The organism is Pontibacter populi (genome assembly GCF_019336435.1).
Taxonomy (GTDB): domain Bacteria; phylum Bacteroidota; class Bacteroidia; order Cytophagales; family Hymenobacteraceae; genus Pontibacter; species Pontibacter humidus.
Genome location: NZ_JAHWXQ010000004.1, coordinates 173,014 through 230,684 on the forward strand (window position 1 = coordinate 173,014; position 57,671 = coordinate 230,684).

Sequence of the window (57,671 nt, forward strand, 5' to 3'; positions counted from 1 at the left end):
CAGGTCATGCCCAGCGCCAGCCCTGATATGTTGATCAGGGAAAAAACTTTGTGGCGCAGCAGGTTGCGGTAGGCCATTTTGAGGTAGTTCTTGATCATAGTTTTGGAATTTTATCGGCTCAGGAAAAAATCTTCTTTTTGAACTGCAGCAGGTAATTGCCCGCACGCTGTCAGATATATAGAAATTTGAATGCCAATTTTATAACAAACTATAAATCAATAAATTACACAAAACTACAACTATAAAACTGTACGCTTCCGATACACAATCTGCGTGGACACCTGTGCGGTAGCGTTACAGCATTTTACCGGGCAAACTATAGCAAATTGCACTGTAGCAATACCCAAGCTGGAAAGACAGGCATTGTGAAATTAAGCTATAGTTCAGGTTAGTATAAATCCCCGAATAATTTATTTAAATTCGGTATCAGAATAGGAAATGCTTGTACTATGGCCACAGGAAAAACCGGTAAAGTTTTAATAGTTGACGATGAAACCGACGTGCTTTTTGCGCTGAAAATGCTGCTGAAAACGGAGGTAAAAGAAGTGCTAACTGAGAAAAATCCGGACAACCTAACGAGCCTGCTTTCCAGAGAGAAGTTTGATGTCATTTTCCTGGACATGAACTTTAAAAGCGCCCTGAACACCGGCAACGAAGGCCTTTACTGGTTGCGCCAGATACTGGATAAAGACAAAGATGCGACCGTTATCCTGATCACGGCGTATGGCGATGTGGAGCTGGCAGTAAAGTCTTTAAAACAAGGGGCGCACGACTTCATTGTAAAGCCCTGGCACAACGACAAACTGCTGGAAACACTGCACAACGCCTTAAACGCCAAAGGCAGCAAAAAACAAGGCAAGTCAACTATAGCTACGCAGCAAACAACTATACTTGGCCAGTCCGAAGCTATTCAGGATATTCTTTACAAGATCGAAAAAATTGCACCTACCGAAGCCAACGTGCTCATACTGGGCGAGAACGGAACAGGCAAGGAACTGGTGGCACGCGCGCTTCACGAGAAATCTTTTCGCGCAAACAAGCCATTTATAAGTGTAGATGTCGCTGCTTTAACTGATACCCTGTTTGAGAGTGAGCTGTTCGGATTTAAGAAAGGCGCTTTTACCGATGCTAAAGAAGACCGCAAAGGTCGTTTTGAAGCTGCTAATGGCGGCACCTTGTTCCTGGATGAGATCGGGAACATTTCGCCGGCCATGCAGGCTAAGCTCCTAACCGTATTGCAAAACCGCCAGGTAACACCGCTCGGCTCCAACACCCCTGTTCCAGTTGATATCCGGCTGATATCGGCAACCAACGAACCTATTTACGAGCTGGCAGCCAAAAACCTGTTCCGTAAAGATTTGATTTACCGCATTAATACCGTGGAAATCACCTTGCCCCCGCTGCGGCAGCGCCACGGCGATGTAGAGCTGCTGGCCCGCCACTTTGCGGAGATCTATGCGCTGAAAAATCACAAACCAGTTCCGGAGCTTGCACCTGCCACGCTGCAAAAACTGAATCAGCATAGCTGGCCGGGCAATGTGCGCGAGTTGCAGCATGCTGTAGAGCGGGCCATCATTCTGGCAGAGAACAACGTGCTGCAGCCACAGGATTTCACTTTCTCTGCCATGGAGCTGGCACCTGTTACGCAAACTATAGCTTCGTTTGCTGCAGAAACCAACATGCCGCTAAGCGAAATAGAGCGCGAAACGATACGTCGCGTGATCGAGAAGAACAAAGGCAACATCTCTAAAGCTGCCAAAGAGCTTGGCCTTACCCGCACCGCCCTTTACCGCCGCCTTAACAAATATGATATCTAAGCGTCTGGAGTTCGGGCTGCTTGTCCGGTTTACACTTTTGCTGGGCATGATGTATGTTACAGTGCAATACCTGACCAACTATACCTGGTTGCAGGTAACATCGGGTATACTGATTATGCTGGCGCAACTATGGGAAATAGCCCGCTATGTAACCCGCAGCAATAACGAGCTGGCCAGGTTCCTGGAGGCAGTAAAGCAGCGCGATTTCTCCCAACGCTTTAACGAGAACACCAATTCCTCTTTGCAGCAACTGCACAAAGCTTTTAACCTGATCAACAACACGTTTAAGCAGCTGCACATTGAGCGCGAGGCCCAGTTCCAGTACATGCAAACTATATTGCAGCTGGTGGATACCGGTATAATGGCCGTAGATGCAGAGACCGGTGAGGTAGAATGGGTAAACGACGCGTTTAAAAAGATGCTGGGTGTACCTTATCTGAAAAGTATAAACAGCCTGGAGAACCGCTACCCTGCCCTGTACGAGTCGCTGCAAACTATAGCATCCGGGGAAACAGCACAGGTAAAACTAAAACTACCAACCGGGCAGGCGCAGCTATTGGTATCGGCTACGGCTTTTACCATGCAGCACCGCAACCTGCTGCTTATAGTTCTTAAAAACGTGAGCGCCACCGTGGATGCCACCGAGACCGAAGCCTGGCAAAAACTGCTCCGCGTGATGACGCACGAGATCATGAACTCGGTAGCCCCTATTGCTTCGCTGGCCGATACCTTAGGGAAACACCTGCACCTGGAACGCGAACGCTATAGTTCAGAACCTGAAGCGGTGGTTGATGTAGAACTGCTGGAAGACACGGAAGAAGGCATCGGCATTATTAAAAAGCGCAGCGAAGGGCTGTTACGTTTCACGCAGTTTTACCGCAACCTCAACAAGCAGCAGCACCTTAACCTGACCACGATCTATGTGCAGGAGCTTTTTAAAAGTATAAATACCCTGATGCGACCGCGCCTGGAAGAACAAGGCATCGGGTTTGTTTGCAAAGTATCAACTCCTGACCTGACTATAAACGGCGATGTAAACCTGGTAGAGCAGGTGCTTATCAACCTGATCACGAATGCGCAACGTGCCGTTCAGGGAAGGCCAGATCCCCAGATCATGCTGGTAGCACACCCACAGGACAGCAAAGTAACTATAGAACTACACGACAACGGTACCGGCATACCCGAAGAGCTCCTGGAAAGTATATTTATTCCCTTCTTTACCTCTCACAGAGATGGTTCCGGCATCGGGCTCAGTTTATCAAAACATATCATGCACCTGCACAAGGGTACTATACAGGTTGAGAGCGAAGAAGGAATCGGAAGTACTTTTAAACTGATCTTTTAAGTATATAGCGACAGAGCACTTTCCAACTCAGCAACTATAAAAGCTACAAAAATCCGACCTCCCTTCATTTCACTTAAATTAGCTTGTTATAGATTTTTCGAAGTTAGATATAGATATAATCTATGAACATAACCTATTAAGATAGAGTATACTGGTTAAGTTAACGTATTAATCATCAACCGGTATCGCGCTATGAACGAAAACAAAAAGTACCGCACTGCCAGCACAGGCAATGGCAAAAAAGGTAAGGAAGACAAAGACCGCCAGCTCACCACCCGCCAGGGCCATCCCGTAACCGATAACCAGAACATCAGAACAGTTGGTAATCGCGGCCCTGCTACCATGGAGAATTACCACTTCATCGAAAAGATCTCTCACTTCGACAGGGAGCGTGTGCCGGAGCGTGTGGTGCATGCCCGTGGTGCCGGAGCGCATGGTGTATTTGAAGCTTACGGTAAGGTGGGTAATGACTCCGTTGAGAAATTTACCCGCGCCAAAGTATTTCAGAAAGGTAAGGAAACACCAACGTTTGTGCGCTTCTCTACGGTAGGCCACGGAACACACTCCCCCGAAACATTGCGCGACCCGCGTGGCTTTGCCGTTAAGTTTTATACCGAAGATGGTAACTGGGATCTAGTTGGTAACAACCTGAAGATATTCTTCATCCGTGATGCCATGAAATTTCCGGACCTCATTCACTCTCAGAAACCAGACCCTGTAACCAATATCCAGAGCGCAGAACGTATTTTCGATTTCTTCTCAGGCTCTCCGGAAGCTACTCATATGGTTACTTTCCTGTACTCGCCGTGGGGTATTCCGGCCAACTACAGGCAAATGCAGGGCTCCGGTGTAAATACCTACAAATGGGTGAATGCTGATGGTGAAGCCGTACTGGTAAAGTATCATTGGGAGCCGGTAAAACAGGGCATCCGAAACCTTACACAAAAGGAGGCACAGGAAATACAGGGCAAAAACTTTAACCACGCCACCCAGGATCTGTATGAAGCCATTGAACGCGGCGATTTTCCGGAATGGGAACTGAATGTGCAGATCATGAGCGACGATGAACATCCGGAACTGGATTTTGACCCGCTGGACGATACCAAACTATGGCCCAAAGAGCAATTCCCGTGGTACCCTGTCGGCAAAATGACTCTGAACCGAAATCCTGTAGACTACTTTAATGAAGTAGAGCTTTCTGCTTTCGGTACCGGTGTGCTGGTAGATGGCTTGGATTTCTCGGATGACAAAATGCTGCAGGGCCGTACGTTCTCATATTCTGATACACAGCGTTACCGAGTAGGGGCCAACTATCTGCAACTGCCAATAAATGCGGCTAAAACCCATGTAGCAACCAACCAGCGTGGCGGCCAGATGGCATTTAACACCGATTTTGCGGAAGGCCAGAACATCCATGTAAACTATGAGCCATCAATTTTAGGCGGTTTACAGGAAGCTCCAAAAACAGGCAAAGAATATACGCCTCGCTACGACGCTAACCTGGTACGCCAGCACATCGATCGTACCAATCACTTCGGTCAGGCCGGCGAAACATACCGCAACTTCGAAGACTGGGAACGCGATGAACTGATCAATAACCTTGGTAACGACCTGGCTAAGTGTGATCCGCGCATCCAGGAAAAAATGCTGAGTTACTTTACCCAAGCTGATGAAGACTATGGCCGACGTGTTAAGGAAAGTATAGCGCGTGCCGTTACAGAGGCAAAGAAAATGATGAAGCACAATTTAATAGAAGGCACGGATGGTCCGCTGGGCAATGTGTCCGGGGAACAAGGTGTGGAAGACGCTAAGTCGAAATCGCACTCTGCCAAGCCCTATTAATGCATCACCAGGTGTAAAAAGAAGGTATAGTTAAACTTGTTAGGTATAAACAAAGGCAGTTGCTCCTTGCAACTGCCTTTGTTGTTTTATAGTTAGTGTTTCAGAATATAGCGATAGTTAAATATTTATTCCTTTCTGTTAAATAATAAAGATTCGATTGCTTATTTTAGAGCTTTGTTTGGTTAAAAGCACCTATGAAAAAACATTACCGCTCTGAAAACAACTGTCTGAATTGCGACACTATAGTTACTGATAAATTCTGCTCTGCCTGCGGTCAGGAGAACCTGAAATTGCATGATAATTTTCTTCACATAGTGCTTCATAGTGTAGGCCATTACTTCCATTTCGAGTCGAAGTTTTTTAAAAGCATCGTACCACTTCTTACAAAGCCGGGTTTCCTGACGAAGGAGTATTTTGCGGGCAAAAGGGCTTCCCATCTCAACCCGATCAGCATGTATATTTCTATCAGCATCGTGTTCTTTTTCCTTTTTACTGGCAACACCCAGAGCAATGAAAAAGATATCCTGAAAGAGAAAGCCGCAAAAGAAAACACAATATCAAAGGCGGAAGCCGAAAAGGCAAAAGCAATTATAGGCAATGCCGTATCTGAAGAAGCGGGAGACAATACTAAGAGCCTTCAGAATAATACTAAAGAAGCAACAGACAGCACCAGCAATTACAGTGCGTCACTCATTTCTACAAAAGAGAACGGCAAAAACACATCTTCTCTAGTTAATGTGGGTTCACTGCCAGTATCGCTGGAGAATAAACTAGAAAAGGTGTTGGATGATAAACTGAGCCAGCAGCTTTTTTTAAATAAGCTGGTAAGCCATTTACCAAAGATGATGTTCATCCTGCTGCCTTTATTTGCCCTTATCCTGAAGCTGGTAAATTTCAGATCGAAGAAGTTTTACGCCGAGCACCTGATCTATTCTATACATGTGCACTCGTTCCTTTTCCTGTTTGGTTCTATACTTATTATTCTAGACTGGGTACTGTTTTTTCTGGACGGCTGGTTAATGTTTATCGGGATACTTATTATGCTTTGGTACATCTACCGGTCTATGCGAAACACTTATAGAAGCTCCCGCTGGCGTACTGTTTACAAGTTCTTCATGCTGGCGCTTGCTTATACTTTCCTAATGCTGTTGAGCGGATGTATTGTAGTTATTGCTACACTTTATACGATGTAGTAAGTAGCAAAAGTAATTGTATAAAAAAGCTTTCGGGGTAAAATTATAAAGCAAGTTTGTCTTCAGGCAGCCCTGAAAGGTATTACTTATACTTCAACAGTAAGCCGCAACCTCAAGCGCGTTCAGCTACCACTATTAGCAACTCACTTCCAGAGCTAAAAACATAAAACTATAGTTATAAGTAACTTACTATAAACTATAGAAGTATGCGTGCATCAGGCCTGAACCAGCAAGTAATTGCCATTTTAAGAACTGCGGATGTTAAGATCAATGGTCCTGACCCGTGGGATCTGCAGGTGCACGACAACCGGTTTTATAAGCGTCTGCTTAGCGAGGGTACCCTCGGGCTAGGCGAATCTTACATGGATGGCTGGTGGGATTGCGAAAACATAGACCAGTTCGTTTTTAACGTGATCAGGGCTGATCTGTATAAACAGGCAAAATTAGGCTGGCGCTCGGTATTACAGGTTTTACTGGCAAAGCTTTTTAATCTGCAGCGCAAAGGAAAAGCCGCCCGGAACGCACAACAACACTATGACATCGGCAACAAACTATACGAGTTAATGCTTGATAAGCGCCTGGTCTATAGTTGCGGTTACTGGAAAGATGCTGACAACCTGGACCAGGCCCAGGAAAACAAGCTCGACCTGATCTGCCGGAAATTATACTTACAACCGGGCCAGCGTGTGCTGGATATTGGCTGTGGCTGGGGAAGCTTTGCGAAATATGCAGCTGAGAACTATGGCGTAGAAGTAGTGGGCGTAACCGTATCAAAAGAGCAGGCTGCGCTGGCAAAGGAAATCTGCAAGGGCTTGCCTGTAGAAATACGCCTGCAGGATTACCGTGATGTCCGTGAGCAATTCGACCATATAGTTTCGGTTGGGATGTTTGAGCATGTGGGGTACCGTAACCATAGAACTTTTATGCAGGTGGCACACCGCTGCCTGAAAGCAGATGGCCTTTTTTTACTGCACACCATTGGCGTTAACTTCTCCAAAGTGATGGCCGACCCGTTTACCGATACCTACATTTTCCCACACTGCCTGATACCTTCTGTTAAACAAATAGGCACTGCCATGGAGCACCTTTTTATAGTGGAAGACTGGCATAACTTCGGCCCGTATTACGATCATACCTTAATGGCCTGGTTCCACAATTTTGATAACAACTGGGGGCAGCTGCAGGCTGAATATGGCGAACGCTTTTACCGCATGTGGAAATATTACCTGCTTTCCAGCGCTGGCTCATTCAGGGCACGCAACAACCAGCTTTGGCAACTGGTGCTTTCTAAAAATGGAATGGTTGGTGGTTATAATGCGGTAAGGTAAACTATAAGTTACTTTAGAATAAACCTGGTAGAAGTTACTTCATTAGCTGTTATAAGCCTCCCAATATAGGTTCCTGTGGGCAGGTTTTCTCCTCTAAACAGGAACGTCAGTTCCTCCCTCTCCTGACCGAAGCCTTCCCCCAAAACTGCAACTATAGTTCCCTGCATATCAAGCACCTCCAGTTTATAGTTACCACGCTGCTTTAAGGTAAAACCCAGTACTTTTTTAGTGCTGAATGTTTTATAAGCCACCCATAGTTTTAGCCTTTCAGTTTCGGTTGTATTACCCAGCGTGGTAGGCTGTTCTTCAAACGCAACTTTACTTTTTACTATAGTTGTAGCGTAACCTGTTTCAGACACGAGCGGGCTATCTGAGACTTTAGCAGCCACGTATAGCTCCGCCTTGTCTTTAGCAACTGCTATCTCCTGCCCCAGTACAAAGTCAACTTTTAACAAGGCAACCAGCAACAATACAAATCTTATAGATAAGCTGAAGAAACTTTTCATGAGCTGCGCTTTTAGATAAAACTTCTGCATTAAATTATTGACTAATAACTAAAGCTAATACTTCAGATAATCAGTACACAGGAATAAAATGGTGATAAGGTAACATGCAACATATTATATATAATATTCCTAAAAAGCTGAATAAACGCTATTTCCTTTATATACTCATATCAGAAAATAAACATTATACTATTACTATGTCTCAGATCATGCTTCCGTTAAATGTAAAGTAACAATTGGAGCCCTTATAAAAACTTACTTATCAAAGCTGATGTGTAATAGAAATAAAAAGATCAGGCTGTAGCTTTACATGCTACAGCCTGATCTTTTTATTTTAAAGTAAAAAGTTACTTGATCAGAACCATAGTTCCTGAACGGCTTGTGTTCCCGTTAACGATCTTGTAAATGTAAATGCCAGCCCGCTTATCTCCGGCTTTAAAGTTGTGGTTGTACGTCACACCGCTTTCTGCATTGCCTTCGAACAACGTTTCTACCTCGCGGCCGGTTATGTCATAAACCTTCAGCACAGTATAAGCGGTTTCTTTTGCCTTAAACACGATCGTAGTACTTTCAGAGAATGGGTTCGGATAGCTCTGCACAAAATCATCCGCTTCATCTACAGCTAATTCTGACACCGTTGTGGCTGTAACAGGGGCACTGATATTCAGGCTGCAATCACCCAATTTACCGCCTGCTTTGGTCAGCATCATGTTAACTGCTTTCGGATCTGCACAGTTATTTTCACCGTCAACGCATACCATTACTTTGTCTTTTTTCTTGTTATCGCCGCAGCGCACATCTACCACATTTATAGTTATGGTTTTTGTTTTAATGCACTGATCAGCGTTTGTGGCAGTAACTGTAAAGGTATAAGTACCGGCAGCAGTTGGCGTAAACACAGGATTTGCAATTTTAGCATTGCTTAATCCGGTTGCAGGGCTCCAGCTGTACGTATTAGTTGCATCGCCACTAGCCTGAAGCACTACACTTTTCGGACCATAGCCAATGTACAGGTTGTTAGCTACTCCACCGGTATAAACTGTGGACGACTGCACCGCAGCTACATTTAGAGGTATAGTACAGGCATAAGTGGCCGGTAAATCGAAAGCCTGCACCTGGTCGATTCTGCTGGCACTTGAGCCCTGCTTGGCGCTAAAGCCCAGACCTCTTTTGGCAAACACCTTCCAGATGAGCTCCTGGTTGGCACCACCGTAATTAATTCTATCAGCTTTAAGAATAGCATCGCGTCCGTTTACAAAACCCGGTCTGCATTCCTGCAACTTAAGGCCATCTATTACCAGTTGCATAGCCATGTTATTTCCACCTTTGCCATTATACAGGTCTTCGTCGAAACCATAGGTATCAATCATGGCCCAGGACATGTCCCACAACATGGTTGCCCATACAAACCCTATACCGTGTGGCTGAGACAGTGTGGTATTATTTGTGGCGCCATAAGTATAACTGTTCACTCCGAAATCAGTGCTGTAGGGTGCAGGACGTATACCTCCGCCTGTAGTTGACTGCCCCGAGGCGTAGGTTCCGATACCTCTTGCCTTAACATCAGTATCACCAGGTTTCATGGTCATCATCAGGCCAATCCAGTCACTCCAGCCTTCACCCATTTGCTCAGCGTTTCCGAGGCATGTAACTGTATTCGGGCCTCCGGTAAGCTTGTTTGAGATACCATGACCATACTCGTGGGCTATAATACCATTGTCCAGGTCGCCATCAAATTCCGGTCCTGAACCATCATCCTTCAGCGCTATCATAACCTCTTGCCCTGCATCCAGCTGCGTTCTGATGCTTGCACCGGTAACGTCGCTCACCATTACAGAAGAAATTGTTATAAGACTTGGGTTTGTAGCCCCCACAGACATGGTTGTTGGTGCGCCCGGTGCATTATTTATCACTACTACAGCTATAGCACCTGCATTCTGTGCATTCAGTACTTTAACTCCAAATTCGCAACTACCTCTATACAGTACGGCTATGTTACCAGCTATTTCAGCAGCATTTGTAAGGGCACTGCAACCATCCGCGCTTACCCCTATCACAAGTTTACCGGTTACCGGAGTCGAGTTTAATCGTGGACCAAAGGCAGCCTGGGCTGCAGGATAACTACCTGCCATTGAGGTTGGGGAAGTAATTCTGAACATATCCTGATCAGGAATGCCGCTCCAAAGGTACATCTGCATTCTTGGTCGCTGGCCTTCCGGAGTGGTTGCAAAGTTTGCATTGTTCCTGGTAGTTAATATGTTCCGGCTGTCCTGCGCCTCTGCCATTACGTGGTCCCCACCTATACCACCTTTGCCAAAGTTATCTGCCTGAAAGTTTCCGCTGATCTCGTCAAAACCATACTGGTACCACACATCGTGTATCAGGTTATTCCAGTAAAAGAGGTTTGCAATGGCTGCATCTCTATAGGTTACAGGCTCTTTTGTAAAGTCTATCGGGAAATCAAATACAAGGTTAGCGCTGCCATCCGGGCTATAACCATACACTTCCTGGGCAGCACCATTATAGCCTGTATTATCCGGGTCTTCGTAAGCAAAAACGTTGTTGCCTCTGGTTGTTGCAAAAGTAGTAGCACCAACTTTATGCCATCCGGACGGGGACGCCACCGGATCTGCTGTAGTGTTACTGATAGCCACTCTGTTACCATGAATCGGACTTTCAGAAGGCATAGGATACACATTATAGTAGTTTGAAGTAAGGGTAGCTGCTGCCATTTTAGCTTCAGGGGCATAAGGCGCAGAGCTTGCATTCAGCATGTGGCTTTCATGAAGTGCTCTGCCCGCAGGACCGTCATTTTCAAAGTTACAATGCGCTACCAGGTTATCTTTATCCAGCACTTTGCCTGATTCAGCATCTAAACGCAGTACCCAGTAATTCATGGCATCAACAGTATAAATGGCCACTTCCCAGGCAAGTCGTAAGCTTCCATCTTCCATTGGCTGATAAACCAACTTAGCTTTAACCGGCTCTAATGAGATACCTCCTTTCGAGAAAGTTACTTCCTGATTTCTGCCTTTTCCCCTTTCCAGCACAGTTAAAGATCCCCTGAGAGTAATTCCTAAATATTTTGCTGCTGCTGCTACTGCACCTGCTGCATCTAACCCTGGCTGGTTACCTTTTACTTTTTTACCAATCTCTTTATGAAACCGGTTGCCTACATTAATTACACTACCTTCCCTGTTAATGCTCATGTTGGTAATGGCACCATAGATCTCTATACCCTGGTAAAGCTGCTTGATGTAGTAATGCTTTACACCACTTTTCTTACTATCTGTCTCACTGCTGAGTTCTAAGTCTGCAATGTCTTCATCAGTCACATTCAGTTGCTGCTTGTTGTTCCTGATGTGCTCCAGAGCCACTTGTGGGATTTCTTTTTTTCCGGCTTGGCTATTTCCCTGTGCATAGGAAAATAAACTTCCGAACAGCATGGCCAGTAGCAAGGCCAGCCGCGAGTAAGCACGTAATTGTGTTCTCATATAGTTATAATTAAAGTGTTAAAGATTTTACAGGAATAGTTCAATCACATACGAGCTATATTACAATATGTTGATCATTTTAATTATTTAAATAAAAGAGGGTATTGTTATATACATCTTAAAATTTTTCAGTTATCTTACACCTGTAAAACAGATATACATATATTTGAATATTAACCCTTTACCTGATTTTAACTAAGCGGTTTTTTAGAGGTTCTGCTTACAAAAAAGCAGCCTGTCCGGAAATCTGTAGAGAACCTACTCAACTATAGCAACTATAAGAAATACACAATCTTAGTACTCCTGCTTAATTAATAATATGGGCCTGCTTTACCTATTTTAATTAGCTGAATCATTAGTGCATTATTCTACTACAGCTGTTGTTATGGAAGTATAAAAAAGTGGATAACTCTATGGAAAACCGCTGGATAAAAAGCCATCGCATCTCAGCTTCAGAATCGTTATCTTTGTAGTAATGGAAAATTTTGTAGTATCAGCGCGTAAATACCGTCCGGCCACGTTCGATAGCGTAGTGGGGCAGCACCATATCACCAATACCCTTAAAAACGCCATTAGCAGCAAGCATCTGGCGCAGGCTTTCCTTTTCTGCGGACCGCGTGGCGTGGGTAAAACTACCTGTGCCCGTATCCTGGCAAAAACCATTAACTGCCAGAACATATCTCCGGAAACAGAAGCCTGTAACGAGTGCGAATCCTGCAAAAGCTTTAACAGCAACAGCTCGTTCAACATACATGAGCTTGATGCAGCCTCCAACAACTCGGTAGAGGACATCCGTAATCTGGTGGAGCAGGTGCGCTATGCACCTCAAACCGGTAAGTACAAGATCTATATTATAGATGAGGTGCACATGCTCTCGAACCAGGCCTTCAACGCATTTCTGAAGACCCTGGAAGAGCCACCTTCGTACGCCATTTTCATACTGGCTACCACGGAGCGTCACAAGATCATCCCGACTATACTTTCTCGTTGCCAGATCTTCGATTTTAACAGAATCCGGATCGAGGACATGGTGCGCCATTTGGGTAATATTGCTCAGAAAGAAAGTATACAGGCTGAGCCTGATGCCCTGCACCTGATCTCTCAGAAGGCAGACGGAGCCTTGCGCGATGCGTTGTCGATTTTCGACCAGATGGTAACGTTCTCGGGCAGCAATGTAACCTACAAAGCGACTGTAGAGAACCTGCACATACTTGATTACGATTACTATTTCCGGTTAACGGACCATCTGCTGGAGCAAAATTTACCAGGCGCTCTGCTGTTGTTTGATGAGATCCTGAAGAACGGTTTTGATGCGCATAACTTCCTGGTGGGTATAGCAGAGCATTTCCGTAGTTTGCTGGTATGTAAAGATGTACAGACAGTTCAGTTACTGGAAGTATCAGATAACATCAAAGCCAAGTATGCCGAGCAATCGCAGAAGTCTACTGTTTCGTTCCTGCTTTCGGGCCTGAACGTGGTAAGCGCCTGTGACACCAACTATAAGAGCAGCAAAAACCAGCGGCTGCACGTGGAGCTGTGCCTGATGAAACTGGCGCACCTGAACGCAGCCCTGAATTTTGCAAACGAAGGAGCAGAAGTAAAAAAAGCTAAGGTAGCAGCGCCGGCACCCGCCTCTACCGTAAATACAGGTGCCATTCCTTCTGCTACGATGCAGCCTGCTCATGCACAGGGTACCGTTCCATCGCAGCAGATGCAGCAGCCTGCACCGGGCAGTGTGCCGTCGGAGCAGATGCAGCAGCCACACGCTCCAAACCAGGTGCCATCTGAGGGTTTACAGCAACCACCTAAGCCTGTAGAGGTAACCCCGGATGCGCATATTGCACCAAAGGCACCGGTTGCCACGGAGCCATCGCGCGCTAAAGTACAGTTGCCGCCGGCAAAAAAACTAAGCAAACTGCCTAGTTTAAAAGACCTGAATAATGCCTCGGCTCTTACCGCCGAAGTAGCAGTAGCTGCTGAGGAAGAGGACACAAACTATGGCGTTATAGTACCTATAGATGAGGCACGGCTGAAGACGGTCTGGCATGCGATACTGCGTCGCAAGAAGGCGGAGAATATGATGGAGTTTACACTCCTGAACCGTCAGTATCACCTGGGGCCTGACAACGAGATCATCCTTCACCTGGATAACCACGTGATGATGGACCAGTTTACAGCCATTTACCGGGATATAGTTCGGGAACTGAGAAGCGAAACCGGTAACAGAACTATAAAACTGCGGGCAGAGGTAGTGGAAGCGCAGGACGACGGACGAAAACTCTATACATCGCAGGATAAATTTAACTATCTGGCCGAGAAATTTCCGGTTATCGTCGATATGAAACAGCGCTTCGGCTTAGATACTGATTTTTAATCTGTAATATACTATCTTCGTATAGTTACATCATCACCTAAAAACCAAACTATGACAGTCAAAAAGGGATTATCTCTGTTTTTGGTTGTGTCTGCTTTTACATTAACCCAGTGTAAGAATGAGATCAACCAGACACAGGCGACCACCGAGGCTACCGCTGAAGCCAAATCCGAAAAGGAGTACAAATACGAAACAGCGCCCAACGACCCGCTTAATGCCCGCATTTATACACTGGATAACGGCCTGAAAGTATACCTGACAGACTACGAAGAAGCACCGCGCATCCAGACATACATTGCTGTGCGCGCCGGTTCTAAAAACGACCCTTCCGATGCGACCGGCCTTGCCCACTACCTGGAGCACATGGTATTTAAAGGTACTACCGAACTGGGTACACAAAACTGGGAGAAAGAAAAAGTAGAGCTCGATAAAGTAGAAGCCCTTTACGAAAAGTACAGAGCAACTACAGACGAAGCTGCCCGCAAAAAGATCTATGCGCAGATCGACTCCGTTTCGGGTGTAGCGGCTACGTATGCTATTGCCAATGAGTATGATAAAATTCTGGGTGCTATTGGGGCAAAAGGCACAAACGCTTACACCTGGGTAGACCAAACCGTTTATACCAACGACATCCCAAGCAACCAACTGGAACGCTGGGTAGAACTGGAAGCTGACCGCTTTGGCGATATGATACCACGTATTTTCCATACGGAACTGGAGGCAGTGTACGAAGAGAAAAACCGTACGCTGGATAACGATGGCTGGAAGGTACAGGAAGCGATCAGCGCAGCCCTCTTCCCGACACACCAGTATGGTTCACAGTCAACTATAGGAACGATAGAGCACCTGAAAAACCCTTCTATTACCGAGATCAAGAAGTATTATAACAAGTACTACATTCCGAATAACATGGCCATTGCCATGAGCGGCGACATTGATTTCGATCAGACTATCCGCCTGATTGACAAGTACTGGGGAAGTATGGAGAAGCAGCCTGTGCCAGCGTTTGACGTTGCCCAGGAGAAGCCAATCCAGAAGCCGATCGTTAAGGAAGTACTGGGCCCGGATGCAGAGAACGTATCCATTGCTTTCCGTACACCGGACATCAACTCTAAAGATGCGTTGATGATCCAGATGATCAGCAACTTGCTTTACAACGGCCAGGCCGGTTTAGTAGACCTTAACCTGAACCAGCAGCAAAAAGTACTACAGGCCTATGCCTATGATACCCCGATGAAAGATTACGGCATGTTCCGGATGACGGGTATGCCACGCCAGGGCCAGACCTTAGACCAGGTTCGTGATCTGCTTCTGCAGCAACTGGAGCTGATCAAGAAAGGTCAGTTTGATGAGTCGCTGATACAGGCGGTGGTGAATAACGACAAGATAAACACCATGAAGGCCTATGAAGATAACAGCAACCGCGCTGATGCCTTTGTATCTGCTTTTATCTACCAGATGCCATGGGATAAATTTGTTAGCCGCCCTGCAGCCTATGCACAGATCACAAAACAGGATGTAATGGATGTGGCAAACAAGTATTTCGGTAACAACAACTATGTGCTGATCTACAAGAAAACAGGCAAAGACCCGAATGCCCAGAAAGTAGAGAAACCTGCCATTACGCCAGTTGCGGTTAACCGCGATGCACAGTCAGACTACTACAAAGCTTTTATGGCGAAAGAAGTAGCGCCACTGCAGCCCGTGTTCATCGACTATAAAAAGGATATTACAGAGTCTAAGCTAAAGCAGAACATTCCTTTGCTTTACACTAAAAACAAGGAAAATGGCCTGTTCCAGCTGTACTACATCCTGGAAATGGGCACCAACAACGACCCAAAACTGGGTATGGCTGTTAACTACCTGAAGTACCTGGGTACCGACAAGTATACTGCCGAAGAACTTCAGAAAGAATTCTACAAACTGGGTACTTCGTTTGATGTTTTCTCTTCCGGAGACCAGGTGTATGTAAGCCTGACAGGTTTGGATGAGAACTTCGAGAAAGGCCTTAACCTGTTTGAGAGTGTATTAGCTAACGCCAAGCCAGACCAGAAGGCTCTGAACGACATGGTAGCCGGTATGCTGAAAGCTCGTGAAGATGCCAAGAAGAACAAAGGCGTTATTCTGCAGCAGGCCATGATGAACTATGCAAAATATGGCCCGAAGAACCCGTTCAACACCGTAATGAGCGAGAAAGAACTAAAGGCTGTTAAACCGCAGGAACTGGTAAACATCATCAAGAGTATTCCAACTTACGAGCACCGCGTACTATATTACGGTCCACGTGAAACGGATAAGCTGACAGTTGCCCTGAACGCAGGCCACAACGTACCGGCTACGCTGAAGCCAGTGCCTGCCGAGAAAGTATTTAAAGAGATCGACTTTACGCAGCCTACTGTTTACTGGGCAGACTATAATATGGTACAGGCTGAGATGATGTTTGTGAGCAAATCAGTGCCTTACAGCAAAGACATTATTCCGGTAGTGCGTTTGTACAACGAGTACATGGGTGGTATTGTGTTCCAGGACCTGCGTGAGTCTAAGGCCCTTGCCTACTCTACTTACTCAAACTATAGCACTGCTTCCAAGAAAGACCGGGCAAACTACCTGGTGTCGTACATTGGTGCTCAGGCTGATAAATTATCGGAAGCGATGGCGGGTATGCAGGCGTTGTTAACTGATATGCCACTGGCAGATGCAAACTTCCAGAACGCACAGGCAGCGCTACGTAACAGTATCTCTACCGAGCGTATCACCAAATCCGATATCCTGTTCAACTATGAGCGTGCTAAAAAGTTGGGCCTGACTTATGACATCCGTCAGGATGTGTACCAGAGCGCCAATACCATGACCTTTGACCAGCTAAAGGAGTTCCAGCAGAAGTATGTAAAAGCCCAGCAACAGGCAATACTTGTGATCGGCTCTAAAGACAAGCTGAACTTTAAAGAACTGGCGAAATACGGTAAAGTGAAGCAGCTGACCTTGAAGGAGTTGTTTGGATATTAATAGTCCGAATTACGACGCAAAACATTGCGTTTCTACAAAAACAAAAGCGGCAGCCACCTATGGCTGCCGCTTTTGTTTTATCCCTGTTTTATGCAGCTTCTAAACCTCCGGTGCTTTATGCTTTTCTGCTAACTATACTTTTATCTCCAATGTCTGAACAGCTTTCTGAAAGGCTCGTTTAAAAGTTTACATACTTAATAAAATACAGATGTAATAAACAATAATACAATATACTTATACAACAGATGTCTTTTACTTTCCGGTTGGCTTACTGGTGCCTGTACGGTTGCTTTCGAATAGGATTCCTGCTTTCAGGGTACAACTTATTTTCGGAAGAAGCTCAGTACTGGCTCTGGTCTAAGCATCCGGATTGGGCTTATTACTCAAAGCCACCTCTTATAGCTTGGGTAAACCTGCTGACCAGTTCTATTTTCGGGAGCCATGAACTTGTGATCAGACTGACGGCCCTGGCTTTTGGGGCTGCCACGCTCTACGCGCTGTATAAGGTAAGTTTGCTGCTTTTCAATGACAAACTGCTCGCATCCCTGGCCACCATGATCCTCAGCATCATGCCCTACTTCATGCTGGCCTCCACCTTTTTCACCACTGACTCGCTTTTACTTTTCTTTTGGGTAAGCACGACTTACTTCTTCCTGAAAGCGTTGCAGCACAACACATTGCATTATTGGTTACTTACCGGTCTCAGCTTCGGATTGGGCTGCCTTTCGAAGCAGGCCATGCTTTTCTTCCTGCTCTTCCTGCTGGTACCGTTCTTTGTTCGGGGCGGCAAGCGCTACTTGGGTGGGCAGGCATTGGTACTCGTGATGGTGCTGGCTTTTAACCTGCCGCAATTCTGGTGGAATTATCACCACAACCGAATTATGGAGCGGCACCTGATGCAGTTGGCGGGAGCCGGATCAGAAATGGTGGCTACACAAACAGCAAAGAACCTGGCTGAGCTTTTCGGTGGTTTTATTCTGATGAACTCGCCCTTTTTCCTGCTCCTTCTTTTGCGCGTCTCAAGTTTCAGGTTCCGGCCTTTTCCCGCAGCAGACAAACAAAAACTCACTCTCCTTTTTATCCCGACTATCGGAAGCCTGCTGCTATTCTCGTGCGTGGCCCTGGTGAAGCGCGTAGAGGCTAATTGGTATAACATAGGCTGCCTGTTACTCCCGATCGGAATTGCCTACCTGGTGGTACAAGAAAAACGTTTTCGGCAAGCGCGTGTAGCCTTTTGCCTGACAGGCGTATGCTGGCTGTTTTTCCTCTATCCTGTGCTGCAGGACTATACAGGGCTGAGCCGTATAGTTCCGGTGCGCCGCGATGGCTTAAAGCGCCTGGCGGGATGGCAGCAACTAGGGCAACAGGTAAGGCAATTAAGTACCAAACATGCTACCCTGGCTCCTTTTCAAATAACCAGCGTAGATTACCAGGTGACCTCGCTGCTGGCATTTTATTCGGGCAACACCAACGTGCGCTGTATCTGCGATGCTAAAAAGTATAACCAGTTTGTGATCTGGTCGGCCACCGGCTGGCCGAGAATTCCCCAGAATACCATTTTTGTAACCGACAAAGCCGACTTACCGGCGCATCTATACCTGCACTACGACCTGGTGGAGTCGCAGCAGGTGCCTATTATTTACCGGGAACAAACGCTCTACACCTACACTATCTACGTTCTGCGTGCTAAGTCCGCGTCTTCCTATACCCTTTCCCGACATCCGCCATTTTAGGTGTTTATGGTAGGTTATCTATAGTTGTGAAGTATTAAATCTTTACCGCTTTGCCAGCACTTCAGCTACAGAAGTCCATTTTATTTCAGGGTAGCGGTTGTTATCTAAGGGGTCCAGTTTTGGTAAGCCAGTAAACATATCGCGCATGTATTGCATGCCCTGCCAGGCTGGGAATACTTCTTTATTATTAGGTGTAAGCGCTTTTGTAACCTTGATGATCGTATTTAGTAAGCCTAAACCACCAACCCGCAACAGTCCAAACTCTTCTCCTGTAGCTTTACTGGCAGCTTCTTTCAAACCATTGGCATTCAGCACATCGCCGGCAATGCGCAGGTAACGCGGTGTGGTTGGGTCAAGTGCGGCGGCAGCAGTATAGTCTGCAGTATTTTGTATAGTTGTAAAATCCATGAGTTGGTCCGGATTGCCATAGTACATCACCTTTTTTATCGGGAACAGAACTATAGGTGCCTGCCCGGTAAGCAGATCGGCAAACATACCACACAAGATTGAAGTAGCAGCAATAGGAGCATTGTCTAAGCGCTCTTTAAATTCTTTCCGGAAGTCCAGGTTGCGGTTGTTCCCAAAAGGCAGTTTCGTAAAATCAATGGCAAAGTCAGAAGGAATGAAACGGGGCACTCCAGCTGCTACAGCTGCATTTAGTAAAAGTGTTTGCACACCAACCATAACATAATGCAGTCCTGACAAGACTGAAACTACACAACTTGCTCCTTCGCATGCTTTTGTTAATTCAGCAGCATTATGGAAATCTACTGCAACTATAGTAGCGCCCGATTTTTGCAACGCGTTTACTTTACCTGCATCACTATCAGATCGGACCAGCACGCGCACTTCAGCCCCTTTTTCTAGCAGCGCCTTAGCTATGCGTCCACCTAAATCTCCCGTGGCTCCCGCCAAAACTATTGTTGGCTTTTGTGATGCTGAAGTGTTGTTACTTTCCATAGATGACCGTTTACCTTTGGTTTGTAACAGGGTTTAGATGGAAAGGTTGCGGTATATGCCGCAAGTTTAGCGTCAGCACAACTTACGGCATATGAATACAAAGACATCATTCCTGGAGGGTCATGCTTCAAATACTCTTAGATTGTTGCCGCTAAGTGTTGTGTTATATTTCTTTAAGTTTTCAGTTGCCGGACCTGCAATCTTAACTCCAGTGGAATTAAAGACTGACCCATGATCAGGTCCTTGCTGTGAGCAAGGGAAAGTATTATTACCTGCATTATAAGTCAAGGGATTTCCTTGGTGAGTACATTTCGACTGGAAAGCAAGATAAGCATTACCTGATTTTGCTATGATCGCACCGTTGCGTATAGTCCATCCGTTGTTTTGTAGATCACTATCAGAGGTAACGTCAAATGTAAAATCAACTTTAGTGTTTCCGGGAGGGTTATTCGGATTATTTGGACTTGGGGTGTCAGAATCGGAGGAGCACCCTCCAGCGCATGCAAGAAATATGATAGCCCCGGTACCTATCCCGATGGTCTTGATAAATTCTTTTCTATCCATGGTTTTGAAACTTATATGTTGCAGATCAATGATGAAAAGCTTTGTAAACATCGCCCGGCTCTTATTCCTATATCACAGCCTCACAAACCAGGATTATAAATAATTTAAATTAATTAAATTATATAAAAACAAATACGTTTATTGGAATATTAAGATTCTATTTTGGCAGGGATTTATTAGCATTGAACGATTTTTAAAGGGGGGGGAATCTACAGGCCTAGTAACTAGCACTTAAAAATTTGTACTGCAGCTTGAAAGATAAAGAAACAAGAGCTGCAAGCTAGCGCCAGCAGGAGTCTTTGCAAGTTTTGGTTAACTCAGTAGCATTATACAAATATACTTTACGCTTATTCTATAATTGAGACATATCGAACAATCCAAATTGCTAATCACATTAGGCATCTATTACAACTCATTACGCTGAATCAAACCTAATAAATAACTACCAATCAAAATGTTAATAAACATGTTGAAAAATAAATTCAAAAACCTTTACGACAATGCTTTATATATTAGTAATATAAATTATCTTTGCTAAAGAATATAGTTACTCTAACTATAATACTTAGTCCACGCAATTCTTATTACTGAAAGCACATAGCTTTTATCTCAAACAACTTATCGGTTTTTATATTATTATACCAATAGGGTATTATTCTTCTGTTATCTTCTTTATCATTCTCAGAATATAGATTATCGGCTTGCTCCCCTATAATTCTTAATTCAATTCAATTATACTCTATTTTAATCTCATCAAATTTCTATAGTGTTTTAATTTCCTACCTTAAAATAAATAGCAATGCCACTAAGCAAGAAGCCAAGGCACAAACACAACCCTGCCAAGGGTTTGACCAATCTGGAAGGTCAAAAAACTAACTCAAAGAGGGTTAGCAAAATCATCAAAGTCAATAGATGGCTTAATTTGAAACTCGAATCTATTACCATCAATATTCCTAGACTTTTAGGAATAGTTGGCTTACTCATCTTCATAGTCTTACTTAATAAGATAAGTGATTATGAAATATCAGATATCATACTTTTCTTAGGACTAGCCCAAAAGAAGTGACAAAAAAAGGCTGCCCGATCTCTCAGGCAGCCTTTCATTAATGTACTTTATACTTCTACTTAGAAATTATTCAGCGCAGCATTCAGAGTTTCACTCGGTCTCATCGCTTTGCTGGTTTTCTCTTCGTTCGGGTGGTAGTAACCGCCGATTTCAACTGGCTTACCTTGTGCTGCGATCTGTTCGTCTACGATCTTCTGCTCGTTGTCGGTCAGTTCTTGTGCCAGCTTCGTGAAGCGGTCTTTCAGCTCCTGGTTTTTGGTTTGCTCGGCAAGTGCCTGTGCCCAGTACATGGCCAAGTAGAAATGGCTACCACGGTTATCGATACCACCAACTTTACGGGCCGGCGACTTATCTTTCTCCAGGAACTCAGCATTTGCTTTGTTAAGGGCTTCTGCCAATACTTCTGCCTTCTCGTTTTTGGTCTTGTAAGCAAGGTCTTCCAGCGATACTGCCAATGCTAAGAACTCACCCAGCGAATCCCAACGCAGGTAGTTCTCTTCGATAAACTGCTCTACGTGCTTCGGTGCAGATCCACCGGCACCAGTTTCGAACAGGCCACCGCCATCCAGCAACGGAACAATAGAAAGCATTTTAGCACTGGTACCTAATTCAATGATCGGGAAGAGGTCAGTCAGGTAGTCACGCAGTACGTTACCGGTTACCGAGATAGTGTCTTTGCCCGCTTTGGCACGCTCGCACGTATAGCGCATTGCCTCAACCGGAGACATGATCTTGATCTCAAGACCATTGGTGTCGTGGTCCTGTAAATACTTCTCTACTTTCTTGATCAGGTTAGCGTCGTGTGCACGCTGCGGGTCTAGCCAGAAAATAGCAGGTGTGTTGATAATTCTAGCTCTTGTAACAGCCAGCTTCACCCAGTCCTGGATCGGAAGGTCTTTTGTCTGACAAGCTCTGAAGATATCGCCCTGCTCTACCTTCTGCTCCATCAGGGTGTTGCCGTTCGCATCCACTACACGCACCGTTCCGGCTTCCGCCACCTCAAACGTCTTGTCATGCGAGCCATATTCTTCAGCTTTCTGCGCCATCAGACCGATGTTCGGCACAGTACCCATGGTAGTCGGGTCGAAAGCGCCGTTCTCTTTACAGAACTGGATCACTTCCTGGTAGATCTGCGCATAAGAACGGTCCGGGATAATTGCTTTGGTATCGTGCAGTTTGCCATCAGCTCCCCACATCTGGCCAGACGAACGGATAGCCGCCGGCATAGACGCATCGATGATCACGTCGCTTGGCACGTGCAGGTTGGTAATACCTTTGTCAGAGTTCACCATTGCCAGTTCAGGACGCTTCGCCATCTCCGCTTTCAGGTCAGCTTCAATTTCTGAGCGCTTCTCAGCTGGCAGGTTCTGGATCTTAGCATAAACATCACCTAAACCATTGTTCGCATCCACACCAATTTCTTTGAAAGTAGCAGCGTGCTTGGCAAAAGTATCTTTAAAGAAAACGGTTACTGCGTGGCCGAACATAATAGGATCAGACACCTTCATCATAGTTGCCTTCAGGTGCAGCGACAGCAGGATGTTGTTGTTTTTCGCATCTTCGATCTCTTTCTCCAGGAAAGAACGAAGCGCATTTTTGCTCATCACTGATGAGTCCATTACTTCACCAGCTTTTAAAGCAATTTTGTCTTTCAGCACTTTGGTCTCGCCATTTGCGCCTACAAACTCGATGCGCACATCGGTTGCCTTATCAACTATAACAGACTGCTCTGTGCCGTAAAAGTCGCCGCCGCTCATGTGGGCAACGTGCGTTTTAGAGTCTGACGACCATTTACCCATTGAGTGCGGGTGTTTTTTAGCGTACTGCTTCACGGCATCAGCTACACGACGGTCAGAGTTACCTTCGCGCAATACAGGGTTTACCGCACTACCTAAGATCTTCGCATAACGTGCTTTGGCATCTTTCTCATCGTCGTTTTTCGGGTCGGCTGGGTAATCCGGGATGTTGTAGCCCTGCGACTGTAGCTCCTTAATCGCTTCTGTCAGCTGAGGGATTGATGCACTGATGTTTGGCAACTTGATGATGTTGGCCTCAGGTGTTTTAGCAAGGTCGCCCAGGTAAGCCAGGTCATCATTCTGCTTCTGCTCCGCAGAAAGGTTCTCCGGGAAGGCAGCGATGATACGGCCAGCCAGAGAAATATCTCTTGTTTCTACTTCAATATCAGCCGCTTTTGTAAAAGCCTGTACGATAGGTAAAAAAGAGCGCGTAGCCAAAGCCGGCGCTTCATCGGTAATGGTATAGATAATCTTTGATGCTTTTGTCGTCATGTTATAGTTTGGTTTAATGCTGTGCTTCGGCAAAGGAGCAGAAACAACAGGTTAAAAAAAGCTGTAAGTTAGGTTAATGTTAAACCTGATTACGGGCAATGTGTTTACCCTAACCGGATAGTGCAGCAAATATAATAGTCTTTTTGATAAAGGTGGGTTATTGCAACAGGCTTTCGCGGTTAAGAATTTCACGCACTGATAAAGCCTTCAATCATACTTTAGTTTCCTAGTAAGCTACCACCCTTCTGCTATAAGACCATCCCGGAAACAACAACTTTACGCCCTTGCTTTTTCGAAAGTCAACTATAAATCAGGCGGTTGCAGGATAAAACTATAACAAATCGGGCTTAAGCACGTGTTACTACAGGTTAAGTATTTTAATCACGTTGTAATTCACTCTTAATTCCTTCTTGTAGTGCACCTATTCAGAAAGATATTGCTGTTTTGTTTACTGGCCATGCTACCAACTATAGTTTGGGCTCAGCCGAAACGCATTATGTGCCTGGGAAACTCTATAACCCAGGGCAACAATGATTTTGCCAGTTACCGGTTTGAACTATGGAAGATGCTTGTTGAAGCAGGTGTTGACTTCGAGTTTGTAGGTTCTCATAATACGAATTATGGTGGTCAGTCTCCGGCTTTTGGCACCCAACTGCGGGGACAGACTTTCACAAACTATAACGAAGGGCATTGGGGCTGGAGCGCCGACCAGATCTTAGACGGCAATAACGAGCAACCCGGCGCAGGGAAATTGAGCGACTGGCTTACCAACTATACGCCCGATTTTGTTCTGATGCACCTTGGCACCAATGATATGTTCCGGAATCACCCCATAGACGAAACATTAAATGAGCTCCGGGAAGTAGTTCGGCTATTAAGAGTAAGCAACCCAAACGTAACTATACTGCTGGCTAAACTTATTCCTGCTGATGCAGGTGCAGCCGGGCCTGGAGCAGCAAATAATATTACCCTTTTTAATGAAGAGATACCGGAACTGGTACAGGAACTAAGCTCCGCTGCGTCGCCGGTCCTGCTTGTTGACCAGTTTACAGGATTTGATGCTACTAAAGGAGCAGACACCTGGGATGGCATACACCCTGACGAGAGCGGCGAAGTGAAAATGGCCCAACGATGGTTTGATACTTTGTATCCGTTGCTGGTTCAGTCGTTGCCTGTTACTTTGCTGAGTTTTGAAGCTAGCCTGACAACTGATAAAAAGGTACAGCTAAGCTGGGAAACAGCGAGTGAACAGAATAACGCTTATTTTGAAGTAGAGCGCTCCACCGATTCGTTACAGTTTACACCTATAGGCAGGGTAAACGGAAGAGGAACTACACAAACCAGATCAAGCTATAGTTTGCTGGATAAAGTGCCGCTGCCCGGCAACTTGTACTATAGATTAAGACAGGTCGATGCGGATGGCAGCAGCACCTTTTCCGATATTATAAATATCTATATTACCGTATCGGAGAAGGCACTTTATGTTTACCCAACTATAAGCCACCACGAGGACATAGTTATTTTAACGCAGCATTTACAACCCAACACTCCCCTGGAGTTTATTATTTATACAGCCAACGGAAGCGTGGCAAGCTCGCTGCAAACAAAGACAGATGCTGCAGGAAACTATAGAAACATCCTGGACCCGGAGAGTCTGGAAGGTCACGGATTATACTTTATAAAACTGGTAGCAGGCGACAAGGTATTGAAGAGTAAATTTATAGTTTCGCCGGCGTATTAAGTCATCACTGATGCTGTAGCAACGCAATCACTTCTTCATCGGAGGTTTGCCTGAACTCTACGTAAAACTGCCCAACCGCCTGGAAAAACGGTGGAGTCAGCAAGCAAATTACTTCATCAGCTTCTTCACTGAAACGCTCGATAGCAGCTTGCGGGGCAACCGGAACGGCAACTATAATTTTAGCGGGCTCCTGCTTTTTTGCCTGTTCTATAGTTGCCATCAGGGTTTTGCCGGTTGCAATGCCATCATCAACTATAATAACCAGCTTGTCTTTTAGCGGAATGGGCTTTCTATCGCCCATAAACAGTGTATATTTTTTGCGGAGGCTCTCCCGCACGCGCTCAGCTTCTGCATCAATGTATTCCCGGGGCACTTCTATAGTTGGGTCTATAGTTATCGCGTCGAGGCTAACGGAACCTATGGCATATTCAGGGTTGGCAGGATGACCGATCTTTTTGATGAGCATAACTTCCAGGGGCATGTGTAACCTTCTGGCAATGGGTGCGGCTACGGGCACACCTCCCCGCGGTATCGCCAATACCACACCATCCTGTCCTCTGTATTGCTCCAGAAGATCAGCAAGCATTTCTGCAGCTTCCTCTCTGTTCCTGATCATCTCCATGCTCTTGAGTAATTATGAATTATGACGTTCGAATTATGAATGTATAAGGCAGAGCAGGTTGCCAATTCGTTAGTTAACACCTCAGGGTTACAGGTATTTTTTAAACCAGTCTGTTGCTAACTGCGCTACTTTCTCCAAGGTACCGGGTTCTTCAAACAGGTGTGTGGCGCCAGGCACTATCTCCATGCTTTTTTCGCATTGCAGTCTGTCATATGCCTGCTGGTTCATTCCGATAACGGGCTCGTCGTTGCCGCCAACTATAAGCAAGGTGGGCGCTTTTACTTCTGGCAATACCTCATCTGCCAGATCCGGTCTTCCGCCCCGGCTTACAACTGCTTTTATGACATCGGGCCCAAGTGCAGCCGCGGCTCTTAAGGCTGACGCAGCTCCGGTGCTTGCTCCGAAAATGCCAATAGCGAGTTCGTTGAGCAATAGGTTTTCCTGTATCCAATAACCTGTATCTACAAGGCGTTGGGTTATCAGGGGTATGTCGAAGCGCTTTGCCTGGTCCTGGTCTTCTTCAGGTGTGAGGAGATCGAAGAGTAAGGTAGCAAAACCTGCCTGTTGCAGTTGTTCAGCTACAAACCTATTGCGCTCACTCAGGCGACTACTACCACTTCCATGCGAAAAAACGATAAGGCCCGTTGCACTTTCCGGAACTATAAGATCTCCTGTTAAGGCTACCTGATGTATATTAATCTGCACTGTGTCGTTAAAAGTATAGTTCGCCATAGTTTTATAGTTTAGGTTAGCAAGCAGATCACAAAAGTCCCACCTATTTTGTACGCCCGCCGGGTGACAGGGTTAAGACGTTCACATCTGCAATTCAACACCTTACGTACTCCTGAAAAACAGAAACCACATGCAGAAATTACTTTGGCTGGGAGTTATAGTATTGTTAACAACCAGTTGCAACCCAGAAGAGCGCACAGCGGAGAATAGAACTATAGCAGATGGAATAGATTCGCTGGAAGCAGTGCAGGAAGAACCGCAGCGCCAGCAAGATAAAACCACTACAGACACAGTTGCTTTTAAAGTGGCATTCGGGCAATTCTTTAGGGCTTTGCAAGCTTCGGACACGGCAACTATAAACCAGTTCATTCATCCGGAGTACGGCCTTTGGATAATTGAGCAACCCGGAGCTGTGCCAAAAATGACACATGTAACCGATGTCCGGAATTTTAAACGTGAATACCAGGATAGATATTTCATTACTGTTAAGGACGAAGTAAAAACCTGTGACCTGAAAGAGGAAGCCTGGCCTACCTTCAGCTGCGCCGATGTGGATTACGAAAAGAAAACGAGCGGCTATAGTAAGGATGGTTGCTTTGTGGCCGGCCCCGGTAAATTCCAGAAAAGCGGCTACTGGGATTATGCCAGTCTATCAGAAAGCCAGATCCAAACTATAAGATCAACGTTGCCTTTTGTTCAAAAGTCAGTTCTGCACACGGCTACCTCCTTCGAGTTTCATTTCGGTTTTATAGATGGACACTGGCGCCTGCTTTTCACCAAACTCATTTATCCCTGCAGCGCGTAGAAAGTTAAGGAGTTAGAGAGTTTGGGAGTTAATGAATGTAAGAGATAGAAAAAACCAGAAGGGTTAGAGTTTTATTATTAGAAAGTTAAAGGCAAGAACAACTAAAGATAGCTTTTTGCTCTATTCATCGTAATAGCAACAAAGGGCTTAAGCTTATTGATCAACCTAATTCAACCTTCTAACTTCTAAACTTCCTAACTCACAAACTCTCTAACTCCTAAACTCCCAAACTAACCATGGCCTACTACCGACGCTTCGATTACCCTGCCCCTGACCCGATTATACTTGCCCGGCTAACCGAGCAGCAGCGTGAAATGCAGTCGCGTGTTATACTTCAGAAGCCGGATTTTGACCTGAAACTGATTGCCGGCTGTGATTCTTCTTTTATTGGTGAGGACCAGATACTTTCTGCTTTTGTGCTGCTGACTTATCCTGCGTTGGAGTTGGTCGAGAAGGTGTACCATGTCGGAGCTGTTGAGTTGCCTTATATTCCCGGTTTCCTGGCTTTCAGGGAAGCGCCCAACCTTCTGAAAGCGTATGAAAAGCTTCAGCAAAAGCCTGACCTGATCATGGTAGATGGCCATGGTATTTCGCACCCGCGCCGCCTGGGCATTGCCACACACCTGGGTATCCATATAAATAAACCAACGATGGGGGTAGCTAAAAAAGTACTGGTAGGTAAGTACAAAGAGCCTGCTACAAGCAAAGGCTCCATCTCGCCACTGATCTATAAAGATGAGATAATTGCCAATGTGCTCCGGACCAAAGATAATGTGAAGCCGGTTTTCGTGTCGCCGGGACATTTTATGGACCTTGAAACGGCTACAACTATAGCTATGGCCTGCGCCATAAAACATAAACTACCGGAACCCACCCGCCTGGCCGACCATTATGCTGCGGTGTTTAAGAGTGAAGTATAGGTACGTCATACAACACGACCGATAGTAGCAAAGAGCAAACTCCTCCTTCTCTACGCCATCAGCTTTCAGAAATTTTATATGCCGTTGTTGCGTCATCAGACTAACAACTTGCCGATGAGTACCCAACAAGGCCTTTAACTATAGTTTGAGTAGTCTCCTTATTTTCTTGAGTTGACGGCATCGCTTCCTGCGACTCCCAAAATCAGAGCTTTTCATTTTGTAGTCGGTATTCATAGCGCCGACATTCACACCCAAAACAAGTCTGGTACCCGTGACTTGTGCCTAACTATAGTTTGGGTGCCCGGGCCAGGTAATCAAAAGTAATTTAAGCCCATCCTTTCCGATAATACTTTTTCCCTATCCCTTCTGCTGGCGATTTACTACCCCAATAAGGTCGCTTTTCTGTGCCATTAAAACTACAAATATAGCTATAAAGCAATTTTTAGGAGCTAATACTGCCTTTCGTCATCTTTTAAGCTAACCAGAGTCATCTCTTTAACTGCGCAACGTCATACTCTGCGGAGGCGCGCTGCTATAGCTTTGCATTATAGAAATAACACAAACAGTAATAACCTTTAACGCTTTGTATCATGAAAATTTTTAGCTCCATAAAACTGCTAAGCATGTTTAGCCTCCTTTTAGGACTAAGCTTTGGCAATACACTTCTAGCCCAGGACCAATATAAGCTGGCCGGCAAGCCCGAACTTAAAGTAAAGGGCACCTCTACCCTGCACGACTGGGAAATGACATCGGCACAGGTCCAGGGCAAAGCCGAAATGATACTGGAAGGCAACACACTTAAAAACGTGAAGTCTGCTTCTGTAACTATGAAGACCCAGTCTATTAAGAGTGGCACAGACAAAATGGATGCCCTTGCTTACGAGTCGCTGAAAGCAAGTAAGTTTCCTGATATCGCGTTTACCCTGACCTCTTTCCGTGTTCTGGATAATAACCGCGCCCAGGCCATAGGCAACTTAACTATAGCCGGCACTACCAAGCCAGTAACCTTTAACGTGGAAACAGGCACAAAATCAGGTCTGGTACAGATGGCAGGTGAAGCAAACATCAAATTCACAGAATTCGGAATTAAACCACCAACTGCACTTTTAGGCACTGTAAAAACAGGCAACGAGCTTAAACTTCTCTTCAAGGTAAGCTTCCAGCAGACATCAACTTACACAAAAAACTAAAGAACTTAAACACCGATCATCATGAAAAAGATTACACTTTCACTGGGCCTGTTGCTTGGATTAAGCATAAGCTCTTTTGCGCAGATCACCTTATCTGACCTGCCATACGCACGACCTTACGATAAAAGAGGTCTGAATACATTCGAGACACCTAAAAAAGACACGATTGCCTTCGATGGCATAAAAGTGAGACTTGGTGGTGGCTTTGCACAGCAGTTCCAGGGCTTGCAACACAAGAATACGGCAACAGCCCAGATGCAGCAGCAAGGCGGCAACGAAGTAAACCTGAACCAGCTGATGCCTATCGAAAACGGTTTTAACCTGGCCTCTGCCAACCTTAACCTGGACGTGGCGCTTGCAGATGGTATCCGACTGAACCTGGTTACTTACCTGTCATCAAGACACCACTCTGAGGCCTGGGTAAAAGGTGGTTTTATTCAGGTTGATAAAGCTGAGTTCCTGAACAGCCCGCTGGTAGATAAACTGATGAAGAACATCACCCTGAAAGTAGGTCACATGGAGATCAACTATGGTGATGCCCACTTCCGCAGAACAGATAACGCCCATGCCCTGCAGAACCCGTTTGTTGGCAACTACATCATGGATGCCTTCACAACAGAGATCGGTGCAGAAGTGATCTACCAATACAAAGGCTTCCTGGCAGTAGGTTCTGTTACAGGTGGCGAAGTACAAGGTGGTATCCAGAATCCGGACCAGCGCAAGCCTTCTTTCATCGGTAAATTAGGCTACGACAGCCAGATAAAAGACGACCTGAGAGTAAGATTAACAGGCTCTGTGTATACAACTGCAGGCTCTGTGCGAAACACACTCTACGGTGGCGACCGTGCCGGTTCACGTTACTTCCTGGTAATGGACCCTGCTAAAGTGGCAAGCGGCGCAGCGGTAACACCTGCTACGCACTTCACTTCAGGTCATATTAACCCGGGCCTTACCAACAGCATCACCGCCATGGTTATCAACCCATTCGTGAAGTTCCACGGCCTGGAGTTCTTCGGTAACTTTGAGCAGGCAAAAGGTAAAGGCAGATTAGGTGCAAACGACGAACCAACAGACCGTACCTGGAGACAACTGGGAACAGACCTGGTTTACAGATTCGGCAGCAACGAAAACCTGTACGTAGCAGGACGCTACAACGTGGTAGAAGGACGCCTTGCACCACTAGCAGCAACTCCGAATGTGCAGAACAACGAAGTGAACCTGAGCAGAGTGCAGGTAGGCGGTGGCTGGTTTGTAACCAAAAATATCCTTGCCAAAGCTGAGTATGTAAAACAACAGTACAAAGGTTTCGCTCCTTCTGATATCCGCAACGGCGGCGAGTTCAATGGATTCATGATCGAAGGTGCCATATCTTTCTAACACTTAAAACCATGTTACCTGTTCGTATCCTTCTGGTTGCTGTATCCATGCTGAGTACAATGGTACTGCCTGAAAAAAAAGAGTTTGTTGTGATCTCAGGAAATAAAATAACTGTAGCAGCAGCCACTTCACTAGGCACTATAAACTGTGCTTACACCAGCAGCAGCAGCCAGAAAGATACACTTTTACTTAACACACAGATTCCACGGGTAGAAAGGCTGAAACTGGCCATACCCGTTAAAGAGTTCGACTGTGGAAACGTACTGCTGAACAGGGATTTTGCAAAAGCACTGAATGTTGGCCAGCATCCTTACACCAGAATTGAGGTAGTTTACCTGAAGCGCGAAGGCAAAGGATACAAAGGCAACCTGAATCTATTAGTAGCAGGTAAAACAATTCCGCTGCAGAACGTGAGCTTTACCAGCTGTGTAGCCAAGGGCGTAAACAACCTGAAAAGCAACATCTGCCTGAACTTCTCTGAAATAGGCTTAGCCACACCCAAAAAAATGGGCGGTTTGTTTAAAGTAGAAGATGAGCTACGGGTAACAGTGGAACTACAATTAACAGAATAGAAAAGGTTATGTTTGATTTTTACAGCCAAAGGCAGCCAGTTGTGCTGCCTTTGGCTGTTTTAGTACACCTGCATTTCGACTTCTGCCATTCTGTCTCTAATACGCACTTTTAGAACAACTCATCCTGTCAAAATTTCAGCAAAATCCTACTATAGTGCTATTGGTTTACCCTTTGCTGAGTACCTCGTAGAACAATAACTATAGGAAAACAGGCAAAGCGATATGAATTTTAATAACTATACCATTAAAGCCCAGGAAGCCATACAAAAGGCGACTGAGATAGCAGGCGGCAACCAGCAGCAGGCTATCGAGACAGGGCACATTTTAAAAGCAATACTGGAGACAGACGAGAACGTAACTAACTTCCTGCTCCAGAAACTGAACATCAACGGCAACATCCTGCATACCAAGCTCGACGAGATCGTGGCTGGCTACCCGAAAGTGAGTGGCGGTAGTCCTTACCTGGCAAATGATGCGAATACTGCCCTGCAGAAAGCGACTTCTTACCTGAAAGAGTTTGGCGATGAATATGTAGCAATAGAGCACATGCTGCTGGGTATTCTGGCTGGCCGTGACCGTGTGGCCGGGGTAATGAAGGATGTTGGTTTTAACGAAAAAGACCTTAAGAAAGCCATTAAAGAACTGCGCGGTGGTGCCAAAGTTACGGACCAGAACGCCGAAGCAAAGTACAACTCCCTCAAGCGCTACGCCCGCGACCTGAACGAGATGGCACGTAGTGGCAAGATCGACCCGGTAATTGGACGCGATGAAGAGATTCGCCGCGTACTGCAGATTCTGAGCCGTCGTACCAAGAACAACCCGGTACTGCTGGGCGAGCCTGGTGTAGGTAAAACAGCTATAGTGGAAGGCCTGGCGCAACGGATCGTATCTGGTGACGTGCCGGAAAACCTGAAAAACAAGACGCTGATGAGCCTGGATATGGGCTTATTGGTAGCAGGTGCCAAGTATAAAGGAGAGTTTGAAGAGCGACTGAAAGCAGTAATTAAAGAAGTGGTGGATGCGGAAGGCGACATCGTCCTCTTCATCGACGAGATTCACACGCTGATAGGTGCCGGTGCGGGTGGCGAAAGTGCCATGGATGCTGCCAACCTTTTAAAACCGGCTTTGGCGCGTGGTGAGCTGCATGCCATCGGTGCCACTACTCTGAAGGAATACCAGAAGTATATCGAGAAAGATAAAGCGCTAGAGCGACGTTTCCAGGCGGTGATGGTAGATGAGCCAAGCGTGCAGGATGCCATTTCCATACTTCGCGGTATCAAAGATAAATACGAAGTGCATCACGGGGTGCGCATTAAAGACGATGCTATTATTGCTGCGGTAGAATTATCAAGCCGTTACATTACAGATCGTTTTTTACCGGACAAGGCGATTGACCTGATGGATGAAGCGGCTGCAAAACTGCGTATCGAAATCGACTCGCTTCCGGTAGAGCTGGACGAAATTCAGCGCCGCATTATGCAACTGGAAATTGAGCGCGAAGCTATCCGTCGTGAAAATGACAAGGACAAGGAAACGATCCTTTCAAAAGAAATTGCAGACCTTTCGACGAAGCGCGATGATCTGAAAGCCAAGTGGCAGAACGAAAAACAGATCATTGAAGGCATCCAGAAAGAGAAAGAAAATATAGAGAACTATAAGCTGGAAGCCGAACAGGCCGAACGCAGCGGTGACTATGGCCGCGTAGCGGAGTTGCGCTATGGCAAGATTCAGGAAGCGGAAGCAAAGCTCAAAGAACTACAGGAGCAGGTACACCAGATGCAGGGCGAAAACCCGATGCTGAAGGAAGAAGTGAATTCTGAAGACATTGCCGAAGTGGTAGCCAAATGGACGGGCGTGCCGGTGAGTAAAATGCTGCAATCGGATCGTGAAAAGCTGCTGCACTTAGAGCAAGAACTGGGCAAACGCGTAGCTGGTCAGGAAGAAGCGATAGAAGCTATTTCGGATGCCGTGCGCCGCAGCCGTGCCGGTATGCAAGACCCGAAACGGCCGATCGGTTCATTCATTTTCTTGGGTACAACCGGTGTGGGTAAAACCGAGCTTGCCAAAGCGCTGGCCGATTACCTGTTTAACGATGAGAACGCGATGGTGCGTATTGATATGAGTGAGTACCAGGAGCGCCATGCTGTAAGCCGTATGATCGGAGCGCCTCCGGGCTATGTGGGTTACGACGAGGGTGGCCAGTTAACAGAAGCTGTACGCCGCAAGCCATACTCAGTAGTATTGCTGGATGAGATAGAAAAAGCTCACCCGGATGTGTTCAACATTCTGTTGCAGGTGTTGGACGATGGCCGACTAACCGATAGTAAAGGTCGTGTAGTGAATTTTAAGAACACGATCATCATCATGACCTCTAACATCGGGTCGCATATTATCCAGAGCAATTTTGAGCTGATGGATGAGATCAACCACGATGAGGTAATCGAGCGTACCAAGGATGAAGTATTTGAGCTACTGAAGAAATCGGTAAGGCCCGAGTTCCTGAACCGAATTGATGAACTGGTTATGTTCCGTCCACTGAGCCGTGGCGATATCCGCAAGATCGTTACCATACAGTTCGGCCACATCCAGGATCGCCTGGACGAAGCCGGTATCCGACTTATCGCGACTGATGAAGTGCTGGATTACCTGGGCGAACAAGGCTACGATCCGCAGTTTGGTGCCCGACCACTGAAGCGTGTGCTGCAGCGCCAAGTACTGAATGAGTTATCGAAAGAGATCCTGGCCGGAACTATAAGCAAAGATTCAGTAGTGGAAGCTGTGCTCGAAAACGGCAAGATACAATTCAACAATGTGGACGTAGAGATCCCGACCGGAGAATAAGTATAAGTTTAAGGTTTAGTTTAGTAAAAAGCCTCACCGTTTGGTGAGGCTTTTTGTTTTTTATCTAATTAATAATTTTAACTATTTATTTATTCGTTTTAAAAATAGAATGAAAATATATTGCGAAATGCTTATATTGTCAATACAATATACTTAAATCCTATCTGGAAATTAGAATAGGAATGCATTAAATAAAACAAACTATATAAACTACTTATGCTATCAATTAAAGATTTAACATCTGAAGAACAAGACCCTAAAGTAATTGAGAAAGTTCTCCCTAAGGTTCAGAGCTTTTGTACTTCTAATGAGGAAATACAATACATAGCTGTACAGAAGAATAAACTTGGGCTAAACTTTTCTCCTGATTGTATTGCATTGACCAATAAACGTGTAATAATGATCAGACCTAAGTCATTTGGCTTAAGTCTTGACTTTAAAGATTATTCATGGCTTAATGTTGCAGATGTTCATATGAAGGAAGGTGTATTTTCAGCTACTATTACAGTTAAGACTACAAGTGGAATCCTAGACTGCATGGAAGATATACCGAAAACACAAGCTAGAACCTTATATCGCTTTGCACAGGAAATGGAGGAAACAAAGAAAGAAGAGCGTAGACAGCGTGAACTTGAAGATAAGCGTGCGGTTGCAGGTGGAGGAATTGTTATTAATACACCTAGCAGTTCATCTGCAAGTCAGACAACAGATGATCCTATTACGAAATTACAAAAGATGAAAACTCTGTTAGACAGCGGAATTTTATCTCAAGAAGAATTTGATGCCAAAAAGGCCGAAATTTTAGCAACAATGTAATTACAAAAGAGCGGTTAAAAACCGCTCTTTTATTTTAATAAGTTGTTTGAAAGAGATTATTGACTACAATTTTGAATGATGTATCATAACTACAAAGTAGTAATCAATTGAACTAATACATAAAGGTTTTAGAGCCTACTTTAAGATACCAAAGTATCTCGCTCATTAAAATATTAACCCCCGCATCCACCAGTCGTATAAATATCTGATTTTTAACATCTTACTCAAAAACTATGAAAAAAACTTTATTCTTATTTGCTGTGGGAGCCTTACTGGCAGGTGCAGCGTGCACAAGCTCCGATACAACAACGGATACAACCACTGATACCACTACGGAAACAACTGACGCTGCTACCGGCAATGATATGGCTACCGGTAATGAAACAACAACCACAACTACAGAAACCACCACTGGCGCTGCTGTAACCATGACAAACATGGACGATGCTACTTTTATATCAACGGCAGCAAGCAGCAACGCTATGGAAGTACAACTAAGCAACATGGCACTACAAAAGGCCACTGATGCGAAAGTAAAAGAGTTTGCACAGATGATTGTGGACCATCACAGAAAGAGTAGCCAGGAGCTGCAGGCTGCTGCTTCACAGGCAGGAGTAACGGCATCGAATGTAGTTATGCCCATGCATCAGAAAATGATAGATGAGCTAACCAACTATAACGGCACAGGCTACGACGAAAAGTATATGGACCTGATGGAAACAGCTCATAAAAATGATATAGCTATGTTTGAAGCCAAAAGTATGAATGCAACAAACCCGGCTGTAAAAGATTTCGCACTTAAGGCAATTCCAACATTGCGCTCACATTACGAGATGGCCACCAACATTGAAGACACAGTAGATTAACTATAAACTATATAAAAGCAGGGCCGGCAAATTTCTGTTTGCCGGCGCTGCTTTTTTTTAACTTATCTATAGTTACCGGGTCCGCAAGTGCCGCCATAGTTTTATGATGCGTACCCGCGATATGTCATAAAACATAGCAACTATAAGCAGCCCGGCCGGAATCAGGAAAGTGTAATGCTGCAATACAGTGTAACTATAGCCTCCGGCAATAGCTCCTGCCAGAAAGAAAAGTATGATAACCAACCGAAGTACGATACGTTTCTGCAACCCGGGCTTTCGTAAATTCTCAGGCAAGGTGGCCGCTGCCAAGTCTATTCCGAGATCAGTAAAAATACCTGTAAGGTGCGTTGTACGCACTACGGAGCCTGATATCATAGAAACCATGGCATTCTGCAGGCCCATGGCAAAAAGCAGACTGCCCGCAAAAACCTTGCGCATCCATATACTGCCATCGTATTTGTGCCCGTAAATACTATTCAGCAGTAGAATCGCAATCTCGATGAAGATAGGAATTGTGTAGGCAAATACCTGGTCGCGCCCAACACGCCCAACTATAAAACTGGATGTAAAAGCGCCCAGCAGAAAAAGGAACATCCACAACCCAATAATCCGGACTGCTCTCAGATCGCCTTGCGCCATGCTTTCGGCAAAGTATGCGACATGGCCGGTTACATTGGTGGTGAGTACTGCAAAAGCAAGCAGCCCGGCAATGTTAACAAACCCGGCGGTAAGGCAAAGTATAGCTGCCAACCGAATGTTGTGCCTGAAATTTCTGCGATTTCCGAGGTGCCGTAACATGGACAAAAGGTAATAATTTTCAGACGATCCTACCCTTTATTTCAGATAATTTATCCGCTTGTTCTATTCTGTAATGTCATCCCTGCGCCTTCCTATTGCATGCAAAAGTTTAAACATGTAATTTACCGCTTAGCTTATACTATAACCTATACTTAAACAACTTTGTCGTCTGTATTTTTCACCTACATGGAGCTGGGCTTCCACCATATTTTTAACCTGAAAGCCTATGACCACATGCTCTTCCTGTTTGCCCTATGCGCCATTTATACCTTAGGAGACTGGCGAAAAGTACTTGCACTGGTTACGAGCTTCACCATTGGTCACTCTATTACGCTGGCTTTGTCTACCTTCAACATTATAAAGTTTGATACCGGCCTGATCGAGTTCCTTATTCCTGTAACTATCTTTATTACCTGCGTTACCAACTTTTTTAAATTGAAAGGTGCTGCCAGCAAGCAACACACCATCTTTTCGATGCACAATCTAATGGCTGTTTTCTTTGGGCTGGTACACGGCATGGGCTTCTCGAATTACCTGAAATCGCTTTTAGGCCGAAACAGTGATACGTGGTTACAGCTACTGGCCTTTAATGTTGGCATTGAGCTGGGCCAGCTACTGATCGTGTTTCTGCTGCTGATCGCCGCTTTCTTGATGCTGAATCTGTTCAGTGCCAAACGTCGCGACTGGATAATAGTACTTTCCAGTGCAGTAGCAGGTATCTCCTTGATTTTGATGATGGAAACCAATATCTTTTAACAGACTTTACCTTATACAACCAACTATACTAACCTTAACTCACCTTACTTCAGAATGAAAAACCTACTCACAGGTTTAGTCTTTTTCGGATTAGCAGCTGCACCAATGGCAACTATGGCGCAGAGTAACACCGATCAGTCTAAATTTAAGCAGTTGCAGCAGGAGCTTCCTACGCCAAACACTTACCGTTCGGCATCTGGCGCTCCGGGCCACCAGTACTGGCAACAACGTGCAGACTATAACATCAAAGTTGAGCTGAACGACGAAAACCAATCCATAAACGGCTCCGAAACTATAACCTACACCAACAACTCGCCCGACGTACTGACCTACCTGTGGCTGCAGCTGGACCAGAACATCTACGAGCCAAACTCGATGGCAAACTCAACCCGCACCGGCGCGCTTAATGATAAGATGCCATTGCAGGCCGTGGAGTACATGACGCGTGAGAAGTTTGATGGTGGCTTTAAGATCAGAACAGTAAAAGACCGCAATGGCAAAGCCCTGAAATACACCATCAACAACACAATGATGCGTATTGACTTGCCTTCTGACCTGAAGCCAAAACAAAGCTTTACCTTCAGCATTGACTGGAATCATAACATCAACAACCAACTAACATTAGGTGGTCGCTCAGGATATGAGTTTTTCCCGGAAGATGGTAACTACCTGTACGAAATGGCGCAGTGGTTCCCGCGTATGGCCGTGTATGATGACGTAAATGGTTGGCAGCATAAGCAATTCCTGGGCAGCGGCGAGTTTGCCTTGCCTTTCGGCGACTATAAAGTAAGCATTACCGTACCTGCCGACCATATAGTTGGTGCTACCGGTGAGCTACAGAATGCCAGCCAGGTACTTACCTCAACTCAACAAAAACGCTGGGCACAAGCCGCCAAAGCTGATAAGCCGGTGGTGGTTGTAACTCAGGAAGAAGCTACCCAAGCCGAAAAAAGCAAAGCCAAAGGCAAAAAGACCTGGGTTTACTCAGCCAAAGATGTGCGTGACTTTGCATGGGCCAGCTCCCGTAAATTTATCTGGGATGCCATGAACGTGAAGGTAGCCGGTAAAAACGTATTGGCTATGTCGTATTATCCTAAAGAAGGAAATCCGCTTTGGGGCAAATACTCTACGCAGTCGGTGGCACATACCCTGGAAGTTTACTCCAAGCACACGATAGATTACCCTTACCCGGTAGCTATTTCGGTGCATGGGCCGGTAGGCGGCATGGAGTACCCGATGCTGTCGTTTAACGGTTACCGCCCGGAGCCAGATGGCACTTACTCCGACCGTACCAAGTATGGTTTGATCTCTGTTATCATTCACGAAGTAGGCCATAACTTCTTCCCGATGATCATTAACTCGGATGAGCGCCAGTGGACGTGGATGGATGAAGGCCTGAACACCTTTATGCAATACCTGTCAGAGCAGGAATGGGAACGTAATTACCCATCGCGCCGCGGAGAACCTGCTGACATAGTAGAGTATATGAAGAGCGCCAAGAACACACAGGTGCCGATTATGACCAACTCTGAGTCTGTGTTACAGTTTGGTAACAACGCTTACGGTAAACCGGCTACAGCACTTAACATCCTTCGCGAAACTATAATGGGCCGCGAGCTCTTCGACTATGCTTTTAAAGAATATTCGCAGCGCTGGGCATTCAAACATCCGATGCCGGCAGACTTTTTCAGAACGATGGAAGATGCTTCAGGCGTAGACCTTGACTGGTTCTGGAGAGGCTGGTTTTATACAACCGATCATACTGACATCTCGATTGAGGGTGTGAAATGGTTTACGATTGATTCGCAGAACCCGGAATTTGTAAGCGCTCAGAAACGTACCGAGCAGAACAAAGCGCCACAAACCTTGTCGCAACAGCGCAACCTGCAGGACATCAAAAAAACCCGCGTAGAACTGCGCCCTGAACTGAACGACTTTTATAATAGCTACGATGAGCTGGCAGTAACAGCCGCAGACAAGCAGCGTCACCAAAGCTTCCTGAGCGGGTTAACTCCAAAACAGAAGGAAATGCTTGATTCAGGCCTTAATTTCTATGAAGTTGGTTTCAAAAACCTGGGTGGTTTGGTAATGCCGCTCATCGTGAAGATGACGTATGAAGATGGCACAAATGAAATAGTGAACGTACCAGCAGAAGTGTGGCGCTACAACAACGAAGAGATAACGAAGGTATTCGTAACTGAAAAGCCAGTTGTAAACTTCGAGCTCGACCCAATGCTACAAACAGCTGATACGGATCTGTCTAACAACTATTTCCCACGTAAAGTGGCACCTAGCCGCTTCGAGATTTTCCAGCAGCAGCAACGTAACCAGCCAAACCCTATGCAGCGCCAGAACGCAACGCAAAATACCAATACTAACTCAGGTCGCTAAGATCTATAGTTTATAGTTTAAAAGCCTTCGGATGATTTCCGAAGGCTTTTTTGTTTGGGTGAATTAAGCTTTCAGGTTTTATGATTAGTTGTAGTTCATTGTTTGTACTGCTGGCGCGAGCGTCTTCGCTCTTGACTTATTATGGTGTTGAGTCTCCTGACTCAACTGGCCCGATAGGGACGGGAATTGTCTGAATCAGGATTTTCAGGATGGGTCTTTGGTATAGTTGGAGTTTTAACCCACCCCTACCCCTCCCAAGAGGGGAATTGCGTCTACTGCTATAGTTTGAGGTACCGTTCTATAGTTACCGTCCACAAAAAGGGCAGGTTTACCTGTCCCTTCGGAACTATCAACACGATAAAGCTAGAAGCTTAACTTTTCAAATCAAACTATAAATAAGCTATCGAACTGATCACAGTCTTTGGGTTGAGCGCCTTTGCTTTGTTGCGGTGCCGCCAGGCAGCCCGAGCAAAGCGAGGGTAGCAAGAAAGCAGCAGCGCGATGCTCGAAGACGGGGCCTCCCGGCCGTGAGGGCACCAAAGCTAACTATAGAACAGTAGGTGATTAGAGCTCCCAGGATGAAAAGCAGCTATAAAAGGAAGGCTTGGTTCTAATTGTATAATAGCAAACTATAGAACTATAGCCTGTAGCAATCAACCTCAACTATAAGCTGAGATAGATTTCTCTCTGCGTTCGAAATGACAAAAGAGAAGTAAATCAACTATAGCTCAGACACTAGCAGGAGCTGCGCACATTGCTAGGTCATTAGGAATCCTGAAAATCCTGATTCAGACAAACCCACTCCAAACAAAACGGGCAGCACTTTTCAGTGCTGCCCGTTTGTTATTCCTCTGCATTATACTTATCAAAAAATCGCTGTTTGATCTTGTCTCCTTTCCGGACGTAGGGGCGAATGATGAGGCGGGTTCCGTTCTCGTATGTGAAGAACCTGTAAACCCAGTTACTCAGCACCACAAGCTTATTCCGGAAACCAACCAGTGCCATCACGTGCACAAACAGCCAGACAACCCATGCGAAAAATCCTCCGAAGTGCAGGTTGCCCGGCAGATCTGCCACAGCGCGGTTACGACCAATAATTGCCAGGGATCCTTTATCCGTATATTCGAATGGTTCCAACTGCTCTTTGTTCTGCAGGCGTTGCAGGTTTTTTGCTAATAACTGGCCCTGCTGTATGGCAGGTTGCGCTACACCCGGATGTCCTTTCGGCCATTTATCCGTTTTCATAAAGGCAATATCACCGATTGCGAAAAGGTCGTTAAAACCCAGGACCTGATTGTGCTCATTTACCAGAATACGACCGCGTTCCATTGTCTCAGGTGGCAGACCATCTATTAACGCGCCTGATACACCAGCTGCCCAGATCAGGGTATTTGTACCTATCTGATCTCCGTTTTTGAGCACTGCCTTATCGCCATCGTAAGACTCCACTAAGGTGTTAAGGATAATATTTACCCCGAGGTCCTTGAGATATTTATATGTCTTTTCGCTTGATTCCGGCGACATCGGTGGCAGCAAACGATCCATCCCTTCAACCAGGTAAATGTTCATTTTGCTGATATCCATGCCAGGGTAATCGTAAGGCAGCACGTGTTTCTTCATTTCAGCCAGTGCACCGGCCAGCTCCACCCCTGTTGGTCCTCCACCTACAATCACAAAATTCATCAGGTTTTGCCGTAGTTCCGGGTCACCGGTCATGTTGGCCTGCTCAAAGCATTGCAGCATCTGGCTACGCAGGTTCAATGCATCCGGAATCTTTTTAAGCGGGAAAGAGAATTTCTTGATCTGGTCGTTACCGAAATAATTGGTTTTGGTACCGGTAGCTATAACCAGGTAGTCGTATGGCAGGTCGCCGATAAGCGTTGATACAACTTTGGCTACAGGGTCAATGTGAGTTACCCGTACCAGCCGGAAAAAGAAATCATCGTAATCTTCGGCGCTGAAGAGTTTGCGCAGTGGCTCTGCAATAGCGTCTGGCTCCAGGCCTGCGGTTGCTACCTGGTAAAGCAGCGGCCAGAAACCGTGGTAGTTTTGCTTATCAAACATTACGACCTGGAAGTTTTTGCCGCGCAGTTTTTTAGCAAGGTTTATTCCTCCAAATCCACCGCCGATGATCACAACGCGCGGTTTCCGGGTTTCGGGTATATTTAGTGTTAGGGTTGTTATAGGAAGCATATGTCGTTTGTTTAGCTTTAGCAACAGCAAAAAGGTGCTTTGTTGCATGGTAATGCTTTAGTAGCATACGTACGAGCTACATTGCCAACTAACGAAACGGACATTGGTTAGTTACTTTAGCCATAAAGCAACTATAACAGAGGAGAGCAAAATAGCTACAGCAGCAAGCAAAGAGCTACAACAGGATGTACCTGTTTACTATCTATAAACTATAAATCTATTTTTTCTTAAACTCGCCGTTTCTCAGCATATCAATCAGCTTAAGTACGGCAAACGGGCTTATAGTTGGTATTAAGTATCGGTTCTGAGCCTGTATTTGTTGGTGCTGGTTAAACACCTTGGAGTTCGAATTTCCATCCATCGGCACAGTCGCAAACAGTTCTCTGAGGCGTTCGGGGTCTACGTTTTTATTGGCAGCAGAGCGGCCTTCGTCGGGTAGCTTTAGGGATAAAACGGCCTCTTTAAAGTCGCGCTCGGTTGCCCATGGAATTACCTGTATCTCTGCCAGTTCTATCGCCTCTTCCTGCATCTGCATAATAATGGAATAGCTGCTTGACGGGTACGTTCTAGGGATAACCAGCGTCTGCTTTTTATAGCCGAGCGCGCTGAAAACAACGGTATCGCCGGTTAAAACCGGCAACGAGAAGAAACCATAGCGGTTAGTCTGCACACCGCGGTCTGTTTTGGGAACATATACGCTTACATTGCTTACTCCATACAGGCTGTCGCCGATGGTAACAAACCCTGATAGCTGCACCACACGCTGCCCGCCCTGCGCTTTTGCCTGTTCGGGCGTGGCGGCAAATGCAAGCAAAACAAGTATAGTAGCTGCTAATACTTTGTACAACTTCACGTGGCTATCTAAAGCTTTTAAATACGACTTCATGTAGTACAATTATAGGGTATATTATTTTATTATAGCAGCTTTTGCCTATTTTTGTTTGCGTTGGTAGATAAATATGCGATTAAAACATTTCAGTCTTGCGTTCGGGGAACAGGTATTTAAAGCGCTCGCCGATGAGTCGCGGGTCCGTATTCTGAGCCTGATTCTGCGCAATAAAGAAATGTGCATCTCTGACCTGGAACAGGTGCTTGATTTTACGCAAACCAAAACATCGCGCCATCTTGCTTATCTGCGCAGTGCAGGCCTTGTTGCGCCCCGCAAACTGGACCAATGGGTGTATTACTCGCTGAAGGATGAAGCCGCTGACCTGATAAACCAGATTTTCGGTTACCTGGAGCGCGACATAACGCTGCAAAAAGACCAGGAAACATACCAGGTATTGTATTCGAATCGCGAACTGGCTATTAATAAACTACACAGCCGCCGTTGGACAAACATTTAACCCTTCAACTATAACTATACCACTTCTTTTTTATTGTATAAACCGGCAGGTCCGCAAACTGTTCGACTATAAATCGGTGCAATTTCTGAACAATGGCTGCGGCAGTCCGTTTTACTTTAACTCCCTTAGATAATTAATATGAAAACATATACCCACATTCTCTTCGACCTGGACCATACCCTTTGGGATTTTGAAAAGAACTCCGAAGAAACACTTTACACTTTATTCGACCAGTACGAACTAGCTGCTTTTAACAAATTCGACAACACCTCTTTTTACAAGAAGTACAAGTTTGTAAATAACCTGCTCTGGGATCAGTATAACAAAGGCAAGATCAACCAACAGGAATTACGCGAGCAGCGCTTTGTAAAAACCCTGACCGGCCTTGGCCTGGAAGCTCACCAGGTTCCGGAGGGCTTGTCAGAAGCTTACACTGATCTGTGCCCTACTAAAACGGCTGTTTTTCCTTACACCCACGAAGTGCTGGCTTACCTGCAGCCAAAGTATGGTCTGCACATTATAACTAATGGCTTTAAAGAGGTACAGGCCATTAAAATGACGGCTTCTAACCTGCATGGGTATTTTAAGGAAGTAGTTACGTCAGAGTGTTGCGGTTACAAAAAACCGGACAAGCGTATGTTTGACCATGCCCTGGAGCGCATCAATGTAAAGCCCGAAGAATGCCTGATGATTGGCGACAACCTGGAGTGTGATATTGATGGTGCCCGTGCCGCCGGCATAGATCAGGTTTTCTTTAACCCCGAGAAGAGTAAGGCTAAACTAAGCCCCAAGCCAACTTATGAGATACATTGCCTGAGCCAACTACAGGATATACTATAAAAAGAAAGCCCGGCTATTATAATAGCCGGGCTTTCTTTTTAACTACTGACTAAAAGTTAGTCCTTTATGTCCTTCTTGGTTTCAAGGGCACGAAGCTCGCCCTGCAGCAGCTTTATCTTGGCTTTATCGTCATTGCCCAATTCGTTAGAAACTACTTTGCGGCGCGCATCCAGTTTCTTCATAATCGCCTGCACTTTGTTCCACTCAGCATCCGTGAATGAATCCTGGCGATCACGCACGCTTTGTAAAAGCATAATGTATGCTTCGCGCAGATCAGTTGCTGCGATCTTGTTTATTTCAGCGTAAGGCCCCAGCAGATCTTTCTCCAGTTGAGGTACGCCCTGGTTGCCTTGTTGTGTCTGTACAGGCTGGTTACCTTGTGCTGTAAAGTTATAGTTTGCGGCTTCGGCAGCAAAAGAGAAACTCATTGCACCAGCCAATATTAAACCTACATATGTTTTGTTCGATCTTTTCATAGTATTAAGATTTTAACTCTTACAAATTGTAACAGCAAGTGCCTTATACGTATAAAAGTGCAATTTAAGTTACAGTTTTGCTATAGTTTGTATTGCAATATAACTTATACAGCTGTTTTATACCGGTTTATTCCTGCATTGTAATTTAGCTGATAAGTAAAATCGATGCAATAATTTATGTAGACTGAGAGAGGTTAGATTTATAGTTTTGGTAGTGTCTTATCTAAGAGGAATTAACCCACCCCTCCTTGTTTAAGGAGGGGAGCTTTTTCTGTTACTGCTATAGTTTGACCTATAGTTTTTTAGTTGCGGTTTGTCATCCCCCTGCCCCCTTCAAAGGGGAACTTTCTGCTATTGCTATTCGAACTGTCATTTCGACCAACGGGAGAAATCTGGTTTTTTTATAGTTACAGCCCACGAGCAGGACAGGTTTCCCTGCCCCTTAGAACTATAGCCACGATAAATTTCGAAGCTTACCGGTTCAAACTATAGATGCTGGTAGCTATGCGAAACTTCTCAGTCTTTGGGTTGAGCGCCTTGTAGATTTGCGGTGCCGCAGCTATTGCGAGTGAGCGAGCAAAAGAGATTCGCGCAGCGCGATGCCCGAAGACGGGGCCTCCCGGCCATGAGGGCACCAAAGCTAAATTGAAACGACAGATTTGTAGAGCTCCCAGGATAATAGAAAATTTGACAGGACGGCTTGGTTCGGATGGTACAGTCTAAAACTATAGAACTGTAAATAATCGAACTATAAGCTGAGATAGATTTCTCGCTAAGGCTCGAAATGACAAAAGAGTAACGATAGAACAGTGACGATTTCCGATCCGACGATTAATTTCACAAAACTCCAGACACAATCTAATTACAAACTATAACCCTGACACAGAGAACAATATAAATTGCAATTTTAAAGTCACCTCTCTTTCGTGTACCTTTGCAGGCTAATTCTGAACTGAATGCTTGATTATCATATTCATACATTACCAAACGGCATCCGTGTCATTCATAAGCAGGTAAGCCATACCAAAATAGCTCATAGCGGGTTTATTATGGATATTGGCAGCCGCGACGAGCTTCCGCAGGAACAGGGCCTGGCACATTTCTGGGAGCACATGGCTTTTAAGGGAACTGCCAAACGTAAGTCTTTTCACATCATTAACAGCCTGGAGTCGGTAGGTGGCGAACTGAATGCCTATACTACCAAGGAAAAGATCTGTTTTTATAGTTCGGTGCTGGACAAGCACTTTGAGCGTTCTTTCGAACTGCTAACTGATATTACCTTCCGTTCTATTTTCCCGGAGAAAGAGATCGAGAAAGAGCGTGGTGTGATACTGGAAGAAATGTCGATGTACCTCGATACACCGGAAGATGCTATAGTGGACGAATTTGACGATGTGGTTTTCAGCGGCCATCCGCTGGGCAACAACATCTTAGGTTCCAAGGAAAGTGTTTCTGGCTTTATGAAGCAGGATTTCCTGAACTTTATAGACCGCAACCTGAGCACCGATACGCTGGCTTTCTGCTCTGTAAGTAACTGGCCGTTCGAGAAGGTGGTGAAACTGGCTGAGAAATACCTGGCTGGCATACCAACTATAACCAAACACCGCGACCGTGTTCCGTTCCTGAAGTATGAGCCAAAAGCCATAACGATAGAAAAATCTATTTCGCAGGCACATTGCGTGATCGGTTGCCCGGCTTATGCGCTGAATGACGACCGCCGCATCCCATTCTTTATGCTGGTAAATATACTGGGCGGACCGGGTATGAACTCCCGCCTGAACCTGGCGGTGCGCGAAAAGCACGGACTGGTTTATACAATTGATGCGAATTACTCTACTTACATCGATACCGGCCTCTTCTCTATCTACTTCGGAACCGAAAAGAAGCAGCTGAAACGTACAACTTCGCTGGTACTGAAAGAGATGAAAAAGCTACGCGAAAAACCTTTAGGTTCTCTGCAACTGCACACGGCTAAAGAACAGTTGATGGGTCAGCTGGCCATGGCTGAAGAAAGCAATATGGGCCTGATGATGATGATGGGCAAAAGCATACTCGACCAAGGCAAAGTAGAGCCACTAAACGAGATCTTCGACAAAATCAAAAGTATAGATTCAGGGCACCTGGTTGATATCGCTAATGATGTGCTTCGTGAAGACCAACTCAGCTTCCTGAATTACGTGCCGAATTAATGGCTTCATGGCTAAATGGTTAAATTGCTAAACACAAGAGCAACAATTTAACCATCAACAATTTAACAATTAATAAGATGGAATTCATTGACGAGGAACTACAGCAATATGCCGAAGAACATACAAGTGCAGAAAGTGAGCTGTTGCGCAAAGTAAACCGCCAGACGCACCTGAGTGTGATGAAGCCGCGCATGCTTTCAGGGCATTTGCAGGGGCGTTTATTGGCTATGTTCTCGCAGATGATTCAGCCAAAGCAGATACTGGAAATCGGAACTTATACCGGCTACTCGGCGCTTTGCCTGGCCGAAGGGCTGCAACCCGGCGGCACGCTGCATACTATAGATATCAACGAAGAGCTGGAAGACCGCGTGCGTGGTTATTTTGACGAAGCCGGCCTGACGGAACAGGTAAAATACTACATCGGCAATGCCCTGGATATCATTCCAACTATAGATGCCACTCTGGACCTGGTTTTTATAGATGCCGATAAGATCAACAACGCTGCTTACTATGACCTGGTACTAGATAAAGTACGCCCGGGTGGTTACATTATTGCCGACAATGTGCTCTGGAGCGGAAAAGTGCTTTCCAAATACCGCAAAAAGCTCGACGAAGACACCGCTGCGCTACTGGCTTTCAATAAAAAGGTGCACGACGATGCCCGTGTTGAGAACATTTTGCTACCAGTCCGTGACGGGTTATTGGTTGCCCGTAAAAAGTAAGCTCTCCTCTATACTTCCGGTAGCACAACTACAGTTATTAGATTACTGCTGGTAATCTAATAACTGGCAAACCTGCTATAAAACCGGCCTGAACCAATAAATTATATTTAGCAATTATTTTATATTAAAAACTTAGTCTACAGTTTTAGAATACGGTCCTTTTTGCTTTATTTTTGCAAATGGGTTTTCCTATATAGAACAAACTATAACTTAGCCCTTTACTCCCGGTTGCCTCAACAGCAACTATAGCCCGAATACATTTAGCCAAAGTATAATTACCTTTTATGAGACAACTCTCTACACTTCTTATTTTAATGTTTCTGCCCCTGTTTGTTTGGGCACAACAAGCCGTAACGGTTCCTAAAAATGTGTATTTCGCAGACATACACCTGACCCTTACAGATGGCGCACAACAGGAGATTCAGAAAAAAGTGGATGCCCTGCACAAGCACCCAACTTATTTTAAAGCAAAAGTGGAGCTGGCAGATGCGTACTTCCCGCTGATCGACCAGGTTTTTAAAGAAGAAGGCGTACCGGCAGACCTGAAATTCTTGTCGATGCAGGAGAGTGGTTTGATTGGAGATGCTGTTTCTACATCAAATGCGGTGGGTTACTGGCAGTTTAAGCGTGAGGCAGCTTCGGACTTTAACCTGCGCGTGGATAACGTGATAGATGAGCGCAAGCACATTCTGGAAGCCAGCCGTGGTGCAGCCAAATATTTTAAGCGCAGCAATAACTACTATAACAACTGGTTCAATTCTATCCTGTCGTATTACCTTGGCTATAGTGGTGCCAAAGCCGAAACAAAAACGTCGGATATTGGCGCCAAGAAGATGGAGATTACGGAGAAGACACATCCTTACCTGCTAACTTTCCTGGCGCACAAAATTGCTTATGAGAACTTTGTAGGTAAAACCACTAAGCCGGCAATTGCTTTACAGCCCCTGCGCGCTACGCCGGGCCAGAGCCTTGCGGAGATCGCCCTGGACAACAAAACCGACTTTGCCGAACTAGAGAAATACAACAAATGGCTATTAGGCAGCACTATACCATCAGACAAGGATTATTATGTTATGCTGCCTGTGCGTGGCGCAGAGCGTGTGGTGCTGGCATCAACAGACAACACCACTAAACTGCCTGCTTCCACAAGCAAACAGAATTCCAGTGCTGCTGCAGCTGCCATGGTTAACCGCAATGGCTTAAATGCCCTGGTAGCCCGCCCTGGCGACACAAAAGATAAACTGGCCCTACAGGCTGGCATCTCAACACGTAAATTACTGAAGTATAACGACCTGCGCAGCTTCGATAACATTGAGGCCGGAACCGCTTATTACATTGAGCCAAAGCATATCAATGCATCTGCGGCTGAATACCACGTAGTGCAGCCAGGCGAAACCATGCAGATGATCTCGCAACACTATGGTATCCGTTTAAAGCACCTGGTGTTTAAGAACCGCATGAAGAATAACGAGGTGCCGCTTCCGGGCCGCGTGCTATGGTTACAGAAACGCAGACCATTTACTACCGAAGTGGAAGTGCGTAGCCTGGACAAGCAAACTGCCGCCAAGCAGGAAATGGCTGCCAGCGAAGTGAAACCTGTTGAACGAACTACTGCTACAAAAACTGCAGGAAAGCAGAAAGAAAACTTCTTTACCCGTTTCATCAACAGCTTTAAGAAAGATAAAAAGCAAACGGCGCCGGCTAAGCAGGAAACGACAGTAGAAACCGGAGCAATGGGCACAAACATGTCTCCTGAAGAACTCAGGAAGTTAGAAGCTGAAAAGGTAGCTAAAGCCGAAGAAACAACAGAAACAGATGATACTATAGTTGAGGAACAGCCTGCCGCACCGGTAGCCCGCGAGGCTATTTACCCGGGCAGCAGAACAGCTGCAAAGTCTTCTACAACTACAGCAAAGCCAGCAGCAACGCCTGCAAAACAGGAAACTGCCACAGCTAAACCTGCAGCAGCAACAGCTAAGCCTGCTACTACAACAACCGCTACACCAAAACAGGAACCAGCTAAAACAACAGCTGTGCCTGCAAAACCAGCAACTACACCTGCCAAAACAGAGCCGGTTAAGGAAGCAGTGGTAACAATACCTGAGAGTGAGGTTGAGGAAGTAACTGAAGAAGCTACTCCAGCAACCAAATCGGCGAAGCACGTGGTGGCAAAAGGCGAAACGCTTTACGGCATCTCTAAAATGTATAACGTAACTGTTGCTGAGCTTACTTCCTGGAACAAACTACCGGAAGGTCCGCTTAAACTTGGTCAGGAACTGATCATTGCAGAGCCATTAACTGGTGTTGCGCTTCCTGAGCCTACCGATGCAGCTGAAGCGGTAGAAGTAACATTACCGGCAGATGGCATGCACACTGTAGCTACCGGCGAAACTTTATGGAGTATCTCTAAGCGTTATAACGTAACTATAGATAACCTGAAAGCATGGAACAATTTACCGGAAGGCGTACTTTCTATAGGTCAGCAACTGCGCGTTGCAGCCCCGGCAGGCAACCAGACAACTGAAGAAACAGCCCCGGAAGCAACTCCGGTACAGACTATAACGTCAGATGTTTACCACACTGTAGAGGCCGGCGAAAGCTTATACAAGATCTCCCGCACGTATGGCGTAACTATAAAAGAGGTGATGGAGTGGAACAAGAAAGCTGACTTTAGTGTGAAGCCGGGCGAGAAACTGCTTATCAAGAAAAAATAGTTACTGGTTGTTAGCTATTCGTTATTAGCAATCCAAGTCAATGAATCAAGCATAAAGCCGGCCACAAGTCGGCTTTATGCTTTTATATGAACCAAAAACTAACAACTAATAACCACCAACTACAACCTACCTTTCCTCGGGTGGAGCAGTTAAAGTGGAGGCTGTATGCAGGCCGGTGGCAATTTCAGGAACTATACCCAGGCGCTGGTAAACTGGCCACACCATCTGACGAAGCTTTCCTAATCTCATGGCAAACGGAATAATACTTAACCCGCATAAAAGTCCACAGGCAGCCAACGTATAGTTTACCCCGATCAGCTCGGCTACAGAACTGGCCAGCATACTTCCGATAGGCGCCATCCCCATAAAAGCAGTAGCATACAGGCTCATTACCCGGCCCCTTTTCTCTTCATCAACTATAGTTTGCAGCAGCGTATTACACGATGCCATCGATACGATCATCCCGAAACCGACAAACAACATAAGCAGCAGCGAGATAATCAGCGTCTTGGAAAACGAGAAAGCAATAAGCGCCGACCCAAACAGCAGCATCGTGAAAATGATGATTTTGCCCAGCCCCAGTACCGACTTCCGTTGCGCCAGGAACAAAGCACCTGTAAGCGCTCCCACTCCCGAAGCTCCCATCAGGAAACCCAGCGTATTAGCTCCACCATGCAGAATATCACGGGCGAACACGGGCAGCAGCACGCTGAACGGCATCCCGAATAAACTGAGTAGCCCAACTATAAGGATAAGCGCCCGGATCGGAGGAAAATTGTACGCGTAACCAAACCCTTCCTGTAAGGAGCGCCATACCTTTTCTTTTTTCTCTACAGGCACAAACGGCTTCAGGCGCATGAGCAGCAACGATGATATAACGGCAATGTAACTGACTGCATTTATCAGGATACACATCCCCTCGCCTACGGCCGCGATCAGCAAACCGGCAATAGACGGGCCAACGAGCCGGGCCATGTTAAACAACGAAGAGTTAAGCGCAATGCCATTACTTAGGTCCTCCCTTTTTTCTACCATCTGCACCACAAAAGCCTGCCGTGTAGCAACATCAAACGCATTAATTACGCCCAGAACAGCACTCAGCGTAAGTATATGCCATATTTCTATAGTTTGGGTAAGCACCAGTGCGGCCAGCGTAGAGGCCTGCACCATAGAGAGGGCCTGCGTTACAACCAACACTTTCCGGCGCTCAAATTTATCGGCCATTACACCGGCAAACGGACCCAGTAAAAAGGAAGGGATCTGGCTGGAGAACGTAACTGCACCCAGCAGAAAAACAGAATCGGTGAGACGGTATACCAGCCAGCTAAGCGCGATCTGCTGCATCCAGGTTCCGATAAGTGAAATGCCCTGTCCTATAAAAAAGAGCCTGTAGTTGCGATAACGCAAGGCCCTGAACATTCCGCCTAGTTTACCCGGCTTTTCCGCTACTTCCATTCTTGAATTCTAAGTTCTATGCCCGTTAATGTACAAACTAAAGCGTACGAACAATACTATAGTCTGAGTTATTGAAATACCGGGCTATGGGTACTTTATTAAAACCCAAATGTGGGGTTCCGTGTTTTAGTTAAATTGATATACCACAAACTATAGTTGCCAACTATAGAAACTTATTATTTCATGAATGACATTTTAGATCGCATATATTTTAATAACACGGTTCAGGAATACCTGATTGTTTTAGGGTTTATTCTGCTGGGCTCGTTACTCATCACTGTTTTCAGAAAATCAGTACTGACCAGGTTAAGACGCTGGACCGAAAGTACGCATACCCGCTTCGACAATTTTGTAGTCAACAGCTTTTCCCGTTTCGGTATTCCCATACTGCATTTTATAGTTATCTATGCCGGTATTAGCTATCTCAACCTTTCACCTAAAGCTGAGCGCATTTTAACTGTAGCCACAACGGTTGCCATTACTTTTATGGTTATCCGGCTTATAACATCCACGCTGATCTTGCTTGTAAGGTCCTATATTAAACGAAGATACCCCGATAAACCACATGTAAACGAAATCGGGGCGATAGGGCTGATCATCAACTTAGTTATCTGGGGAATTGGGCTGGGCTTTTTGTTTGATAACATGGGCTACGACCTCACGGCTATTATTGCCGGTTTGGGAATTGGCGGTATAGCAGTGGCACTGGCAGCCCAGAACATTCTCGGCGACCTTTTCAACTACTTCGTCATCTTCCTGGACAGACCTTTTGAGGTAGGTGATTCTATTGCAGTGGGCGATAAAAACGGAACGATAGAGCACATCGGGGTAAAAACAACACGCCTCCGAAGCCTGACCGGCGAGCAACTGATCATCTCCAACAGCGACCTGACAAGTTCCCGTATTCATAACTATAAGCGACAGCAACGACGGCGCGTCGAGTTTACGCTTGGAGTTGCCTATGAAACTTCTATCGATAATCTGAAGGCCATTCCTGACCTGCTAAAAAAGATCATCACAGCGCATGAATTAGTGGAGCTAGACCGCGCACATTTTGCTTCGTACGGAGAATCTGCCCTTAACTTTGCAGTGGTTTACAATGTGCTCACCTCTGATTTTGCCAAACATATGGATATAAAGCAGGCCATTAACCTCAGCATTTTCCAGGAGTTTCAGGAACGGGGCATCGAATTCGCTTATCCAACACGAAAACTTTTTGTAGTAAACCCACAACTTGAGGAAGAGAAAGCAGCACAGCGCTATAGTCCGTAAACAAACTATAGTTTAAATTTAAAAGAGGCAGCGGAGATTATTTCCGCTGCTTTTTTGTTAGTAAGTCTGTTGGTAAATGGGCGGTTTATAGTTTGGGCAGCCGGCCTATTTTCTGTAATTTTAACATCCTGAAATGGCTTGTGCCAAGCCGAATTAAAAATTAGAAATTAAAAATTATGAATGTAAAGCAAAGCCAATTCTACATTGCTTATTGTCATAATTTGATTCTGAAATTAGTTTGGTTTGGATATAACTGGAGCTTAGATCCCAGCTTTCAAGTCATTTCTAATTCATAATTTTTAATTTCTAATTTCCACAGTCTTGCCTGTTTTTTCGCATTTACACACCCATACCCAGTACTCGCTGCTCGACGGACAGGCCAGCATCAGCGCGCTCATGAAAAAGGCGCAGGCCGATGGCATGCCAGCCGTTGCCATGACCGACCACGGAAATATGTTTGCCGCTTTCAACTTCGTGAATGAGGCCAACAAGTATAACGTGAAACCGATCGTAGGCTGCGAGTTTTACCTTGTTACCGATCGTCATCAGAAATCCTTTAGCAAGGAGCAGAAAGATGTGCGCCACCACCAGTTGTTGCTTGCCAAAGACCAGGAGGGCTACCAGAACCTGGCCAAACTTTGCTCTATGTCTTATATTGAGGGGATGTACAGCAAGTGGCCGCGCATAGATAGAGAACTGCTTTTAAAATACAGCAAAGGCCTGATTGCCACCAGTTGCTGCATTGGTGCCGAAGTGCCGCAGGCCATACTATGGAAAACTGAAGATGAGGCCGAAGAAATCTTTAAGTGGTGGCTGGATGTGTTTGGTGAGGATTATTATATCGAGATCCAGCGCCATGGCCTGATGAACATTGACGGTACCGGCAAAAGCCAGGAAGACATTAACCAGGTACTGCTGAAGTGGGCAAAAAAGTATAATGTAAAGGTAATCTGCACCAACGACTCGCATTACGTAGATCAGGAAGACTGGAACGCGCACGATATTCTGCTTTGCGTGAACACCGGCGAAGACCAGAGCACTCCGGTTGGAGACTTTACCACTAAATATTACCGCTTTTTGTCGGATGACCAGAAGGTGATCTATGACACGGTAGAGAATGTGCGCCAGAAGTATGGCCACCAGTCAAGTGTGCGCCAGATGCTGAACCGCATTGACGAGGCCGGCCCGAAAACACGCTTCGGCTTCCCGAACGACCAGTTCTACTTCAAGACGCAGGCCGAAATGAACGAGCTGTTCAAGGATGTGCCTGAAGCTGTTGATAATACTAACGATATCGTAGACAAGATTACGCCTCCGAAACTGAAGCGCGATATCCTGCTGCCTAACTTCCCTATTCCGCCGGAGCATGCAAATGCCGATGCTTTCCTGCGCCACCTGACGTACGTGGGCGCTAAAAAGCGTTACACTGACATCACCCCTGAGATAGAAGAGCGCCTGGACTATGAGCTTCGCATTGTGGAAACGATGGGCTTTGCCGGTTACTTCCTTATTGTGCAGGATTTCATTAACCGTGGCCGCGACATGGGCGTGTTTGTTGGGCCGGGTCGTGGTTCGGCAGCCGGCTCAGCAGTAGCGTATTGCATCGGTATCACCAACATCGACCCGATAAAGTATAACCTGCTGTTCGAGCGATTCCTGAACCCGGAGCGTGTGTCGATGCCCGATATTGATATTGACTTTGACGACGTGAACCGCCAGCGCGTAATCGATTACGTGGTAGACAAATACGGCAAAACACAGGTAGCCCAGATCATTACCTTTGGTACCATGGCTGCCAAATCGTCTATTAAAGACGTAGCCCGTTCTACTTCCCTGCCACTGGCAGAAGCCAACGAACTGGCTAAAATGGTACCTGAAACTCCGGGTACTACCCTAGCCAAGGCCTTTATGGAGAACCTGGACCTGGCCGCGATCCGCGAAGGAACCGACCACCGCGCTGCGGTACTTAAACTGGCTGAAAAGCTGGAAGGCTCTATACGTAATACCGGTATTCATGCGGCGGGTGTGATCATTGCCCCGGACGACATTACCAATTATATCCCGGTTTCTACTTCCAAAGACTCTGACCTGCTTGTAACGCAGTTCGATGGTAAGGTGATCGAGAGTGCCGGCATGTTGAAGATGGACTTTTTGGGCCTGAAAACCCTGACCATCATTAAGGATGCCATGGAACTCATCAAGAAAAACCATGGCGTTGAAATCGATATAGACAACATTCCGATTGACGACGAAAAGACGTACCAATTATACCAGCGTGGCGACACCATTGGTACATTCCAGTTTGAGTCAGAAGGTATGCGCATGTACCTCAAAGACCTGCAGCCTACCAACATTGAAGACTTGATTGCCATGAACGCCCTTTACCGTCCAGGCCCGATGCAGTTCATCCCGAACTTCATTAACCGGAAGCATGGTAAAGAGGAAGTAGAATACCCGCACGAGCTGCTGGAGCCGATCCTGAATTACTCTTACGGGATCATGGTGTACCAGGAGCAGATCATGCAGACGGCCCAGATCCTGGCCGGTTACTCGCTGGGTGGTGCCGACTTGCTGCGCCGTGCGATGGGTAAAAAGGACATGAAAAAGATGGCCGAGGAGCGTGAGAAATTCATTGCCGGAGCCGCCGAAATTCACAATATCCCTTCTAAGAAAGCCTCTGAGGTTTTCGACGTGATGGAGAAGTTTGCCCAGTACGGCTTTAACCGCTCCCACTCCGCCGCTTACTCTGTAGTTGCTTACCAGACCGGTTACCTGAAGGCCCACTACCCTGCCGAATACATGGCCGCGGTGCTTACCAACAACATGAACGACATTAAAAAGGTGACGTTCTTTATTGAGGAAGCCCGCAAGCAAGGTGTGGCAGTGTTAGGTCCGGACGTAAACGAATCGCTACTCAAGTTTAACGTGAACGAACAGGGGCAGATCCGTTTTGGTTTGGCTGCGATAAAAGGAACCGGTGAAGCTGCTGTAGATGCTATTATTGCAGAGCGCGAAAAAGGCTTGTACCAGGATATCTTCGACTTTGCCAAGCGTGTGAACCTGCGTGCTGTAAACAAGAAAACGTTCGAAAGCATGGCCTTGGCCGGCTGTTTCGACTCGTGGGAACTATACCACCGCGCTCAGCTGATCGAGATTCCGGAAGGCGAGAGTATGCCTTTGCTGGAAAAAGCGGTACGTTATGGCAACAGCTACCAGGCAGAACAGCAGGCTGCGCAACAGTCATTATTCGGAGGTGGAGCCGCCGTAGCTGCACCACTACCAAAAATACCGGAAGTACCAGTCTGGACACAGGCAGAGATGCTGCGTCGCGAGAAAGAGGTGGTAGGTTTCTATATGTCAGGCCACCCGCTCGACCAGTTTAAGCTGGAAATAGACTCTTACTGCACCTGCCCGCTGGATAAAATTGAAGAGTATAAAAACCGTGATGTGAATGTGGCCGGTATGGTTACCGATGTAGTGATCCGTACGGCTAAGAACGGCAACCCGTTTGCCCTGTTCACGATCGAGGATTATGACACGTCGATGCAGATGGCGCTATTTGGGGAAGATTATGTGAAGTTCTCTCCTTACCTGAAAATGGGCTTATACCTGTTTATTAGAGGGAAAGTGCAGCTGCGTTACAAAACCGAAGACCAATGGGAGCTGAAGCCAGTTAACATTCAGCTGTTAGGCGATGTGATGGATAAAATGGCGCAGGGCGTTCAGCTAAACATTAACCTGCAGCACTTTACACCAAATGTTGCAGAAGCCCTGGAAGAGGCAATAGTTGCCAGCGCCGGCCAGAAGCGCCTGGAAATTATGCTGCACGTGCCAGACGAAAAACTGGCACTGCCAACTTATTCCCGCAAGTACAGAATCGACCCGAAAGTGTTCCTAACTTCTATTAAGGAATTGGGATTGGGGGAGTGTAAGTTGATCTGATAATCGAGCTACTTATATGACAACTATAAAAGGGTGAGCTGCTGTGGTAGCGCACCCTTTTTGTTATAGCTTCTTACTTACTTTTCAAGCCAATCTTTTTTGAGCTTTCTTTCTGCGTTTCAACTATAGCTGCTTCTAACAGCAAGTCTTTTCCGGAAACTATACTGGCTATAGTTGGCTTCACAACTCATGCTCTTTCAGACTTCCTAGTCTGAAAGTACTCTGATGGGGATTTCCCAATCCCCGTACCTACAAACGCGGATTAGGAAATCCGCTTCAGCTTTAGTTTCGGATTAAGAAATCCGAAACAGCATTGGAAAAGTATAGAAATGCAGATATGAAGGGAGAAAGTTTGTGTTAGCTGATGAGTGTAACTGATAATAACCCCGCCTCTCCGGCATAGTTGGCAGCTGAACTATAACGATAATATTCCGGCTCATTTACCCATTCTGCCCGAACCGGGTTTTGATGAATGTATTCCAGCTTTTGATCAATAAACGTGTTACTGAACATTTCTTTCGCTTCGTTGCCATCCTGCCATAGTTTATAGTGTTTTACTTTAGAGTTTTGGTCAGCATT

Annotated in this window: 40 protein-coding genes (2 of these 40 only partly in view); 26 read left to right on the forward strand and 14 right to left on the reverse strand. The window is 45.8% G+C overall.

Annotated features, from left to right (window positions below; all coding sequences use genetic code 11):
• Nucleotides 1-98: the start of an ABC transporter permease gene (locus tag KYK27_RS14625; RefSeq protein WP_199110882.1), read on the reverse strand. Its footprint begins 2,272 nt before the window's first position; the window shows 98 of its 2,370 coding nt (coding positions 1-98); the start codon lies at nucleotides 96-98; the stop codon falls past the left edge of the window.
• Nucleotides 99-449: 351 nt separating this feature from the next.
• Here KYK27_RS14625 and KYK27_RS14630 point away from each other — a divergent pair, with 351 nt between their 5' ends.
• The 5 genes from KYK27_RS14630 to cfa all read left to right on the forward strand — a co-directional run bounded on the left by KYK27_RS14630 (nucleotide 450) and on the right by cfa (nucleotide 7,525).
• Nucleotides 450-1,817, forward strand: coding sequence for a sigma-54-dependent transcriptional regulator (locus KYK27_RS14630; RefSeq protein ID WP_199110883.1), 1,368 nt, complete (start codon nucleotides 450-452; stop codon nucleotides 1,815-1,817).
• Entirely contained in the window at nucleotides 1,807-3,162 is a 1,356-nt protein-coding gene (locus tag KYK27_RS14635; protein ID WP_199110885.1) for a sensor histidine kinase, read from the forward strand. Before KYK27_RS14630 ends, KYK27_RS14635 begins: the two co-directional genes overlap by 11 nt.
• Nucleotides 3,163-3,354: 192 nt before the next feature.
• Entirely contained in the window at nucleotides 3,355-5,004 is a 1,650-nt protein-coding gene (locus tag KYK27_RS14640) for a catalase (RefSeq protein ID WP_199110887.1), read from the forward strand.
• Nucleotides 5,005-5,198: 194 nt separating this feature from the next.
• Entirely contained in the window at nucleotides 5,199-6,197 is a 999-nt protein-coding gene (locus KYK27_RS14645; protein WP_199110888.1) for a DUF3667 domain-containing protein, read from the forward strand.
• Nucleotides 6,198-6,403: 206 nt separating this feature from the next.
• A complete protein-coding gene (gene cfa / locus KYK27_RS14650; RefSeq protein ID WP_199110890.1) occupies nucleotides 6,404-7,525 on the forward strand; it encodes a cyclopropane fatty acyl phospholipid synthase in 1,122 nt (373 codons plus the stop codon).
• An 8-nt stretch (nucleotides 7,526-7,533) separates the two neighbouring features.
• Here cfa and KYK27_RS14655 read toward each other — a convergent pair whose 3' ends face one another.
• Together KYK27_RS14655 and KYK27_RS14660 are read right to left on the reverse strand one after the other, a co-directional pair.
• On the reverse strand, nucleotides 7,534-8,031 hold the full coding sequence (locus tag KYK27_RS14655; RefSeq protein ID WP_199110891.1) for a T9SS type A sorting domain-containing protein: 498 nt from the start codon (nucleotides 8,029-8,031) through the stop codon (nucleotides 7,534-7,536).
• A gap of 347 nt (nucleotides 8,032-8,378) precedes the next feature.
• Nucleotides 8,379-11,525, reverse strand: coding sequence for a T9SS-dependent M36 family metallopeptidase (locus KYK27_RS14660; protein ID WP_199110893.1), 3,147 nt, complete (start codon nucleotides 11,523-11,525; stop codon nucleotides 8,379-8,381).
• Between the two features lie 475 nt (nucleotides 11,526-12,000).
• Between KYK27_RS14660 and KYK27_RS14665 the strand changes: the two genes are divergently transcribed.
• The 3 genes from KYK27_RS14665 to KYK27_RS14675 all read left to right on the forward strand — a co-directional run bounded on the left by KYK27_RS14665 (nucleotide 12,001) and on the right by KYK27_RS14675 (nucleotide 18,638).
• The gene (locus KYK27_RS14665; RefSeq protein ID WP_199110895.1) at nucleotides 12,001-13,899 is read left to right on the forward strand and encodes a DNA polymerase III subunit gamma/tau; all 1,899 of its coding nucleotides are present in this window, start codon (nucleotides 12,001-12,003) and stop codon (nucleotides 13,897-13,899) included.
• A 51-nt stretch (nucleotides 13,900-13,950) separates the two neighbouring features.
• Nucleotides 13,951-16,905: a M16 family metallopeptidase gene (locus KYK27_RS14670; protein ID WP_199110896.1), complete on the forward strand. Its 2,955-nt coding sequence runs from the start codon at nucleotides 13,951-13,953 to the stop codon at nucleotides 16,903-16,905.
• A gap of 245 nt (nucleotides 16,906-17,150) precedes the next feature.
• The gene (locus KYK27_RS14675) at nucleotides 17,151-18,638 is read left to right on the forward strand and encodes a glycosyltransferase family 39 protein (protein WP_199110898.1); all 1,488 of its coding nucleotides are present in this window, start codon (nucleotides 17,151-17,153) and stop codon (nucleotides 18,636-18,638) included.
• Nucleotides 18,639-18,680: 42 nt separating this feature from the next.
• Here KYK27_RS14675 and KYK27_RS14680 read toward each other — a convergent pair whose 3' ends face one another.
• The 3 genes from KYK27_RS14680 to KYK27_RS14690 form a co-directional block, all read right to left on the reverse strand.
• On the reverse strand, nucleotides 18,681-19,598 hold the full coding sequence (locus tag KYK27_RS14680; protein ID WP_199110900.1) for an NmrA family NAD(P)-binding protein: 918 nt from the start codon (nucleotides 19,596-19,598) through the stop codon (nucleotides 18,681-18,683).
• Nucleotides 19,599-19,718: 120 nt separating this feature from the next.
• Nucleotides 19,719-20,162 (reverse strand): ubiquinol-cytochrome c reductase iron-sulfur subunit, encoded by a 444-nt coding sequence (locus tag KYK27_RS14685; RefSeq protein ID WP_199110901.1) that lies wholly within the window; start codon nucleotides 20,160-20,162, stop codon nucleotides 19,719-19,721.
• 1,125 nt (nucleotides 20,163-21,287) lie between these two features.
• On the reverse strand, nucleotides 21,288-23,516 hold the full coding sequence (locus KYK27_RS14690) for an NADP-dependent isocitrate dehydrogenase (RefSeq protein ID WP_199110903.1): 2,229 nt from the start codon (nucleotides 23,514-23,516) through the stop codon (nucleotides 21,288-21,290).
• A gap of 415 nt (nucleotides 23,517-23,931) precedes the next feature.
• Between KYK27_RS14690 and KYK27_RS14695 the strand changes: the two genes are divergently transcribed.
• A complete protein-coding gene (locus KYK27_RS14695) occupies nucleotides 23,932-25,257 on the forward strand; it encodes a GDSL-type esterase/lipase family protein (protein WP_199110905.1) in 1,326 nt (441 codons plus the stop codon).
• Nucleotides 25,258-25,261: 4 nt separating this feature from the next.
• Here the strand turns inward: KYK27_RS14695 and KYK27_RS14700 are convergent, their stop codons facing one another.
• Nucleotides 25,262-25,879, reverse strand: a complete 618-nt coding sequence (locus tag KYK27_RS14700; protein ID WP_199110907.1) for a phosphoribosyltransferase — start codon at nucleotides 25,877-25,879, stop codon at nucleotides 25,262-25,264.
• An 87-nt stretch (nucleotides 25,880-25,966) separates the two neighbouring features.
• On the reverse strand, nucleotides 25,967-26,611 hold the full coding sequence (locus KYK27_RS14705) for a dienelactone hydrolase family protein (protein ID WP_199110909.1): 645 nt from the start codon (nucleotides 26,609-26,611) through the stop codon (nucleotides 25,967-25,969).
• Between the two features lie 130 nt (nucleotides 26,612-26,741).
• On the opposite strand from KYK27_RS14705, the gene KYK27_RS14710 reads away from it, so the two are divergent.
• The 8 genes from KYK27_RS14710 to KYK27_RS14745 all read left to right on the forward strand — a co-directional run bounded on the left by KYK27_RS14710 (nucleotide 26,742) and on the right by KYK27_RS14745 (nucleotide 35,998).
• Nucleotides 26,742-27,416: a hypothetical protein gene (locus tag KYK27_RS14710; RefSeq protein WP_199110910.1), complete on the forward strand. Its 675-nt coding sequence runs from the start codon at nucleotides 26,742-26,744 to the stop codon at nucleotides 27,414-27,416.
• 236 nt (nucleotides 27,417-27,652) lie between these two features.
• Nucleotides 27,653-28,336 carry a deoxyribonuclease V gene (nfi, locus tag KYK27_RS14715; protein WP_199110912.1) on the forward strand — a complete coding sequence of 228 codons (684 nt, stop codon included), beginning with the start codon at nucleotides 27,653-27,655 and terminating at the stop codon, nucleotides 28,334-28,336.
• 623 nt (nucleotides 28,337-28,959) lie between these two features.
• Nucleotides 28,960-29,526 (forward strand): YceI family protein, encoded by a 567-nt coding sequence (locus KYK27_RS14720; protein ID WP_199110914.1) that lies wholly within the window; start codon nucleotides 28,960-28,962, stop codon nucleotides 29,524-29,526.
• 21 nt (nucleotides 29,527-29,547) lie between these two features.
• Entirely contained in the window at nucleotides 29,548-30,903 is a 1,356-nt protein-coding gene (locus tag KYK27_RS14725) for a hypothetical protein (protein ID WP_199110916.1), read from the forward strand.
• Nucleotides 30,904-30,914: 11 nt separating this feature from the next.
• Nucleotides 30,915-31,475, forward strand: coding sequence for a hypothetical protein (locus KYK27_RS14730; protein WP_199110917.1), 561 nt, complete (start codon nucleotides 30,915-30,917; stop codon nucleotides 31,473-31,475).
• A gap of 222 nt (nucleotides 31,476-31,697) precedes the next feature.
• Nucleotides 31,698-34,316 carry an ATP-dependent chaperone ClpB gene (clpB, locus tag KYK27_RS14735; protein WP_199110919.1) on the forward strand — a complete coding sequence of 873 codons (2,619 nt, stop codon included), beginning with the start codon at nucleotides 31,698-31,700 and terminating at the stop codon, nucleotides 34,314-34,316.
• Nucleotides 34,317-34,532: 216 nt separating this feature from the next.
• Nucleotides 34,533-35,132: a PH domain-containing protein gene (locus tag KYK27_RS14740; RefSeq protein WP_199111127.1), complete on the forward strand. Its 600-nt coding sequence runs from the start codon at nucleotides 34,533-34,535 to the stop codon at nucleotides 35,130-35,132.
• Between the two features lie 233 nt (nucleotides 35,133-35,365).
• Entirely contained in the window at nucleotides 35,366-35,998 is a 633-nt protein-coding gene (locus KYK27_RS14745; RefSeq protein ID WP_199110921.1) for a DUF4142 domain-containing protein, read from the forward strand.
• A gap of 72 nt (nucleotides 35,999-36,070) precedes the next feature.
• On the opposite strand, the gene KYK27_RS14750 is transcribed toward KYK27_RS14745, so the two are convergent.
• Nucleotides 36,071-36,796, reverse strand: a complete 726-nt coding sequence (locus tag KYK27_RS14750) for a YoaK family protein (protein WP_199110922.1) — start codon at nucleotides 36,794-36,796, stop codon at nucleotides 36,071-36,073.
• Between the two features lie 162 nt (nucleotides 36,797-36,958).
• Between KYK27_RS14750 and KYK27_RS14755 the strand changes: the two genes are divergently transcribed.
• Both KYK27_RS14755 and KYK27_RS14760 read left to right on the forward strand, forming a co-directional pair.
• Nucleotides 36,959-37,552 carry a HupE/UreJ family protein gene (locus KYK27_RS14755; protein ID WP_199110924.1) on the forward strand — a complete coding sequence of 198 codons (594 nt, stop codon included), beginning with the start codon at nucleotides 36,959-36,961 and terminating at the stop codon, nucleotides 37,550-37,552.
• A gap of 54 nt (nucleotides 37,553-37,606) precedes the next feature.
• A complete protein-coding gene (locus tag KYK27_RS14760) occupies nucleotides 37,607-39,943 on the forward strand; it encodes a M1 family metallopeptidase (RefSeq protein WP_199110926.1) in 2,337 nt (778 codons plus the stop codon).
• Between the two features lie 843 nt (nucleotides 39,944-40,786).
• On the opposite strand, the gene KYK27_RS14765 is transcribed toward KYK27_RS14760, so the two are convergent.
• A complete protein-coding gene (locus KYK27_RS14765; RefSeq protein ID WP_199110928.1) occupies nucleotides 40,787-42,136 on the reverse strand; it encodes an NAD(P)/FAD-dependent oxidoreductase in 1,350 nt (449 codons plus the stop codon).
• 217 nt (nucleotides 42,137-42,353) lie between these two features.
• Nucleotides 42,354-43,022 carry a carboxypeptidase-like regulatory domain-containing protein gene (locus KYK27_RS14770; RefSeq protein ID WP_199110930.1) on the reverse strand — a complete coding sequence of 223 codons (669 nt, stop codon included), beginning with the start codon at nucleotides 43,020-43,022 and terminating at the stop codon, nucleotides 42,354-42,356.
• Nucleotides 43,023-43,095: 73 nt separating this feature from the next.
• On the opposite strand from KYK27_RS14770, the gene KYK27_RS14775 reads away from it, so the two are divergent.
• Nucleotides 43,096-43,482 carry an ArsR/SmtB family transcription factor gene (locus tag KYK27_RS14775; RefSeq protein ID WP_199110932.1) on the forward strand — a complete coding sequence of 129 codons (387 nt, stop codon included), beginning with the start codon at nucleotides 43,096-43,098 and terminating at the stop codon, nucleotides 43,480-43,482.
• Between the two features lie 138 nt (nucleotides 43,483-43,620).
• Nucleotides 43,621-44,322 (forward strand): YjjG family noncanonical pyrimidine nucleotidase, encoded by a 702-nt coding sequence (locus KYK27_RS14780; RefSeq protein WP_199110934.1) that lies wholly within the window; start codon nucleotides 43,621-43,623, stop codon nucleotides 44,320-44,322.
• 56 nt (nucleotides 44,323-44,378) lie between these two features.
• Here KYK27_RS14780 and KYK27_RS14785 read toward each other — a convergent pair whose 3' ends face one another.
• Nucleotides 44,379-44,798: a hypothetical protein gene (locus tag KYK27_RS14785; protein WP_199110935.1), complete on the reverse strand. Its 420-nt coding sequence runs from the start codon at nucleotides 44,796-44,798 to the stop codon at nucleotides 44,379-44,381.
• Between the two features lie 956 nt (nucleotides 44,799-45,754).
• Between KYK27_RS14785 and KYK27_RS14790 the strand changes: the two genes are divergently transcribed.
• The 3 genes from KYK27_RS14790 to KYK27_RS14800 all read left to right on the forward strand — a co-directional run bounded on the left by KYK27_RS14790 (nucleotide 45,755) and on the right by KYK27_RS14800 (nucleotide 50,423).
• The gene (locus KYK27_RS14790; RefSeq protein WP_199110937.1) at nucleotides 45,755-46,987 is read left to right on the forward strand and encodes a M16 family metallopeptidase; all 1,233 of its coding nucleotides are present in this window, start codon (nucleotides 45,755-45,757) and stop codon (nucleotides 46,985-46,987) included.
• Between the two features lie 77 nt (nucleotides 46,988-47,064).
• Complete coding sequence (locus tag KYK27_RS14795; protein ID WP_199110939.1) at nucleotides 47,065-47,709, forward strand: O-methyltransferase; 645 nt, start codon at nucleotides 47,065-47,067, stop codon at nucleotides 47,707-47,709.
• A gap of 284 nt (nucleotides 47,710-47,993) precedes the next feature.
• Complete coding sequence (locus KYK27_RS14800) at nucleotides 47,994-50,423, forward strand: LysM peptidoglycan-binding domain-containing protein (protein ID WP_199110940.1); 2,430 nt, start codon at nucleotides 47,994-47,996, stop codon at nucleotides 50,421-50,423.
• 126 nt (nucleotides 50,424-50,549) lie between these two features.
• Here the strand turns inward: KYK27_RS14800 and KYK27_RS14805 are convergent, their stop codons facing one another.
• Nucleotides 50,550-51,878, reverse strand: a complete 1,329-nt coding sequence (locus KYK27_RS14805) for an MFS transporter (protein WP_199110942.1) — start codon at nucleotides 51,876-51,878, stop codon at nucleotides 50,550-50,552.
• Nucleotides 51,879-52,061: 183 nt separating this feature from the next.
• Between KYK27_RS14805 and KYK27_RS14810 the strand changes: the two genes are divergently transcribed.
• Both KYK27_RS14810 and dnaE read left to right on the forward strand, forming a co-directional pair.
• On the forward strand, nucleotides 52,062-53,150 hold the full coding sequence (locus tag KYK27_RS14810) for a mechanosensitive ion channel family protein (protein WP_199110944.1): 1,089 nt from the start codon (nucleotides 52,062-52,064) through the stop codon (nucleotides 53,148-53,150).
• Nucleotides 53,151-53,471: 321 nt separating this feature from the next.
• Entirely contained in the window at nucleotides 53,472-57,092 is a 3,621-nt protein-coding gene (gene dnaE / locus KYK27_RS14815) for a DNA polymerase III subunit alpha (RefSeq protein ID WP_199110945.1), read from the forward strand.
• A gap of 357 nt (nucleotides 57,093-57,449) precedes the next feature.
• Here the strand turns inward: dnaE and KYK27_RS14820 are convergent, their stop codons facing one another.
• Nucleotides 57,450-57,671, reverse strand: partial view of an REP-associated tyrosine transposase gene (locus tag KYK27_RS14820; RefSeq protein WP_199110947.1) — the final stretch only. It continues 324 nt past the right edge of the window; the window shows 222 of its 546 coding nt (coding positions 325-546); its start codon lies beyond the right edge, outside the window; the stop codon is at nucleotides 57,450-57,452.

What these genes read in the sequence shown, in the direction of transcription:
- KYK27_RS14745 (WP_199110921.1), top strand. Translation starts at nt 35,366, where the DNA reads ATGAAAAAAACTTTATTCTTATTTGCTGTGGGAGCCTTACTGGCAGGT.
- KYK27_RS14740 (WP_199111127.1), top strand. Translation starts at nt 34,533, where the DNA reads ATGCTATCAATTAAAGATTTAACATCTGAAGAACAAGACCCTAAAGTA.
- KYK27_RS14700 (WP_199110907.1), bottom strand. Translation starts at nt 25,879, where the DNA reads ATGGAGATGATCAGGAACAGAGAGGAAGCTGCAGAAATGCTTGCTGAT.
- KYK27_RS14670 (WP_199110896.1), top strand. Translation starts at nt 13,951, where the DNA reads ATGACAGTCAAAAAGGGATTATCTCTGTTTTTGGTTGTGTCTGCTTTT.
- KYK27_RS14630 (WP_199110883.1), top strand. Translation starts at nt 450, where the DNA reads ATGGCCACAGGAAAAACCGGTAAAGTTTTAATAGTTGACGATGAAACC.
- cfa (WP_199110890.1), top strand. Translation starts at nt 6,404, where the DNA reads ATGCGTGCATCAGGCCTGAACCAGCAAGTAATTGCCATTTTAAGAACT.
- KYK27_RS14660 (WP_199110893.1), bottom strand. Translation starts at nt 11,525, where the DNA reads ATGAGAACACAATTACGTGCTTACTCGCGGCTGGCCTTGCTACTGGCC.
- KYK27_RS14750 (WP_199110922.1), bottom strand. Translation starts at nt 36,796, where the DNA reads ATGTTACGGCACCTCGGAAATCGCAGAAATTTCAGGCACAACATTCGG.
- KYK27_RS14760 (WP_199110926.1), top strand. Translation starts at nt 37,607, where the DNA reads ATGAAAAACCTACTCACAGGTTTAGTCTTTTTCGGATTAGCAGCTGCA.
- KYK27_RS14640 (WP_199110887.1), top strand. Translation starts at nt 3,355, where the DNA reads ATGAACGAAAACAAAAAGTACCGCACTGCCAGCACAGGCAATGGCAAA.
- KYK27_RS14690 (WP_199110903.1), bottom strand. Translation starts at nt 23,516, where the DNA reads ATGACGACAAAAGCATCAAAGATTATCTATACCATTACCGATGAAGCG.
- KYK27_RS14720 (WP_199110914.1), top strand. Translation starts at nt 28,960, where the DNA reads ATGTTTAGCCTCCTTTTAGGACTAAGCTTTGGCAATACACTTCTAGCC.
- KYK27_RS14730 (WP_199110917.1), top strand. Translation starts at nt 30,915, where the DNA reads ATGTTACCTGTTCGTATCCTTCTGGTTGCTGTATCCATGCTGAGTACA.
- KYK27_RS14635 (WP_199110885.1), top strand. Translation starts at nt 1,807, where the DNA reads ATGATATCTAAGCGTCTGGAGTTCGGGCTGCTTGTCCGGTTTACACTT.
- KYK27_RS14805 (WP_199110942.1), bottom strand. Translation starts at nt 51,878, where the DNA reads ATGGAAGTAGCGGAAAAGCCGGGTAAACTAGGCGGAATGTTCAGGGCC.
- KYK27_RS14810 (WP_199110944.1), top strand. Translation starts at nt 52,062, where the DNA reads ATGAATGACATTTTAGATCGCATATATTTTAATAACACGGTTCAGGAA.
- KYK27_RS14800 (WP_199110940.1), top strand. Translation starts at nt 47,994, where the DNA reads ATGAGACAACTCTCTACACTTCTTATTTTAATGTTTCTGCCCCTGTTT.
- KYK27_RS14725 (WP_199110916.1), top strand. Translation starts at nt 29,548, where the DNA reads ATGAAAAAGATTACACTTTCACTGGGCCTGTTGCTTGGATTAAGCATA.
- KYK27_RS14705 (WP_199110909.1), bottom strand. Translation starts at nt 26,611, where the DNA reads ATGGCGAACTATACTTTTAACGACACAGTGCAGATTAATATACATCAG.
- clpB (WP_199110919.1), top strand. Translation starts at nt 31,698, where the DNA reads ATGAATTTTAATAACTATACCATTAAAGCCCAGGAAGCCATACAAAAG.
- KYK27_RS14645 (WP_199110888.1), top strand. Translation starts at nt 5,199, where the DNA reads ATGAAAAAACATTACCGCTCTGAAAACAACTGTCTGAATTGCGACACT.
- KYK27_RS14790 (WP_199110937.1), top strand. Translation starts at nt 45,755, where the DNA reads ATGCTTGATTATCATATTCATACATTACCAAACGGCATCCGTGTCATT.
- KYK27_RS14655 (WP_199110891.1), bottom strand. Translation starts at nt 8,031, where the DNA reads ATGAAAAGTTTCTTCAGCTTATCTATAAGATTTGTATTGTTGCTGGTT.
- nfi (WP_199110912.1), top strand. Translation starts at nt 27,653, where the DNA reads ATGGCCTACTACCGACGCTTCGATTACCCTGCCCCTGACCCGATTATA.
- KYK27_RS14785 (WP_199110935.1), bottom strand. Translation starts at nt 44,798, where the DNA reads ATGAAAAGATCGAACAAAACATATGTAGGTTTAATATTGGCTGGTGCA.
- KYK27_RS14680 (WP_199110900.1), bottom strand. Translation starts at nt 19,598, where the DNA reads ATGGAAAGTAACAACACTTCAGCATCACAAAAGCCAACAATAGTTTTG.
- KYK27_RS14775 (WP_199110932.1), top strand. Translation starts at nt 43,096, where the DNA reads ATGCGATTAAAACATTTCAGTCTTGCGTTCGGGGAACAGGTATTTAAA.
- KYK27_RS14685 (WP_199110901.1), bottom strand. Translation starts at nt 20,162, where the DNA reads ATGGATAGAAAAGAATTTATCAAGACCATCGGGATAGGTACCGGGGCT.
- KYK27_RS14795 (WP_199110939.1), top strand. Translation starts at nt 47,065, where the DNA reads ATGGAATTCATTGACGAGGAACTACAGCAATATGCCGAAGAACATACA.
- KYK27_RS14765 (WP_199110928.1), bottom strand. Translation starts at nt 42,136, where the DNA reads ATGCTTCCTATAACAACCCTAACACTAAATATACCCGAAACCCGGAAA.
- KYK27_RS14770 (WP_199110930.1), bottom strand. Translation starts at nt 43,022, where the DNA reads ATGAAGTCGTATTTAAAAGCTTTAGATAGCCACGTGAAGTTGTACAAA.
- KYK27_RS14780 (WP_199110934.1), top strand. Translation starts at nt 43,621, where the DNA reads ATGAAAACATATACCCACATTCTCTTCGACCTGGACCATACCCTTTGG.
- KYK27_RS14665 (WP_199110895.1), top strand. Translation starts at nt 12,001, where the DNA reads ATGGAAAATTTTGTAGTATCAGCGCGTAAATACCGTCCGGCCACGTTC.
- KYK27_RS14710 (WP_199110910.1), top strand. Translation starts at nt 26,742, where the DNA reads ATGCAGAAATTACTTTGGCTGGGAGTTATAGTATTGTTAACAACCAGT.
- KYK27_RS14675 (WP_199110898.1), top strand. Translation starts at nt 17,151, where the DNA reads ATGTCTTTTACTTTCCGGTTGGCTTACTGGTGCCTGTACGGTTGCTTT.